A 55,449-nucleotide genomic window follows, 5' to 3' on the forward strand; every position below is an offset into this window, starting at 1 on the left:
ATCTCGACGGCCAGGTGGAACACCCCGGCCTGCCTGCTCAGCAGGGAGCCGCCACCGTGGTCGTCCACGAGCCATCGACGCAGTCGGGCCGGCTCCCCGGACTGCTCACCGACCGCGGCAACGCCAAGCTGTTCGCGGTGATGTTCGGCGATCAGTTCCGCCATGTCGAAGGCCTTGGCTGGTACCACTGGGACCAGTACCGCTGGAAGCGCACCGGCGGCGAGAAGGCCGCGGTGTGGGCGGCGGGCGATCTGGCCGAGCAGATGCCCGCCACCGACCCGACCGGCCAGTTCAGCGAACGTGAACTCGCTTCCCACCGCCGACGTTCCATGTCGACCCCGGGCATCAAGGCGATGCTCACCCAGGCCAAGGCATCCCCGGCACTCGCTCTGGACCCCGACGTCCTGGACGGCGACCCCTACGCCCTGTGCACCCCGGCAGGCGTCGTCGACCTCCACACCGGCCACCTCCACAAGCCCGACCCCGAAGCCGACATGCACTCCCGGGCCACCAGCGTCGCCCCCGAGACGATGCCCACCCCACGTTGGCACCGCTTCCTCCACGACACCTTCGGCGACGATGCCAAGGGTGCGGAGACCATCCACTTCCTCCATCTGCTCCTCGGCTACTCCGTCACCGGCGACGTCGGCGCGCAGGTCCTGCCCTTCCTCTATGGCACCGGCGCCAACGGCAAGTCCGTGCTGCTCGACGTCATGACGCAGATCCTCGGCGACTACGCCCAGGCCGCCCCGCCCGGCTTCCTCATGGAGAAGGGCAAGTTCTCCGAGCACTCCACGGAACTCACCGAACTCCACGGCCGACGCATCGTCGTGTGCTCCGAACTGAAACCCAATGACAAGTTCGACGAATCACGGGTCAAGCTCCTGACCGGCGGCGACCGCATCATGGCCCGCCGCATGCGCCAGGACTTCTTCAGCTTCAACCCCACCCACAAACTCTGGCTGCTCGGCAACCACCGCCCTGAAGTCGGCACCGGCGGCCATGCCTTCTGGCGCCGGATCCGCTTGATCCCCTTCGAACGTGTCGTCCCCGCCGCTCGCAAGATCGACAACCTGGCCAAGGAACTCGTCCTGAGCGAAGGCCCCGGCATTCTGCAGTGGCTCATCGAAGGCGCCCAGCTCTACCTCGGTACCCGCGACCCGCTCGCCGGACCCGCCACCGTCCGCATCGCCACCGAGGCCTACGCCACCACCGAAGACCACATCGGCCGCTTCCTCACCGAATGCTGCACCACTGACAACGGCGACCTCCGCGTCGAGCAGGGCCTGCTGTACACCACCTACAGCAGCTGGTGCAGCGCCGGTGAAGGCATCCGCCCCGCCACCGCCCGCGCCTTCGCCACTCGCGTGCGACAGGAACTCTCCCTCGCCTCACCCGCCGACATGATGAAGTCCAGCGGCAAGAAGTACTACCCCGGCCTCGGACTTCTCACCGATGACGAGCCCCAGGCCGGCCATGCCTGACCAGAGCGCCCGACACAGATCTGCCAACCCGGCCTACCATGGGCGGGGTGCCCCCACCAGGGATCGTGCTCACCACATCCATCCAGGCCCACAACCGGCCGTAGACGACGAAAAGGGGCTGCAGCCATGAGCTCGCTGCTGAACGAGAGCGACCTCCGCCACGAGAGTGCCGTGGTGTGGCTGGAGAACCCCGACGACCTCGACTACGTACGCCAGGCGCTCGACAAGACCGCCCGCCGTCGCGGCAAGCCCCGCTACGAACGTGACGGACGCATGGTCGGCTACACCGAGCTCGACGCCCATGCCGAAGCCGACCCCGACAGCGGCCTCCAGCTCCGCCGGGTCTTCTTCCTCCTCCCGCACGACCGCGACGCCAACCCCGACGGGCCCTACCAGCAGGGCGCCCCGGGCGAAGCCGTCGATCCCCGCACCATCGAACCCAAGCGCGTGGGCGACAAAACCCCCCGCTCCCAGCGCGGCCCCGCCGCAGCGATAGCAGCCCCCAGCGCCTGAACCGCGGTGAGAGCGCGCGAAACGGACGGCAGGCATTTCGTCCCGGTGGGGGCGCAGTTCGCCGCCCCCGGGTTGGTGGACCTTGGTCGTGCCTCCGCCGAGGCGGCGGACGTCGTGGGGCGGGACCGTGGGTGCGGGGACCCCTGCCGAGGCGGTCGACCCCGGCCCCCCTCGCCGCCCGCATCAAGGGCTGCAAGACCCAGCGTCCCGAAGGCGGCTGTTCGACTCCGCCTATACGCCGCAGAGCTACCGGACCGTCTCGGGCCGGGTCTTCGACAGCGGCGTCACGGTCATGACATACGCGAGGATTCCATGATGAGGAACTTCAGTCGCTTCGGTCGCTGATCGGGGCGGTCCGTGCCCGAGCGCACCTGCCCGGGTACGGACCGCGGACCCAGCGTCGTCACCGGCTTCAGGAGCGGCCGGCCTCCCCGGTGGGACGCTCGCAGGGCTCGTGGCCGATGAGCCCTCCGCTGGCGATCGGAACCGTGGCGAGGAACTCCTCCGGCAGGTCGAACGCGTCGGCCAGGGCCATGGTGTGAGGGGCCAGCCGGGCGACGAGGCCGCTGATCGTGGGCCACAGCGCGCGGACGTGATCGGCCGTCATGTGGTTGTCGGCGAGCAACAGTCCGCTGTGTCCGTTGAGCTGCTGCAGCAGGAAGAGACAGCACAGCTCTTCGAGCACGCGGCGTGCCTCGGGCGTCCCGGCCCGGGCCGTGGCGGCCATGAAGGCGTCGGCCGCCTTGAGGCAGGCGTACGCCGAGACCATTTCCAGCGCGGGAGTGGATGCCTCGTTCCAGCGACCGAGCGGGTCGCCCGCGGGTCCCTGCCGTAGGGCGAGCTGTGCCCGGGACCGCCAGCCGGCGACGACTTCGGCCAGCAGCCCGCGCAGGAAGGACAGATCGGTCAACGGCCTGTCGCTCAACGGCCCGTCGCTCAGCGGGCTTTCGGTGGCGGTCCGGTCGTCGTTCTGCGACGCGAAGAGCATCTCGGCGGCGGCCTTCAGCCAGATCACCAGGTTGTCGCCCTCGGCCGTGATGCCGCCCTCCACGTTCAGCGGCAGGTCGGATATGCCGTTGGCGGGAAAGAGGCCCTGGGCGCCGCACCGCTCACGGGACTCGGTGGTGATGGCGCGGGCCTGCCAGGTGATCCAGCCCTTGGCCACGGCCACCAGGCGTGCGGCCTCCTCCTGGTCCTCAAGGCCGTGCCCGATCCATTGGGCCAGCGCGGACCGGTGCAGGAAGCTCATGGCGTAGGCCAGTGCCAGGGAGTGCAGGAGCCGGCTGTGATGGCTGCGGTGCTCCATCAGCGGTACGCGCAGCCCGCGTCTGGACCCGCTGATCTGCCGCGAGTAGGCGTGCCGCACAGCGATGACCAGGGAGGCGCGCGCCATGCCGAGGGTTCCGGCGCTCATGCAGAGCTTGCCGGTGGTGACGCGGGCGATGGACTGCAGGAACCGCCTGCGCCGGCTGCCCAGGGTGCTGGTGAACGTGCCGTCGGCGTCGATGCGTCCGTGGTCGGCCTGGAGCAGGGCCTCGCGATCCAGCCGGACCTGGTCGAACGTCGTGAGGCAGTGGTCGACCGGGGTGCCGGTGCGGTCCGGCAGCCGGCGCACGTGGACCCCGGGCAGGTGGCCCTTGTCGTCGCTCAGTGGCGTGAGGAAGAGGTAGACGCCCTGGTCCTCGCCGTCGATCAGCAGTCGCGCGGCCACGACGGCGGTCTTGGGGCCGCCGGTGAGGCTGGTGTTCGGCATGAACTTCTGGGCCCCGGTGGTGGGCGTGTTCAGGATGAACTCGCCGGTGGCGCGGTCGAGTTCGGCCGTCGTCTGCAGGGCCGGGGCGTCGTTGCCGTGGCTCAGTTCCGTGCACAGGAACGTGCCTGTGCTGCTCATCGAGGTGAACTCGGACAGGTCCTGGCCGGCCCCGTCGTGGTCGAGCAGGCTGCCGAGAAAGAGGTTGTAGTGGATGCTCGCCAGAGTGCACAGGCCGCCGTCGACGACCCCTGTCCACTCGTGCAGCGCGGCGAGCAGCTCCGGATCGCGAGCCAGCTGCTCGGGCGAGTCGGTCGCCTCGTTGACCTGGCGGAGACGGTCGTAGGAGAGCGCGACACGCTGCTCGGGCGTCAGACCTGGCTGATGGTGAAACATTTCCTTGGTGAGCAGGCCGCGCCAAGTGGCGTGCACGGCGGCCTGGTTGTCCCCGAAGAGGAGCCGGGTGAGTTCCCTGTCGAGGGCCATGGAGGGCTCAGGCGGTGACTGCGTGGTCAGGTCGCGGTCCGGGCCGAGCGGCAGCACCGGGGTCCCGGAGGGAAGGGGGCCGGGCAGGGTCGCAGTTGTCATGAAATTCCCCGTTGAGATGAGATACGCGGCTGGTGGAAGCCGGGAAGCCCCGGCAAACGTACTGAACCGGTCTATCTGTATGGCTCATCTTCCATGCCTCGGGGCGCGGGGGGAAGTCTTGAAAAACCGATTGATCGGTTTTAAAGTGGCACTCGCTTACGCCGCCGACCATGCGGACGGACCAGAATTCGCGGTGTACCAGGCCCTGCCCACCAATGTGGGCGGAAGCGATAGGTATATCTGCGTGCAGAATAATACCGACTGGTATTTTCTGACGGAGGTAGAACGGTGGCGTTGCAGGAACGTGCGATCCGGACGCGCAGGGCGATCCTCGTGGCCGCGGCCGAAGTGTTCGACGAAGTCGGATACGAGGCGGCGACCATCTCCGAGATCCTGAAGAGGTCCGGGCTGACGAGGGGTGCCCTGTACTTCCACTTCGGTTCAAAGGAGGAGCTGGCCCAGGGAGTGCTGGCCGTGCAGGTCGAGGCACTCCCGCCGGTCCCGAAGCAGGAGTTCAAGCTGCAGGAGTCCCTGGACGAGGCCCTGTTGCTGGCCCATCTGCTCAGGCGGGAGACCGGTGACCCCATTGTCCGCGGCAGCGTGCGGCTGACCGTCGACCAGGGGGCGACCCAGGGTGGACTCGACACGCGGGTGCCGATGAATGCCTGGGTCAAGCACACCCGTGCCCTGCTGGACGAGGCGAAGGCGAATGGCGAGCTGCTGCCGCACGTCAACACGCTGAGCCTCGCGAAGCTGGCGGTCGGGGCGTTCACCGGGATCCAGGTGCTGTCCAACATCATGACCGAGCGTGAGGACATGCCGGAAAGGGTGACTGACCTCTACCGGAATTTGATGGCGGCCACCGCGGCGCCCTCGGTGCTCTCCCACCTGGACTTCGGCCCCGACCGGGGCATGTGGGTCTACCAGGAGGCCATGAAGTTCCGGAACGCCGAAGCGGATCCGGAGGCCGTCCAGGACGCCATGTGATGCGTCGAGGGGGGGCAGGTACGACGGCGTTCCCACTGTGGGACGTCGGCACGAAGTAGCCATCCACAAGGGGGAGAACAGATGGAAACGAATGCCTGCCCATACGCTCTCGACGTGCTCGGACGCGACCTGAACGGCGAAGCCGCGATGCTGCAGCGCTCCGGACCCGCCGCCGAGGTCGAGCTGCCCGGGGGCGTGCTCGCCTGGGCGATCACCCGACAGCGGTACGTCAAGCAGTTGCTGACGGACCCGAGGGTGTCCAAAGACGCCCGGCAGCACTGGCCGGCGTTCGTCGAGGGACGAATCTCCGACGACTGGCCGCTCTATCCGTGGGTGGCCAACGAGAACATGCTCTTCGCCTACGGTGAGAAGCACACCCGTCTGCGCCGGCTGATCGCCCGCGCGTTCACGATGCGGCGCACGAAGTCCCTGCGCCCCCGCATAGAGGCGATCACCGCCGAACTCCTCGACGGCCTGGCGCTGCTGCCCGCCGGACAGCCCCTCGACCTGCGTGCCCAGTACGCCAAGCCGCTGCCCCTGCGGGTCATATGCGAGCTCTTCGGAGTCACGGAGGACCTCAGACAGCCGCTGTGCACCGCGCTGGACATGGTGTTCAGCACGTCCGCGGCCGCGGAGGAGATGGCCGCGGCCCAGGTGGAGGTCTTCGGGATGCTGGCCGATCTGGTGCGGCAGAAGCAGGAAAGCCCCGCCGACGACCTGACGTCCGCCCTGATCGCGGCCCGCGACGAGGATCAGACGCTGAGCGAACAGGAGCTGCTCGGCACGCTCTACTTGATGATCGCGGCCGGCCAGGAGACGACGTGCACGCTGATCAACAACGCGATGGGCGCGCTGCTCGCCGACCCGGCGCAGCTGGACCACGTGCGGGCCGGGCGCGCCGACTGGAGCGACGTCATCGCCGAGACCATGCGCAGCCGTAACCCCGCGGCCTACTCGCCCATGCGCTTCGCGGTGGACGACATAGATCTGGACGGTGTGTTGATCCGCAAGGGGGACCCGATCATAGTCTCCTTCAGCGCCGCGAACATCGATCCCGAGCAGCAGGGCGAGGACGCCACCCGCTTCGACCTGCTACGACCCGGCTGGCGTGAGCACATAGGGTTCGGGCACGGCGTCCACTTCTGCATGGGGGCTTCGCTGGCCAAGCTGGAGACCACGATCGCGCTGGCCGGACTCTTCGAGCGCTTCCCGCAGGTGCGGCTCGCCGTCGCGGCGGAGGAGATCGATCCCGTGCCGTCCTTCATCGTCAACGGATACGACTCGCTGCCCGTGCTGCTGGGGGAGCCCGCGGAAGGCTGACCCGGGTGGATCTTCTGCCTCTGAGGGCTCCGTCGACGGCACACCGGCGCGGAGCCCTCAGAGAGCACGGGCGGTTCGGTTCCCGAAAGAAAACCGTCCGTCCGGCTTGTTTGAGGGGCAGGGCTGCCGTCTTCGTTCGAGCGTCCCTCGACGGATGCTCCGGCGCCATGAGGCCGCCGCATGACTGGGCGCCCGTACGCGCTGTTCGGCCACAGCATGGGTGCCATCGTCGGCTTCGAGGTGGCGCGCCGCCTGGAGGACGCGGGCCGCGGCCCCGTCGAGCTGTTCGCCTCCGGCAGCCGTGCCTCCTCCGTGGAGCAGGCCCCGGCATTGCGCTAGATCGTGTCGTCAACCTGCCGGATGCCGCGCGGCATCCGGCACGCACGCTCGCGGCGTCGTCCGGGTCGTGCAGGGGCCCGCGCCCGTGCCCCTGCACAAAGCCCCGGGCAAGTCCGTCCAGTTCCGGCTGATCGGCGTTCGAGTCGTCGTCGGCACAGTCGTCAACTGCCGGGGGCGCGCGCCCGACAGACCGGCGCGCGGCTCATCGCAGTATGTCCGCAGGCGCCCGAGTCCGCAGGAGCCCGAAGGGGCTGATCCGCGTCACCATGGCCGTCGCAGCCGCCACCACGCTGGACCGGGCCGCCGTCGGCGCGGCCGGTTCTCCCGCCTGTCCGGCCGCCTTGCCGACCGCCGACCGGCGTGCCGCACGGCTCGAAGTGCTCCTCGGCGACCCCTACGCCCCCGACAGCCCGCACGGCCTGACCACCCTGTCCGGCGCTGTTGCCCGGGGAAGGACACACGAACAGAAGGAAGTGTTGCTGGAGCGGTTCGGGCTGAACGCCGAATGCGTACCTGTCGCGGACGGCGGGCGGCTGACCAGGGCCGATCTGCTGGCCAAGGTGCTGCGCCCGGTGTTCCGCCGTGACGTGGCCCTCGGGATCGCCAGCAGGCACCGCCCCAGTGCAGGCCGCCGGTGGCACCCGCCGGCGCGCGGACCCTCGCAGCGCTGCTGCCGGGCGGCGGCCTGCTGCTGGACGGCCGGGCCGAAGCCGCCCCCGGCGGAGACCGTGCCCGGCTGTCGTACCGGTTCGCCGCCTCCGGGCTCGCCGTCAAGTACACGGCGGCTGCCGCCCTCGGCACCGAACCCGCCGAGCTCGACCTCGCGTACACGCCGGGCGGCCTCCCTGGAAAGTCTCCGCCGCACACTCCCGTAACAAACCGACATGATGGTTTAATGGTGTCGGAGTTCGGCCGAGAGTGTCCGCGCTGTATCTCGGGTCACCGGCAGGGCGCCTCAGGTACAGGTCTGCCCGCAGTGCCTCCTGCGTGCGGACTCCCGTGACGTATCCGGCCCTCGTGGCGACCGCTTGTGCCCTCGGGGGCGAGGCGGGCCCGCTGCCGGGCGGCTGCCCCGCGATCAGGAGACTTCTCGACGGTGAAGCAGGAACGAGCGGCGCAGACTCGGAAGATGCTGATCCGGGCCGCCGGCGAGGAGTTCGCCCACGGGGGCTTCGATCCGGTGTCGCTCAACAGGATCAGCAAGCGGGCCGGTGTGAGCTACGGCGGACTGCACCACCACTTCACCGACAAGCGGGACCTGGCCAGGGCTGTCGTGTCGGAGGCCACAGCCGTCCTGCTCGGCGAGGTGTGCGCGGCTCCCGACCCCGGCCTCGGTGGTGACCGGCCCACTGCTCTGCGGCGGCTCATCGAGGCCACCTACCGGTTCGTGGCCCTGCTCGACCGGGACCCGGTGTTCAAGGCCGGGTTCGTTCTCACCCTGGACGGCTCGGTGCCCGACTTGGGGGAGAGCCTGCGCGAGCAGTGGCAGCACTGGGTCGAGGAGGCCCTGGTGGATGCCGAGCGGGCGCGGGAACTGGGTGAGGGAATCCACGGCGCGGATGTCGCGACGGCCGTGGTGGCGGCCACCGTGGGATTCGAGGTGCTGGCCGTGCGGGACCGCACCTGGCTGAAGCCGGATGTCGTCGCCCGTTTCTGGCGGTTGATCCTGCCGCGCGTCGCCTCGCCGGCGACGGCTGCTTCCCTGGACGCCGACGGCGGCCCGCCCCTCGGTTTCGAGCCGGCCGGGTGAGGAGGGAGGGGGCAGCGCCGCTCCCGGAACGACATAGAAAGAGTCACTGCGTTCTCTTATTGGGGTCGCTTCAGCGGGGATCGGGCTCGATTCGATAGTGAATGCGGTCGGTATAAGGCGCTTAGTCCGTTTCTCTGGCACGCTCTGCGTGTTGACAAACCGATCGTACAGTTTTTTACTTCGTCGAGAGGTTGCACAACGAACAGGGGAGATAGTTGTGGACATCGGGGTCTTGGGGGCTCTAGAGGTGAAGGTGCGGGGTGTGTCGATCACACCCACGGCGCCCAAGCCGCGGCAGGTGCTGGCGATGCTCGCCTCGCGAGTGGACCGTCTGGTGCCGGTGGAGGCGCTGACCGAGGAGCTGTGGGGCAGTCGCCCGCCGCGCAGCGCGCGCACCACACTGCAGACCTATGTGCTGCAGCTGCGGGAGCTGATCGCGGCCGCACTGGTCTCCCCGCAGGGGACGGGTGAGACCGTGCCGCAGGACACCGGGGCGAAGGACGTCCTGATGACGCTTCCTGGCGGTTACCGGCTGGCCGGCTCCGAAGGCGCCTGTGACGCCAGGGAGTTCGAGCTGCTCGCCGGGCGCGGCTACCGGGCCATGGACGCGGAGGACTTCACTCAGGCGTCCACGCTGCTGCGGCAGGCCCTCGGGCTGTGGTCGGGCGAGGCGTTCACCGACGTCCGCACGGGCCCGCAACTGCAGTCCGAGGCATGGCGGCTGGAGGAGTCCCGGCTGTGTGCCCTGGAGCAGTGCTTCGATGCGGAGCTGCGGCTCGGACGGCACCGTGAACTGCTGTCGGAGCTGACGGTGCTGGTGAACCGGCACGGCACCCACGAGAACCTGCACGCGCAGTTCATGCTCGCGCTGTACCGCTCCGGACGGCGCGGTGAGGCACTGCACGCCTACCAGCGCTTGCGGGCCACCCTCGTACGCGAACTGGGCATCGAACCCTCGGCGCACGTACGGCGGTTGCAGCGCTCCATCCTCATCGCGGCGCCCGACGCGCCCGCCTCTGTTCCCTCCCTGACCGGGTGAGCCGGCCTCGTCATCCTTTCGCCATACGGGTTCGAGACGGTCTTGAGCGGACTCCCTCGCGAGAGCCAGGGCCCGCGCGGCGAGTTCACCACGCGAGGCGATGCGCAGCGGGGGACCCGTCCCGCACCATTGCTCTACCACGGCCAGGTGAATCGGAGACTGGCCATCGTGTTCGGACAACTGCACCCCGCCCGGTCGGCATCCGTCGGTGACCTGCCCGAGGTCCTCGGCGCACTGCGCGAGATGCTCGCCAGGATCCTGCGCTGCGACCCGTCGGAGATCGAGGAGAAGGCCACCTTCCACGTCATGGGTCTCGACTCCATCCTCGGCGCCGAGTTCGCCGGAACGCAACGGATTCGAACCGCCCGCCGATGACCGGTACGGGCAGTGGACATTCGTCGAACTCGAACCCGCCCCCGACGTCCTCGCCGCGGTCGTGAGCCAGACCGGCCCCTTCACGCATCCCGTGATGCACCCGCGCCTCGGATTCCCCTGGCCGCGGGCGGCACCGCTGCGCATCACCCTGCCCGCACCGGCGGCGGCCGACCTGCTCCCGGCGGCCTGTGACCGCCCCTCGCCCTGCAGGGTCTCTTGAGCGAATTCTGGGCGGCACTCCAGCGATTCACGATGCCTTTTTCGTCGTTCGTCGAGTCCTGAATTCAGCTGTCCAAGACCGCTGGAGAAGAACTGGAGAATCGCGCGTGCACGCTCTGCGTCCCGCTAGCGTGCGAAGTACCAAGCGTGTGTGCCGACCGAGCGCATCTCGCCAAGAGCGGGGGAGAACATGAAGATTCAGGTACTGGGGCCGCTGAAGGCAGAAGTCAACGGCGGGTCGATCGTTCCCACGGCCAGCAAACCGCGTCAGCTCCTTTCCCTGATGGCCCTATATCGCGGACGTGTCGTGCCGGTGCAGACACTCATGGAGGAGATATGGGGAGTCGAGCCGCCGCTGAGCTCCCTCACCACGCTCCAGACCTACATCCTGCAGCTGCGCCGCCGCCTCGGTACCGCCATGGGCCCGGACGTCCCGGGGAACGCCAAGGACATCCTGGCCACCCGGCACGGCGGCTATGTGCTGCAGGTGCCCGAGGAATGCATCGACGTGCACCAGTACGAGCGACTGGTGGCGGAGGGACGCAACGCCTTCGAAGCCGGTGACGCTCTCCTCGCCTCCGACCGGTTCCGCGCGGCACTGGACCTGTGGGACGGCGCTGCCCTGGTGGACGTGCGCCTCGGACCGGTGCTCGACATCGAGGTCGTGCGACTCGAAGAGAGCCGCCTGGTCACCACCGAGCGCCGCATCGACGCCGACCTTCGCCTCGGCCGCCACGCCGAACTCCTCGGTGAACTACGTCAACTGACGATGCATCACCCACTGAACGAGGGTCTGCACGCCCAGTCCATCCTGGCGCAGTACCGCTCGGGCCGGCAGGCCGACGCGCTCGGAACCTATCGGGGGCTGTGCGGCCGGCTGCGCGAGGAGCTCGGTGTCGAGCCCGCCCCCCAGCTCCAGAGGCTGTACCAGGCGATGCTCACCACGGCCCCCCAGCTCGATATCCTGGCCGGCCCGCGCGGCGCCTCCACCTTCGACCTGTTCGCCGCCTGACCGCACGCGCGCCGTCCCGCAGCCGCCGTCCGCGGCGCTCAAGGCGCACTCGTCCCGCCCTCGAGCGACTGGGGGCACCCTCGGCCCAATGGCCTCTGCCCGCCGGTGCCCGAGGCCCGTGATGCCATGGGGCCACCCGCCCCGGGGCCGGGACCCGAAGGAGGGTGGACAGATGCCTGCCGAGCGGATGCGCTGTGCGCAGCACGACGTGGTGATCGCTGCCCCCGCGGGTGTGGTCTACGGGCTGGTCGCCGACGCCGCGCACTGGCCCCGGTACTTCCCGTCCGTCGTCCACGTCGAACAGCTGGAGTTCGACGGACGGCAGGCACGCCACCGCCTCTGGGACATCGCCGAGGGCCGGGTGCGCTCATGGACGACGCGCCTGGTCTTCTCGTCCGACCTGCGGCGCGTGGACTTCTGGCAGGAGCAGTCGGAACAGCCGCTGACGAGTATGCACGGCAGCTGGACCGTGGAAGCCATCGACGACAGGCGCACCCGGCTGACCCTGAGCCGCACCTTCACCGTCGCCCGGGACGACCCGGAGAGTGCCGCCTGGGCGGAGCACACCCTCGACACCACGACCCGTCTGGACCTGGCCGGTGTGCGCTGCCACGCGCAGCACTGGAGCGACCTCGACGAGCTCGTGCTCTCCTTCGAGGACTCCGTCCGTGTCGACGGACCTTCCGAGCTCGCCTACGACATGCTGTACCGGATACGGGACTGGCCCCGGTTCCTGCCCCAGGTCGCCCACATCGACGTACGGGAGGACCCGCCCGGCGTGCAACTGGTCCGGGCACAGACCCAAGAGGCGGACCACCTGCCCGCCCGGACCACCGAGGCCGTACGCATCTGCTTCCCCCACGCCGGACGCATCGTGTTCAAAAGGACCCTCCCGCCGGGTCCGCTGGCCGCCCACACCGGTGAGTGGTCCGTACTGCCGGACACGACGGGTGTAACTGTCACCGCCCAGCACCGTGCCGTCCTCGATCCGGACCTCTGCCCCGGCACGGACACCGCCCAGGTCCGGCGCCAGGTGCGGGAGAGTCTCGGCCGGGAGAGCGAAGCGGCACTCCAACTGGCCAAGCGGCACGCGGAGAGCGCGGTCCGGGTGTTGTGACCTGCGTGCCGCGGCGGAAGATCTGCCACGAGTACGACGAGAGACGCCCATGAAACCCGACACGCACACCCGAGACACACCCCGGCCCGCGCTCCTGCCCTGCGGCTGCGCCGACCGGGTGCAGAACCCGCGGTCGCGGCGACCTCGCGGTGCTCTTCCCCGACCGGGACGGCTGCCCGCCCACCACGGCCAGGGCGCTGTACGGCACGTTCCCCGCCTTCCGTACCGCCTTCGACACCCTGCTCGGCGCACTGGACTGCTGTCTGCCCGCACCGCTGGTCGCCGCGGTGTTCGCCCCCGCCCACGGAGTCGACGCCCAGCTGGTGGAGGACCCCCGGTACGGCAGAGCCGCTCTCTTCGGGTACCAGGACTGATGGCGGCCTTCCGCCAACTGCAGTTGCAGGGGCCCGAAATCGACTGGGACGGGCTCCCGGCATCGGGAACCGCTTCAGGGCCGCTCGAAGAATCCGGCCTCCGCCCGCTGAGTGCCTAGGCTTGCCGCGAGGACCGGGCAGTGAGCCGAGCACGAGGAGGCAGGCATGAGTCACCAGCACGCCACCGTGCACGTTCTTCCCGGCTCACCGCACCCGCGCGCCGCGGCGTACGACACCGTCGCCTTCACCGGGACCGGCCCGCGACCGGCGGCGACCGCGTGGAGCAGAGGCAGCGGCAGAAGGACAGCACGACAGGCCGCGCCTGGCCGCCACGGACCACGACCGACCACAACACACCACGAGAGGGGAGGGCGCACGGATGACCACCGACGGCCACCGCCCCTCCGACGCCCCCGTCCCCACGCCGGGTCGCCGATCCGTATCCGAACCGGGGACCGTGACCGTAACCGTCACCTTCGCCGGTACCTACCGCTCACGACAGGCCGTCGTGGAGGTGCGGGGCCCCCTGCCGACCGCCCTCCTCGGCGCCGTCACCGCACCTGCCGACCCCGGCCCGCCCGAAGTCATCGTCGGCACCGGCCCGACGGACGGCGCCCCCGGTAGCCCCGACTCCCTCCGCCTCACCGGGCGGGCCACGGTCCCGCCCGACCTCGTCGGCCCGCTCGCCGACCAGCTCACCCGCCCCCCGGCGCCGGCTCCCGCCCCGTACGCCCCGCACACCCCGTACGCACTGCACGGCGCAGCCACGACCGGCTCTCTGGAGACCTTCGCCGCCACACCTCTGCAACGCGACGTCCTCACCGATGCTCTCATCCACCCCGACCACCACGTGGAACAGCTCTCCTGGCGCTGGCACGGCCCGCTGGACACCGATCGCTTCACCGCGGCCTGGCAGTCCGTCTTCGACCGGGAGACCGTGCTGCGCGCCGCGTTCGTCTGGGACCCGCACCCCCAAGTCACCGTGCACCGCCACATTGCCCCAGAGGTCGTACGGCACCCGCACGGAACGTTCTCCGGCCGCGCCGCCCTGATGGAACACGAGCGCGGACGCGGCTTCGACCTGCGCCGCCCCGGGCTGCTGCGCGCCGCGCTCCTCGACGGAGCACCTCCGGGCACACCGGGCAACCCCCCGCCCACCTATGTCCTGCTCACCTACCACCGCGCCCTGCTCGACCACTGGAGCGTGCACACCCTGCTCCGCGAGTTCTACCGGGCCTACTGCGCCGACGGCCTCCTGCCCGGTGGCGAGCGCCGCCCCGACCTGCGCGACTACGTCCGCTGGCTGGAGGCCCAGGACCCCTCCGCCGCACGGGACTTCTGGTCCCGGGAGGCGGCGCGCCCCGCTGTGTGCATGCCGCGGGCCGCGTCCGGCGCCGTCACCGGACGGTCCGGCACCGGACGCACCCGCGTCCGGCTGACCCCCGACAACGCGGTGCGCCTGGCCGAGTGGGCGGCGCGACGGGGCATCACGGAGAGCGTCGCCGTGCACGCCGTGTGGGCGATGCTCCTGCACCGCGCGTCGGACGCGGGCGCGGAGCCCGCCCGGGTGCGCTTCGGCGTCACCGTCTCCGGCCGCGGCATCTTCCTCGGGGACATCGAGCGCACCCCCGGCCCCTTCGCCGGACCGCTGCCGGTGTCCGTCGAGGTCGACCCGCGCTCCACGGTGTCCGGGCTGCTGCGGGCCCTGCGGGATTGCGCCCTGGACGTGTCCGGGTACGAATGGGTCGCTGAGGGCCAGATCCGCGACTGGCTCGCGCGGGAACCGGCCACGACCGACACACCCGCGCCCTCGGATGCCTCGGGGTACTCACGAGAATCAGCGAACTCACGAGAATCAGCGAAATCAGGGGACTCAGAGAGCTCGGGGCACTCAGAGAGCCCATGGGATTCATGGGGCTCATGGGACTCAGGGGCCGCACTCACCGAGTCCCTGCTGGTCTTCGAGCAGCGCACGCACGGGCACGACGGCCTCGGCGCAGACCTGGCCGCGCGCGGCGTCCGCGTGGACGCACCTGACATCTCCCCGGCCCGCACTCCGGTCCCGATCAGCATCGTCGTCCACCACGACGATCAGGGCGGCCTGGTCCTGACGTCCGTGCACGACCGCGCCCGCCTCGACGACGCCCGGGCGGGCGCACTGCTGGCGCACAGCGCCCAGCTGCTGCGCGAACTGCCCGAAACCGAGGGGCAGCCGGTGACCGTCGCCGAACTCCTCGACGGCCTGCCCGGCATGGACCCGCCGCGCCTGCACGAACGCCCCGGCGCCCCGTCCGGACCGAGCGGAGTGCTGACCACGCTGAGGGCGGCGGCCGGGCCCCGCGCCGGAACCGCCTGCCTGGTCATCACGCCCGGCACACCGGCCTTCTGGCTCACCGCACTGATCCACGGCACCACCGGAGCGCACGCCGTCGTGGCGTTGCACCCGACGCCGTACGGGACCCGGAGCTGTGTCACGGAGATCCGCCGCTATCTGCGCACCGCCGACGGTCACGGGCCCCTGGTGCTCGCCGGTCTCTCCGGCGCCGGCGCCCAGGCCTGCGACATCGCCCTGCGGCTCGCCGAGGACGGCGGTACGCCCCCGCCCGTGGTCCTGGCCGGCGGTGGCGCCGACGCCGTCGGCGCCCTGGCGCACGCGATCGAAAGCGCCTTGAGAAGGACTCAGGCCGGACTCGATCGACATCGAGGGAACAGTGATGCCCTGAGTGCGGTATGTGCCGACGAACGCCAGGAGGCAGCCATGGCCGAACCGTCCCCCGCGAACAATGCCGACGACGAAGCGAAGCTCCGTTTCCAGGAAGCCCTTGAGAAGAAGACACGTGCGACGTAGGCACGCACGGCTCACGAGGAGGGCCGGCTGAAGGACAGGAACATGAGTGGCAACGCAGGTCGGAAGCGGTTCTTCCGGCGCAAGACCGGCTGACGGTCCCGGTCGCCGTCCCACGCACGAACGCCGCGCCCCGATCCAGGTACGCACCCGCCGACACCGGGTCAGCCCTGAGCCGGGCCGCCCAGACTGTCGGGGCGCCCGCCCCTCATCCGTTCAGACCGCGTCGACTGTTCGGGTATGCGGGTGCTTCTCCCTGTGGCTGGACACGTCAGTGACCACAACATCGGGGGAAGTCGTCACCGGCCTCCGGAGGCCGAGCCGTGCGAGACGCATCCGGGTTCAGTTGCCGGGCGGCAGCAGATCCCTCGTCAGGTTGAAGGCGGAACTCGCAGTTGTGAGAAGGGCATTGATGCGGCCGAGGACGCGGTTGGCCCGATCGGTGTCCTGCGCACCGGCCGCGTCCGTCAGGTCTTCGGCATACTCCCGTGCCCTGACCGCCTCCTCTGGCAGGGCACTTTCCGAGTCGGCCCTGAGAGCGGTGGCCAGCTGGTGGTACGAGATGCTGGACAGGTTGGCGCTGCTGTCACGCCCGCTGCTCTGGGCCACCCCGTGAGGGCTGTTGACATTGACTGACGCGAGGCCGCCATCAGAGGCCGTTATGTGCATGGATTCATCACTGATCCCTGTCCACATGAAGTGCTTCCGGTACTCGCGCCAGCCCTTGCGGGTGAGGGCGTAGGAACCGAACTTCCATCCCTCGATGCGCACGAGTTTGTGTTTGACGGGTTCCGCGAGGACGACCAGGGCGTCGGCGCGGTTCCACTGCCGCTCGTCGAAGTAGGGTGCCAGGCGGACTCGGGTGCCGAGGCTCGGGGATCTTCGACAGATCTCCTGGAAAGCCTGCTTCTGGTAGACGTCCAGCCGATCCATGTTGATGGACGGGTCGGGGAGCCGCCAGGCGTGGAGTACGGTCCGGGTCTTCAGGAAAAGCCCGTATGCGGCCAGAATGTACAACGTCAGGACGACGATCTCCATGCGGCCCCTCCTTCCCCCGGTTAGGCAAGTCGCCTGATTTTAAGCCGAGTTGGCATTCTCGGGGGCGGTGTATGACGTATATGACGGGTGCCCCGTGACTCATGCGCAGCCCCTTTGCCTTCGGTCACGCCTTCGATCACGTCCCCGCCCGGCGCAGCCGTACGGAAGCCTGCTCGTCTCCCTGGTTGCCCTGGGCCATGCGCACGACAGCCCACGACCAGTCGGAGTCCCGGTCCTCGTGGTCAAACTGCCATGGATGATCGACAACTGCGACGGGTGAGTACGAGCTGGGCTCCGCCCGGTGGCGGAGCCCAGTGCCCCCGTCCCTGACATCGTGGCGTGCGGTGGCATCCGCGAGTTGGCGATACGCGCCCCGTTACTTGTCGCTCAGCGCGGCCCGTTCCGTATCAGGCACACCGCCCAGTGCCATCTGCCTGAGCTCTCTGGGCGGCACGCCGTATCTCGCACGGAACGCCCGGCTGAATTCCGGCGGGCGCAGGAACCCCCACCGGGCGGCGACGGCACTGATCGAGCGTTGTCGCAGGCGGGGGTCAGTGAGGTCGGCGTGACAGCGTTCCAGCCGACGCCGGCGGATCGAGGCCGACACGGTCTCCTCCTGCTGCCGGAAGAGGGTGTGCAGGGACCGCACAGATATGTGATGGTGCGCTGCGATGTCCGCCGGGCTCAGTTCCGGATCACCGAGGTTGTGGTCGATGAAGGTGTTGACGCGAGCCAGAAGGGCCTGTTGACGGGTCTCGGCCGGGAGGTCACCGTAGGCACCGACGTGCTGCGCCAGGCAGGCGCCTGCCAGGTCGAGCGCCATCGCCCCCAATCGGCTCAGATCGCGTGGATCGCACTCCGGGCCATAAGCATCCAGAGTGGTCACGAACTGGGCGAGGATCGCTCCCATGCCGGTACGGGCGGACAGGGGCCGGGCGAGGAGCCGGTCGACCTTGTCGGGTGGAAGAGGTAGTTGGTCGCGCGGCAATTGCAGAATGTGCGACTGAATGTGACGGCCCCGGTCGGGCACCGAACCCTCGAACGGGTGCGAGCTGTTCCAGAGCACCATGTCGCCGCACACCAGCCCGGAGTCCTGGCGCCGCTGGCTGATCCACAGAGGGGTGCCGGAGACGAAAGTAAGCTGGTACGTGGCCGGGTCGGCCTGCCGGACGTCGGCCCAGGTACGTTTAAGGTGCGCAGGCGGGCTGTCGAACGCGGCCACCCGTACGGGACCGAGGTCCAGCAGGCCGCCCCTTGCCGGGAAGTCGGCATCGGCTCTTGCACTGCTCAAGGTCAGAGGGACCAGTTCGCGGGAGAGCATGTCGGCCCAGAAGGGCAACCGCTCCTGTGTGGGAAGTTCCTCGTTCGACACGTTCAGCCACATGTCCGCCCCCGATATCGCCGTTCTGATGATCCCCATCGTGCCGCCGGGACAGCCCGGCCCTCCGAGGCTATTCCCGGCTTTGTTCAGCCGATACCGCCAGAACAACGTTCAGAAGGTCGTTTGTGAGCCGCCCAGCCGCGCGACGGTCCACCCGCGGCCGCCACGGGGCGGTCGTGGGTCGCGTGAGGCGAGGCCACGCAGCCGATCCGAGGCCATTCCGGCGCCTTGCGATCGCACGCACCAGACGCCGCGCGGCCGCCCTCCGGGCGACGACGGCAGTGTGACGACTGGGCCTAGCGCCTCGGCCGGCCGCCGGTCCGCTCGTCACGGTAGCGATTCGGTCTGCTGATGATTTGGCAGATGTCGGTGTCGGTGCAGGTTGCCGGGTCGGTGTCGGCGGCCCGTTGGGCGAGTTCGCGCAGCGCCGTGCGGGTCTTGCGGAGTTCGGCCATGCGCTGGTTGATCTCGGTGAGGTGCTGCTCGATGAGGTCGCTGACGTGGTCGCAGGGGGCCTGTCCACTGTCGCGCAGGGTGAGGATGCCTCGGATATCGGCGAGGGTGAGCCCGGCGTGCTGGGCGTCGCGGATGAACGCGAGGCGAGTGATGGCTTCGCCGGGGTAGTCGCGGTAGCCGCCTGAGGTCCTGGGCGGCTCAGGCATCAGGCCGGCCTGTTCGTAGTAGCGGATGGTCTTGGCGGGAAGTCCGCTTCGACGGAGTCGACCCATTTGGGCAGGCCGGGGCCGCGCCGAGCCGGAGCCAGGCGGATCACCCGCAACGTCAAGACCGCCCGGGCCAGGGCGACGAAGGCGGGTCGGCACCAGGGCTGGGGGTGGCTTCGCGTCGTTGTTGATCTGTCTCAGCGAAGGCTGAGCGATTCTCACCGAAGGCCGGGTGACTGCTCCGGTCCGATTCGCTCGTCGGCTCGCGTTCACAGCGAGTGGTGGAAAAGCGGTGGACAGAGATCACGCGAGCGGCAGACTGACCCGGGTGAAACGACTGCTGGTGGATGTGGAGAGCGTCACTACACGGTTGGTACGTCGATTCGGTCCCCAGGTTGCCGAGTGGTGCGCTGACACGCCGGATCTCATCGCGCGGCTGACGTCCCAGTGGGGCCTTTCGCTCGGTGAGTCCCTCCCGGACGGTGCTTCGTCCGTCGTGTTCCGGTGCCGCTGGCCCGACGGCACGCCTGCGGTGCTGAAAATCAGTCCGGAGCGGGCACTTCTGGCCGAGCAGGCCGGAATGCTGGGGTGGTTCGCTGCCTCGGGCCGGGTGCCCTCTGTGCTGGCCGTCGACGAGGAAGCGGGCGCTATGGTGCTGGAGGAGATCGTGCCCGGAACGCCGGCGGAGGACATGCCTGCTGCTTCGCTTCCGGAACAGTGGTCGGATCTGCTCGCCGCCTTGCACGGGGTCACTCCGCCTCCGCTGCCGACGCGTGTGCTGCGTGGGCGGTGCGAAGAGGCCTTCGCCCGGGTCGGCAGGCGGCTGTCCGAGCCTGCGATCAGTGCACGGATGGACGTCACCGCGTGGGACAGGGCCATCCAGCGCTGCGAGCGGCTGCTGGACACGGAAGCGACAACCGTATTGCTCCACGGTGACCTGCACCGGGGCAACGTGCTCGACGGCGGCGCGGAGCGCGGTCTCATGGCCATCGACCCGAAAGCATGTGTCGGTGATCCGTGCTTCGACGCTGTGGACTACGTCGTGGCCGGCGCCGGGCTCGAGGGCGTCGAGACCCGCTGCGCGCGCGTGGCGGCGGCGTGCGGGCTCGATGGCGACCGACTCCATGCCTGGAGCCAGGTGATCGCGCCGTTCGCGGCCATCGCCCACCTCGGTGACGATGGTGAGAAACCGGTGATCGATGAACTGCTCGCGTTGACCCGGTGAGCACACCCGGAATTCCCGATCGTCTCGTGCCCCGCGCTCCGCTGGGGACGGAACACCCATCGCTCAGCCTTCGGTGAGACCGCTCAGCCTTCGGTGAGACAGGACAAGGACGCCCAAACCGAATCAACCAACAAGGTCTCCGAAAGCGAGGCGTACACCGCGGTATACGCCCCCGCTTCATTCCTGCCCTCGGGGCCCCCTGCCCGGTGCTCCTGTTCCGTCTCACTCAATCGAGACGTTGCTCAACGAACCGAGCCGTCCGCGGTGCATGGGTGCCGTCGGCGTCCGCTGCGGAACTGCGCGACGGACCGGCTCGAGGATGTCCCTCCTGTCCGTTTCGCCGGACGCGGGGTCAGCGTCCCTTCGCGGCTGGTACGAGGCCTCTCGTCGAACTGCCGACTGCCGCACGGCGTCCGGCACGCAGCCTGTGAGTCGTTGACCGGCTCAGGGCACCCGAAACCGGCGCCTTCCCGGTCACAGCAGGGCCGCCAGGCGCTGAACGCTGCGGCTGCCCTCACGCCGTACGCCCAGGGGGATCAGGGCGGCGTGGGCCGGAAGGCGCACGCCACCGGTGAATGCCACCCGAGTGCCTGTGCCTTCCGGCGCCGCCGCCACGCCAAGCAGCAGGAACCGGCTCTGCAGCCAGCACCAGCCGGGCCGCTGCACGCCGCGCAGCCGTGCCCGCATCCCGTACCTGCTGCGTGCCAGCGCCTCTATGCGCTCGCCCTGCCGACGGACGACGCGCAGCCGTTCCATGTCGGGCACGACCTGTCCGAAGGCGCCCTCCAGGTCGCCCAGCAGGGCCCAGACCCGTTCGAAGGGGGCGTCCATGTGTGCCTCGCTCACGTGGGCGCCGCGAATGCCGCCGGCCAAGACGTGCAGGCGCCGCACGGGGTCGAGGTCAGTGATGGGCCAGGGCTCGTTCATGACGTCCACGCCTTCCGGAAGGTGTCGCGGGCCCGGTGCAGCCGCGACTTGACAGTGCCCGTGCGCACGCCGAGCAGGGCGGCGGCGGTGCGCTCGTCCAGCCCCTCGACGTCACGCAGCATCAGCACCGCGCGGTGCTCGGGGGAGAGCCGGTCCAGTACGTCCCTGATGTCGGCGGAGAGTTGAGGGTCGCCGCGGGCGGGAAGCGCGCTGAGATCGGCCGGTACGGTGCGGGCGGCGCGGTGCGCGGTGCGGATCGACTCCCGTACCGCGATGGCACGGACCCAGCCGTGCAGTGCGGCTGGGTCCTTCAACGTGCGCAGCGACTTGAAGACCGCCACCAGGGACTCCTGCGCAGCGTCCGCGCCCTGGCCCAGGGCTATGGACGTGCAGACGCGGACCACGTACGGGGCGAGCACGTCCAGGAGTTCGGCCATGGCGAGGGTGTCACCACGCTGGGCGGCTCGTACGAGCCGGACCGTTCGGTCATCGGATCGTTCATCAGGCACGGGCCGCATCCTTCCACCGCGCCACGCGCAGAGTGGCGACGGCCAGGACGGCGCACAGCGGGGTGTAGAGAATGAGGTTGAGCCAGTAGAAGGCGGTGCCGGTCTCCTCGGCGAACAGCCAGTAGATCCCCGCCACCGCGCGCAGCGAGAGGCCGACGGCCACGGCCGGCGTGCCGACGCGGAACAACAGCGGGCGGGGCCGGTGCGCGCGGGCGAGAACGAAGGCGGCTGCGGTGAGGAGCAGGGCGACAAGAGGAAGCAGGACCGGTGGTGTGAACGGCACGTCCGTCCCGAGAACCGCGTGGGACAGGCTCCTGTCGTCGGCCGCGGGCCATGTGGCTCCCGTCGTCCAGTACAGGTGGAGCACGGCGTCCACGGTGAGCACCGAGGCGACGAGTGCGGCGGCACGGGTCGGTGCGGGGTTGGCGGGCTGGTACGGCATGGTGCCTCCTGCGTCGGCAAAGGAATCCGTCGCCCTGTTGAGGAGCTGTCCGCGCGAAACGTTCCCTCGGAGTACGCGAATTCTTCGGAGGCGCGCAAGGCGCATCCGGGCCCCGGCTGTCGAGCAGGCTTCCTGTGCCCGGCGATCAAGCGTCAACAGGGCTGGGACTGCTGGCAACGTTTCGCCCTCTTGGCTTCCCGGCGTCGGACGAATCGGTGGGCGGCGGCGCCTGCCCTGCGGGCTTCTGGCACTGCGTTTCGCTGTTGGCACTGAGCGTGCTGACCGGCGTGATCCGGCTCTGCGGCGTCACGCTCGATGCGGTCCAGAGCAGCGCGGGTGACCAATTGGCCCAGGGCACGCAGGGAGTGGCTGTGCACAGTGCCTCGCGGGTGTTCGTCGAGGCCCACGACCGTCAGGCCGTGTCGGACGATCGTGGTAGTTGGCGGAGACCACTGCGACGGCGGCGCGGTCCGCGGCGGCGCGGGCGGCGGTCGCAGCGGCGGCGATCGGCCGGATCAGGTCGGTGTGCGCGTACCAGTGGGCGCGGGCGGCTTCGACGAAGCTGTCGTCAGGAAGGTCACCCGGTCCGAAGCCCAGTCGGCGGCGGAGCTGGGCGGCGGTGACCGCGGGATCGGCTGCTACCCAGGAGAGGGGGACGGTGATCCCATGGGCGGCCAACGAGGCGCGGACTGCGCGATGGTTGGCGTCGGCGGTGTCGGCCAGGTCCGTTGCCCAGCCCGGGAACGGACCGGAAGCTACCCCCGGGCACACTCCAGCCATACGAGATAGGCGCTTTTGAGCAGACAACGAACGAAACCCGATACCCCCGCTCGGCCGCCGCCGAAACGGCCCACGCACCGCGTACCGGACCAGCCGCGACCGTTGCCCAGCCCCTGCGGAAGATCACTCTGCTGACCGCCCTGTCCACCCTGGCCCTGTCCTTCGACCGCGCCTGCACACGCCGACACCGGCAGCGGCCTCACCGGCATGGCGAACGCCGTCAGCGACTGGAACGTCACCGACGCCGCACACTGCCTCCAGGAACTCGCCGTCGTCCCTGGCCTCGCCGACGTGGGCGCCAGCCACGGCAACAACTGCTCGACCGGACACGGCATCGGCCACATCCAGGAACCTGCTGCAAGAGCGGCCCTTGCCCGTCGAGAATCACGTGTCGCGACACGGTGACGTGGCGAGCGGTCACCGCCGCCTGTAGACCTGCTCCCTGCCACCCCGGCGCCGGGCCAGAAGCCAGCAGCCGGCCGGGCGGACGGGGAAGTGGTCATCGGGGTGGGCGCGGAAGGCTGTGCCGGCCGTCGCTACTGGGTTTGGACCCGGTGGCCAACCTTCTCGGCCCTGCGCACGGACGCCTGGCCGCCCGCTGGGGGTTTCACGAGTTTTTCCTGCCGCCCCGGGCAGGCTGAAGGTCAGGAGAAGATCACGGACCGCGTGAGAAGGCGGTCGTCGGCTCCTGTGCCGGGAGGCAGGGTGTAGTAGGTGTCGCCTTCGCAGTCGGCATCGAGGAAGACGGTGGCGGTGGTGTCCGTGTGGTTCTTCGGAGCCCGGCTGGCCGAACCCGGTTCGGAGGCGGGGCCATGCAGGTTGATGCACTTGCCGCTGGCGGGGTTGTTCAGGAAGCCGACGGCTTCGTATCCCTCGGCGGTGGTGTAGCTGTAGCGGAACTGGCCAGTGGCCGCCGAGGCCGAACCGGGTACAGCCATCAGCAGAACGAAGGCACTGCAGGCAGCGCCAAGGGCCGCTGTGAGGGAGCGAACAGTCACTGGTATCTCTTTTCTTTCGGTGCCGGTTGGCGGTCGGCTCCGCCGCAGCTGGAGCCGGAGCAGGCCGGGGAGCGCCTGTGATCCACGCAGGGCCGCAGTACATCCTGGGCATGGCATGTGGGCACGGCGAGCGATCGCCGTGCCCACATGAGGGGATGGGGCAGCCGAGCTGGGCGTCGGTCTGGTGGGCGACGCGGTCGCTGGCAGATGCAACGTCCAGGAAGCACGCCGTGCCGCCCGTGCGTGCCGTTCACGCGGAGTGGGTCAGGTGGTGGGCAGGACCTTCCAGGAGCCGGTGCCGGTGCCGCGGTCGGTGTAGTGGCTGGTGGTCACGTCGTACTTGGCGCCCTGCTGGGTGGAATGGCCGTTGGTGTCGAGGAAGCCGCCGTTGGCGGAGCCGTAGTCGTTGAGCAGGTGCACGATGTCGTCGGTGCGGATGTGGCCGTCCGTGGGAGAGGACGTCTTGCCGAAGATGTGCCACATTCCGGTGCCCGGGCCGCGGTCCTTGGTTGCGGTGGCGGATACCTTGTACTTGGCGCCGGCCTTGGTGGAGACGCCGTTGGTGTCGAGGTAGGTGCCGCTGCCGTACTGGTTGATGAGGTAGACGACGTCGCCGCTGGTGACGCGAGTCCCGGCCGCCTTGCCGGTGGCGGAGACGACCTTCCACACCGACGTCGCCGGGCCCCGGCTGTTCGGGGTCTGGTTGGTGCTGACGTTGTACGTGGCGCCGGGCTGGCCGGAGACGCCGTTCGTGTCGAGGTAGCCGCCGTTACCGCCGTACTGGTTCTGCAGCAGGATCTTGCTGCCATAGGTCAGGTCGGTGGCGGCCTTGGCACCGATGGCGGTGGCCGGGGCGGAGAGCGAGGCGGTGGCGGCGGCGAGGACCACCACGGTGGCGCAGGCTGCCAGGCGCTGCTTGACGGTACGGAACACGACATCCCCTTCATAGCTGTCTGCTATTTCACGGTCACGTTAAGTGCGGGGAATGGGGGTGGGAGTACCGGACAGGGCCAACTCGCTCCCGGTTCACCCGAAACGTCTATCCGGGGAAAGCACCGCGACGATACGGCCAACTCCCGCGCTTCCCACGGCTGCGCGTCGTCATGGAGTGCACTGCGGAGGACCTGCTCGATCGCCTCGACCAGAACTGCCTTTGCTCGCACGGTCATCCTCCACCACAAACGCTCCCGCATCGCCGCAGGCTCGCTCCACAGCCACCGCACCCACACCACCAAGACCCATCCGATCCGCCCCGCCCCACCTGATCAGGTCACACATCTGGAACGACGTTGACTCAACCTGGAGCCCCTCGTGGAGATCCCGCGCGGGCGGCCGACATGGAGGCGCCGGCCGCCGGGGCGAGGGCCAGGCGGTGACGGATTCGGAAACGCCGCGCCACGGTGCGCCGGACTCGGCGAGGGCCTTGGCTCCGGCGGCGGCGTATCGGACGGCGAGCCGCTGCTGTGGAAGTCACCGGGCAAGTGGTTCAGCATCCACGCCTCCCACACCGGGGCCGGGCTGAGGAACTGGTACATCAACGTCGAGCACCCCACGTCCCACGCGGACGACAGGTTCGACACCGTCGACCTGACCGTGGACCTCGTCATCACTCCCGACCCGGGCACCCGCACGTGGAAGACGAAGACGACTACGCCCACGTCCGACGCCTGGCCGTCGTCTTTGACCGCGACCACCAGGCGGTGGAACTCGCCCGCCGCCATGGAGGAACGCACCGGGCCGTTCGCGGATGCAGACCGGCGGGAGACCTGGCGCTGGAAGCAGGCCTGGCCCGCGCCGCGGCTGCCCCGGGACAGGGCCTGTCCGGCGGATCAGTGACCTCCTTGGTTTGTGGCGTTGGGCGCATACATAGGGGGCCGGAGGAGAAGCCCACGGCCCTTCAGCCATGAGCAGTGGGAGGCGCACATCGTGTTGACCGGTGACTCGCTCAGCAGCAGCACCTTCGCCGTCGAATTGGGCAAGTGGCAGGTCGAGACCGTCCAGGGCGTATCGGGAATGCAACTGGAGCAGGACGTCGTCGAGGTCCGGTAGGTCTCATCGACCGGTGAGTTGACCGTTCGCAAGCAGCCGGGGGCGCGCAAGACCGGCGAGAGAGCAATTGTCAAAGCCTGTGGATCGGCGGGGAGAGGGTCCAGGGCGCTGGGACCTTGCCGAAGATCGTCCCTCCCGGACTATCGGTGTCCCGGGGTCGGGCTCAGCCGGATGCGAGCCGCGGCTGTGCGTGAGAGCCTGAAAAGGGAGGTGCCGATGAACGACACAACGTCGCACAGCCCGACGGCCTAGGTGGGCGACGGCCGGACCAACGTCCAGGCCGGTTCAACCTGACCACGACTTCGTCCATTCTTCGTAGCGAAGTTCACCTCGCTCCACCAGCCGACGGGTCTGTCCATCGCTTCGAAGCGAGGTGCACCAGGATGTCGACGCTGCTCCACCCCCGCCATGCTCAAGGCATCGATGAGGTCAGGTCACTTGAGGCCTCACTCGCGTCATCCAGGCCTGAGCCCCGGACCGCCGATGATGTCGGCAAAGGGTTCGTCGAACGGCTCCAGGCCGACGCCGTACGCCGGCAGAAGCAGTTCGAGCACGACGCCGGGCTGGCGCGTCCCGTCGTGGACCGACTCCTGGACGTTCCCGACCTGCGGGAGGCCGCGAAGCCACTCGGAGCCGACCAGAAGAGGCGGCTGGAGACCAAGACCGGGACCTCGTCCTCGCCCCCCGCATATGCTGCTGCGCCGCAGGACTGGCGGATGAACGCGGATGTCGACTTCGTCCTCAAGTCGCCGCCGTACGACGGGGCTTTTACGTCCGGTTCGGGCGCCGCGGTCAGTGCCGAGCATGCAACTTTCAGCCTGGACGTGCAAGCCATCGGATCTTCCGACGCGTGTTCCCTCAGCATGGGTTCCTGGTTCTTCGTCCCCCAGGACAACCCCGCCCTGCGACTCAGCACGTCGATCTACTTCAACAGGGACTGGCACCAGCAGGCGATGGGCTATGTCGCACACAGCCGGTTCGCGACCACGCTTCAGATCTGGGACGACACCGCCCAGACAGCGCTGCCGGCAGCCCCCATCGCACCGGGCTGGAATGACGGCGTGGGCTGGTTCGAGGCACATGGTGACCATACGGAAGGCGAGTGGATCGACGCAGACACGCACTTCCCGGCAACGGGCGGCCACTGGTACTTCATTCAGGCGGGGTTCTCCGCCTCGGTCGACGCGGACAGCGGCATCTTCGGCGTGGCTGACTCGACCATCCATGTGTCGGGGTGGCTCTCGTACCTGATGCTGGGCATCTGGTCCTGACGGAGAGACACACCTACCGCTGCGCCTTCAAGGTGCAGCGGGAGTCCGCGTGGCCTACGAGCGCCGATACATGCGCACCAGCCCGTCATAGCTCTGCGGCTCGCCGCAGCGGCGGTCTTCGGGGACTTGCGGCACCACGGCGGCGGGATCCCCGAGGCCCGCGCCCCCGCAGCCTCCCGGCCGCGGGCGCAAGCGGCCGCCTGGGGGCGTCAGGACTGCAGGAACGCCAGGACGCGGCGGCGGGTCTCCTCGGCCGGTACGCAGACGGCTGCGGCGCCGCCGCGCCCGTCGGCGCCGATCTCGGCGGCGCCGCGGCCGTCGGCGTACCGGCCCGTCACGCTCGCCCGGGTCGCGCCGCTGTGCCTGGCGACGTTCGTTAGCGCCTCGCACACCACGAAGTATGCGGTGGCCTCGACCGCTTCCGGCATCCGCCCCGGCAGGTCGACGTCGATGTCCACCGGGACCGCCGACCGGTCGGCGACGTCCGGGATCGCGGCCTCCAGCCGGTAGTCCGCCAGCCGGTAGTCCGCCAGCACCTGGGGGTGGATGCCGCGGATCAACTCAGCCATTGATCAAGGACTGCGAAGTCCTGGTCGGTGAGGCCGCGAGACGACGCAACGTGATGGAGGAGGACCGGCGCGGGGTGCGGGTCGACACCCAGTCCCGATCGGCGTCGGTGATCTCATCGTCGACCCAGGCGAACGGGCGTCCGTCCGCCCAAGCCACGAGGGTTCGGATCTTCCAGTGGAGCCCGAACCACTGATCCTCGCGTTCGTGTGCGGCTGAGGGCTCCGGCCAGTTCACGGACGGCAGCTTCGGCAGGCCAAGTCGCGGTGCCAGTTCGATATGCGCCTCCTCTTCCCAGGTTGTGGCCCAGACCAGGTCGCACGGCAGCGCCGCGAGCCGCGGCCCGACCTGCGGGACGAGCCGTGCCAGGTGCGAGTCCGTGCGGTGCCCGCCGGCCCGCGCTGCGGGCCATCACCGAACGGCAGGAGCGACCCGTCGGCGTCCAGGAAGAGCAGTGGACGATTCCCGTTCGCGGTCATGCTGCGCTCGCCTCGGGACGTTCGACGAGGTGGCCTTTCTTGAAGATGGCGCCGTTGCGGACGAGGGCGACGAGGTGGGGTGCGGTGATCGCGCGCCAGCGGGCCTGGGCGGACTCTACGAGCTTGAACACCATGGCCAGGGCGGCGGTCGGGCTTCCGGCTCCGCGGGTGACCTTCGTGCTCAGCTTCACGGTGCTGAAAGTGCTCTCGATGGGGTTAGCCGTGCGCAGGTGCACCCAGTGCTCGGCGGGGAAGTCGTAGAACGTGAGGAGTTCGTCCGCCTCGCCGGTGACCTTCTTCGTCGCCTTGGGCCATTTCGTTCCGTAGGTGCGCTCGAAGTCCTTGAGGCCCTCTCGGCGTGGTCGCGGTCCTCGGCGTTGTAGATCTCCTGCAGGGCCTTCTTCGCGCCGGGCTGTGCGGACTTCGGCAGCGCGTTGACCACGTTGCGGGTTTTGTGAACCCAGCACCTCTGGTGCCTGGCCTGCGGAAACACCTCCGCGAGCGCACGCCACAGGCCCATCGCGGCGTCGCCGACGACGAGTTCGGGATCGCGCGTGCCGCGTCGGCGGCAGTCCCGCAGGAGTTTGGCCCACGACTCGGTCGACTCGCGCAGGCCCTCGGCGAGCGCGATGAGTTCCTTGCGGCCGTCCGCGCGCACGCCCATGAGGACCAGGACGCAGGAGTGGGCCTGGCCGAGGCGGACCTTGGGGTGGACGCCGTCGGCCCACACGTAGACGTAGTCGGAGTCCGACAGGTCACGGGCCTGGAAGGCGGTGTGGTCCTCGCTCCACTGCTTCGTCAGCCGGGTCACCGTCGCCGGGGAGAGGCCGGCGGAGGAGCCGAGGAACTGTTCCATCGCGGGCACGAAGTCCCCGGAGGACAGTCCGTGCAGGTAGAGCAGGGGCAGGACCTCGCTGATCTGCGGGGACTTGCGGCACCACGGTGCGAGGATCTGCGACGAGAACCGCTTACGCTCACCGGTCTCCGTATCGACCCGCTTGTCGTTCACGCGGGGCGCCTTCACCTCGATCGGCCCGGCGGCGGTGGTCACCGTCCGCTCGCGGTGATGGCCGTTGCGGACCACGAGGCGGCGGCTGGCCTCGTCTCGCTGGTCGGTCAACTCGGCTATGTACTGGTTGACTTCGACCTCCAGGGACGCGGCGAGCATCCGCCGGGCGCCCTCGCGCACGATGTCGTCCATCAGGGAGCCGGTCTCGGTGGCTCCGTCGTTGTTGACTACGCTGAGCACGGGCGTGCCTTCCCGACCCGCGGTGCAGCGCGGGCCTACTCGATGACCAGAAGTCGATCACTCGGGAAAGTGCGCCCTCCGCGTTCCGCGAGGCATCCCTCCCGAGACCGATCCACAAGTCCTGACCATTGCTCCGCCGTTCGCGCTGTCCAGCGCTGCAGCGGTCTCAATCCCGACGGCCAGGTCAGGCCCCAGACCTGGAAGTACCTCGGCACCCCCATGTCCGGCTGCGGACACTGAAACGGACGATCCAACCACCAGCTCAAAGCGCTGCTGCCTTCACGCCGTAGCGACGGCGTGAAGGCACAAAGGCCGGATGCCGCGCATCGGCAGAGCCCCGGAACCACTCCTCCGCCTCCTCGACGCCGATGACGCGGAAACCGGGAGGTGAGTGCACGGTGGTCATCGGGCCCGGTGCCGGATTCGTGCTCTGCCGGTCTTCGGCGGCCATGCGTGGCTGCTCCTTGGATGAAGTGCCCGGTGAGTGAGGTGAGACGGGCAGGAGAGTTGGTGTTGGATCAGATGGCCGGTCTGCGCCGGGCGGTCCAAGCCGCAGGAGTTCGGCGGACCGACCCGGCCGGATGTTCTCGCTCAGCGCTCCTTGGGCGCGGCGGGCAGGCGGAAGACGGGCAGGCCCTCGCCCAGCCGCTCGAAGAGCAGTCCGTGGTCGAGCGTCTCCTCGTCCTCGTCCTCGTCCTCGTCGGCGGCGAAGACCTCGTCCACCAGGAGCCCGCGCAACTGCGCCAGGACGTCTTCGTCGTCGTACTGGTAGTCGTCCTGGTCGAAGTAGAGGTCCGCTTCCACGGTCGCGATCGTCTCGTGGTCGTCCTCGATGACCAGGCGGGCGCGAATCGTGCCTGCCTGGAGGGTGTGGTCGTTGTAGGAGCCGTAGACGACCTCGGCTTGGATGTCACCGCAATCCACGTCGCCGTCGGTGAACATCCCACGGGCCGTTACATCGCCACGGATGGCCACGACCGAATCGGGGGCGCAGTCCATCAGCACGCCCTCGACGGTCAGTGAACCGGTCAGCACGAAGGGCGCCACCACATGCAGATGGCCCTTCACGACCAGGTCGCCGTGGTGGAAGAACGGCGTGTCCAAGAGCTGGTCACCGAGCAGGGTACGGGTGGCACCGTTGTCGCCGAGGGCCTTGGCACACATCTCCGGGACGGCCCACAGCAGTTCGCGGTCGATGCCCTCACGCAGTTGGGCGGCGAACTCCTGGTAACTGTCGAGGTCCGGCTCCACAAGCTGGGCGAGCCAGCCACTGTCGTCAGGGATCCCGGCGGCCTCGCACACCGCGGCCCGCTCGGTCCGCATGACCCCGGCCACCCGCCGGATCGCATCCATGTCGATGGGCAACAGGACGTCACCGCGAGCAGGTGCGGCAATAGCAAAATGAGATTCACTCATGTCGTCGCTCATGGTGAGGAATCTAGGGCGGCCCACTGACAACGGATCCCGATCAGGCCCCTTCTGGGCCCGTGCCGGGGCGCTGTCTGCGCGGTGAGGATCGTTTGTACCGCACAGGAAGGAATCCGATGAACCCCAGCACCAACGCCCGCCTGTACGGCCCCCCGCGGCTGGCGCCGCGCTCCAGGCGGACCGGCGTCGTCGTGCTGGCCTGGATGCTATGGACGCTCACCGCGGCGTCTCTGGCCTGGCTGACGTTCCTCGTGGCGATGACCGCGCTCTGGGGCGTCGCGGAAGGGACTGCAGTCGGCGGTTTCGTCCTGCAGTTCGTGCTGATCGTCACCAGCGCCGCCGTCGCCCTGATTGCTCTGGCCTTCGCCCCCGGAGTGCGCCGTCTGCACCGGGCGGGCCGTCTGCTCCTCACCGGCGCCCTGGCTTGCCCGGTCACCACCGGTCTCGCGATCGGGTCCTGGATCTACGTCGGCTGAACCCCCGAGCTCGTCCCGGAAGACAGCGGCGGCGAGGAGCACAACGCGCCGAGCATCCCCGCGCTGCCCCTGTTCCGCCCGCCTTTACCAGCGCATGCCGAGCTGGTCGAGGTCGGCCCGGCGCTGTTCGGTGAGCCTGTCGGCGCGTTTGCGGACGTTGTCGAGCCACATGCCGAGCTTGACCACCACGACCCCTTCGGCGCCGCCCTGACGACCTCCCGGGCCCTCTTCCATCTCCAAGTGCTCGGCGTGCTTGCGAGGTACCGCAAGTGCCCCTCATGGCCATGGAACTGCCGTGCGGCCGTGAGGTTGAGTGCCCACATATCGTCTTGCGTGCGCCGTACCGGCCGCTCTGCTTCCTCGGCGGGTTCGATCCCGAGGACGTTCTCCAGCAGCCACTGCTGCGCGGGCAGGAGCTGTTCCCACCCGTGCCGCTGCGCCGCGACCCACCTCCCGAGGTCCTCGCCCTGCACGATCACTTTGCCGACCACCACCGGCAGGGCCCCGCCGTCCTGGAGCAGGTTCTGGACGAGCCGGAAGCACCGCTGCCATCCCGGGCACCAGCCCGGGTCGATCTCCTCCAGCGCCGCGCGCCGCGCCTCGGTCATGGCACCCGCATTGGAAGGGACGGGGAGGCCGGCCTCCCGCCGCTGTGCGAGCTGTTCCGCTGCCCGGGCGGCGAAGCGTTGGTTCTTGGTCCAGGTCCCAACCGGGTATCCGTCCCATACCGCGGTGACGGGTGGCAACAGGTGCCCGCGCGCGGCCGCCCAGGCGCGGGCGGCGGTGAGGCCTTCCTCGAACGCGACGTCCTGGTGCGACCACACCATGCCCAGCCCGGCCAGCTGTTCCACCCGCCCCGCATCCAGACGCCCCGCCTTGTGGGTTTTCCGCTGGTCGGCGAGCCAGGTCCCCAGTGGGAACCCGGCCGGCGCCCAGTCGTCCGGGGTGATGTAGTCGTACGGTACCCGCAGCTGCTGCGCCCCGGTCTCTTTCACGTACCGGGCCGCGACCTGGATACCGCGCCTCCAGAATGTGTTCTCGGGCTCGATGACCCGCAGCTTCACGAACTGTGCCGGCAACGCCGGATCCCTGGGTGTGCTGAACTTCAGCAGCTCCCGTGCGGGCGCACTCGGCCCCCGCTCGCCTTCCGGCTCTTCCCGCTCACCCGCCGCCTCCTCCTCCATCTCGCCCTCCTCGACCACCCAACTGCCGCTGCGGATACGGGGGTCGGCGAGGTGCTCGATCGTTTCGGTGTCGTGTGCCCGCAGCGCCCCGAGGACCTTCGCGAGGGTTCCGTAGGCGTCCGAGGTCAGCATTTCGCCCGGTGTTTCACCCGGAGCGAGGAATACCGGAACGACCAGAGAAGCAATCTTCCCTTCCCCCGGCTTCATTCTCAGAGCCCGACCGACCATTTGCACGATATCGATCATCGACCCCCGCGCATCGCAGAACGCGACGGAATCACAATTCGCGGTGTCGACACCCTCGCCCAGTACCTTCACCGAGCTGAGCTATCGATTCCCGGTGTGGTTTGGGGTGTGGGAACGGGTCTGGGCTGGGGTGTTGCAGGTTGGGTGAGAACTGGTCGAGGTGCTTTCGGCCGGGGTGGTAGGCGCTCTGACCTGGTGTTATCTCAATTCTATTGAGAATTACTGGTGTTGTTGCAGATGGTTTCTGCGTCTAATGGCAGTGCCTGTGTTTTGCCTGGTCAGCGTGGGTTGGGTTCGCGGCCGCGTGTGGTGTGGTGGTGGGTTTCAGCGAGGTGGTCCAGGCGGACCTGGTCCAGTGACGCCTTGGTGATGCGTTCGGTGCCGTCGAGGATCGCGGTGATCGCGGCTTGCCGGATGAGTCGGGTCAGGCTCCCGATTCTTCCCGCGGTCCGCTGGTGGAGATAGGCGGCGTGACGGGAAAGCGTCCCGGCCCGGTGTGCCCGGAGATCGAGTGCGGCCTCTACTCCCGCGATCAGTTCTCTGAAGGGTTCGCGTGTGCCGTGCCGGGAACGCCCCGCATTCCACGAGGGAAGCCCGCCCCGTGAGTTGCGCCCCGCGTACCCCACTGAACAAGGGTGGCTTCGGGATGCTGCAGGACCACGGTCCGATGCCGAGTCACGAGCGTGAATTGAGGGCTGTTCTGGCTGTTCGTCGGCTGGCGACGGCATCTCAGTGCCAGGTGTTGTCGTTTCCGGAGGTCTTGGTCGGGAGCCGGTAGCCGAACTCCTCCCGGAGCTTTGGGGCGGCAGCGTCCGAACGCATCGACAGCGCGATGAGCACGGCGAAGCCGAGCGCCCAGATGCCGGCGACGATCAGTACCGGCGCGACATCCGCGGTCCGGTGGACCACAGTGCCGAGCGCTGCGGCGCCGAGCAGCGCCCAGACGGTTGTCGCCGCGTGCAGTTCGGACGCCTGGGTCGTCGTCGCGGTGATCGCGTGCGCGCGGTCGATGTCGGACACGTCCGCGCCCCCGCGGCGCACCCGTACAAGAGTGCGTCGCAGTTGCCGGATCCGGAGCACCCTGATGCCGAGAAGTACGAGCAGGCACAGGACGCCGAGCCCGACGCCGACCAGCTGCACCTGTCTCCAGATGGCAGCCGTGGGTGAGAGTGAGGGGCTCATCATGGCGAGGCTCGCGATGGCGAGGGTCACGAGCACGGGGGTGGTCGCATGGTCGAGTTCGGTGGCCTCGGCGCGCTCTCGGGCCTTGACCTGCTGCCGCAGTTCCGTGTCGGCGTCGCCGAGGAGGAGCTGAGCGGAGCCCTGTTCGCCCAGGGCCCGTGCGGGAAGGCGCTCAGACGCGGTACGGCTCCACCGTCGGTCGGCGGCGATGAGAGCGAGTACGGCCGGGACGCAGAGCACGCCTGAGAGGAGCAGGGTGATCGCCACCATCGGCCAGGCGGACGCGGCGAGCAGGATGCCGGCCGTTGCCAGGAGCAGGAAGCCGATGACGATGCTCGTCACGACCGCCGGGAAGAACGGCGTGCGTGTGACGCGGCCACGCACCTCGACCGCATTCCTCAGCGCCGACGAGTCCTCAGCCGGTGCGTACATGCCCGCGAGCGCCAGCTGATGGAAGGTCAGGGCATAGCCGAGCACGATCAGGAAGACGGCGATGCCCAGCGCCGCAGCGATGAGCGGGCCGCCGAACACCGGCACGAAACCTGGCGGGTCGTCGGGGAGACCGAGTCTGCCGATGAGCGCGAGGACGGGAAGCAGACCGAACAGCGCCCCGCAGCCCACGGCCGCTGCGCCCGACACGCGCACCAGGCCGCCAGTGATCAGGACGCTGCGGGTCGGCGGCAGCTCGGGGCCGCGGTCGCGCCGCTCATCGCCCAGGGGAGCACACTTCGCTTTCACCGTCCTAGGCTCTCACGGGTGTGCGAAGCCGTCGTTCTGCGCCCCGGCAGCACCGTCGCGGGCCTCTGATTCGGTATCTGCCTCATGCTCGACTGCATCCCCCTGGATGCCTTCTGCTAAGGGCTCCCGGCCCCGTAGGCGCGGCGCTGCTCGGCGATCCACTGCCCGAGCGGATACCCGCCGACGCCGCCCCAGCCTTCCGGTGTGACGGCCGCGTGCGGCTCCCGCAGCACCGTCCGGCCGCTTCGATCCCGCGCCGCCAGTAGGTGCCTTGCGGGTCGATGATCCGCCGCCGGTGGGTCGCCGTGCGCTCAGACGGCAGGCCGCGTCGCGGTAGGCCAGCAGCTGTTCAGTCGGGGTGCTGGGTTGGTGTGGGTAAGGAGATCAGCCCTCTTGAGCGACGGCAGCCTGGCGGAAGGTTTCGACGGAGTCGTTGGGCCCCGGATTGATGATGGCCACCATGCCCTTGCCGCACGCGGAGGGGTTGTGGATGTACACCGCATTATGGGTGGAGACGATGATGCTGAAATTATCTCCTTCGCCGCGGGTGCCGGAGTCGAAGCCACCGAGGGAGTGGCACGGGTCACTCAGGCGGGACGTGCTCTCGGCAACGCCGTCGGCCGAGCGGTGGAAGTGGAAGGTGACCGTGTCACCGGGACTGGCAGTGATCATTTCGGGGGAAAAGCGGTCCCTGCCGTCCATGCCGACTTGGACGTCAACCTCCTGGCCGGCCTGCGCGGCGGCGGGCGCCACAGGGGCAACGGCCGATGCGGCCGACAGGGGAGTGAGCAGCGATCCGCCCACTGCCATACACACCATCAGTTTCTTCACCATGCGCTGCCCAACGACGCAGGCCATGCGAGGTTTCTGCGAAACGGAGCCGCCCGCCACCCCGCAGGACCGGCCCGGCCGGCCTGGCGCTTGTTGGTCCAGACGTGACGACGTACGACACGGCCCCGCAGCCAGCAGCACAGCAAGGGGTACATGCACATGTACCCACATGGCCCGTGAACGGATTCGGTGGCCGGCCGTCGTGGACCGGGCGCGGCAGACCATGGAGTGCTACGAGGATGGCATCACGCTGCGCCAGGATGCTGGCGCTGACTGGAGCGGGTGGCAGCCCTCGCCTGCTGCCCGGAGAAGCTCAGCGAGCCCGGCAGCATCGAGGTCCCCGTCCTGCGCCCGCTTCGGGGCGATGCGGATGTGCCACAGGGCGTCGGTCTTCCACGCGGGCACGGTTCGGAGGGCAACCGTGTCTGCGGTCCCTCGGGGTCGGTGGTGGGCGAGTCAGTGGTGGCGCGTGTGGCGGAATGGTTCCGGAGGGGTGGCTCTGGAGTGGTGGCGGCAGGTGTGCGGGAGCTGGGGGGCGCCTTACGGGTGTGGCGGGCGGTGGATGGTCCAGGGGGTGGTGCGGATGTCGATGGTGTCCATCCGGGCGGCGTGGGCGGCGCTGGTGCCTTCGTCGGTGTTCTCGTAGGCCAGGCAGCTGGTGGGGTCCAGGCCGAGACGGGATGCTGCGGTGAGGTAGGCGTCCGGGGCGGGTTTGAGGCCTGCGACGTCCTCTCGGGCAACGATGACGGGGAAGAGGTGGGCCAGTCCGACGGCGGTGAGTCCGGCTCGGACGATGCGGCCGTCGTTGGCGGATGCCACCGCGACGGGACCTTTCGCGGCGGCGGCGTGGGCGGCTGCGACTACCGCTGTAACCGGACGGACCTGGTGGGCGTTGGCCAGCCAGTAGCTGCGGGCGGCGCGCACGATGTCGGAGTCGGTGCATGTTGGCGCGATTCCCTGGTCGGCGAGCAGGTGCCGGCGCAGTTCGCCGAGGTCGGCGAGTGGCACTCCGCGCAGCCACTGCAGCGGGACGTTCGTACCGTGGGTGGCCAGTGCGGCGTGGACGGCGTGCAGGTTGATCTCGCCCGTGTCGACGAGGGTGCCGTCGAAGTCGAAGATCCGTGCGGTGTAGCGGCCGGCGCGGGGGGTGGGCCCGTCGGCGTGTGCGGGCGACCGGAAGGGCCTCATTGTTGCTGCCCGGGCCGGGCCTTTGCAGGGGTGGGAAAGGCATGGGTGAGGCCGCGCAGGACATACGCCGGTGCGAGTGCGGGCAGGTCGAGCGGAATGGGCCGGGGTGAGGCTGTGTCCGGGACGGAGTCGAAGCCCCCGTCGGGCTGCTGGAGGGTACTCAGGTAGGCGCCGGCGGCGTGCAGTACCGTCGGCCGGGTGGTGGGGCCGAGGGCGGCGAGCGCGTACCCGGTGGAAATCGGGTCGCTGGGTGAGCCGTGACGATGCCCCCATCCGCCGTCGCTGTTCTGGGTGGTGCTGAGATAGCTGGTGGCCCGGTGAACGGCCTTGCGGGCATGGCCGGCGGTCTCGGGGTCGAGAAGTCGGTGCTCGAGGGCGGCATGCAGGCCATGGGCGGCACGGAACAGCGCGTTGCCTTCCGACAGACTCCAGCCGCGCTCGAAGGTGCCGTCGCTCTGCTGGTTGCGGATCAGCCAGCGGGCGCCGGAGGCGATGGCGGAGGCGTTGGCGCGGGGCCGGTCGGCCAGCGCCGTCATCGCGCCACCGGTCATGGCCGCCTCGGAGGGGTTGGTGCGCAGGTAGACGGGCCAGCCACCATCGGGGTTCTGGATCCGTCGCAGATAGGCGTGACCACGCTCCAGCGTGTGAGCGTGCAGGGCGGGGGAGTGACGGTGAAGGAGTGTGAGGACGGTGTAGGCGGTGTCGGTGTCGGTCTGGGCGACGCCTTCGGTGAAGGACCAGCCGCCGTCGTCGGCCTGGCGGGCGGCGAGCCAGGCACAGATCCGGTCCAGGAGGGCACGGTCGGCACCGGCCTCGGACAGGGCGAGGCCCGCGACCGAGGTGACCCAGGTGTCGATGTCCTGGCTGAGGGAGAACCCGCCGTCCGCGCCCTGGGTGGCCAGCAGTTGTTCGACGCCCGCATCGACCAGGCGCTGGTGAGCTCGGTAGGGGCGCAGAGCGAACAGATACAGCAGGTGGGACAGATGATTCCGTTCGTGGATACGCTCCCCGCGCAGTACGGCGGCCAGCGGCTCCAGATCGGCGACCGCGACGGGGGCGGTGTCGTGGTGGGCGTGGATGAGGCGGCAGGCCAGCATCTCCGGGCGCTTCCAGCTGTGCAGCCCTTCGGCGGCGAATGCCTCCGGGGCCCGGCGGGGCAGCGTGCCCAGGGCGCCGGTCAGGTAGAGGACGGTGTCCATCAGCATCCGCTTGCGCACGGCGGTGTGATGCCGGAACCCGGCCAGGGCGTCACCGTCCTCGGCTCTGGGCAGGGGAGTTCGGGTCATGGCCGCACGGGCCAGGGTCCGGTCCGGAGCGCTCCCGCCGGGCTGGGCCGATGCCGATTCGAGGAAGGCGTGCAGGCGGGCGCGGGCTTGGTGATGGCCGCCTGTGGCGGCGAGCAGGCGCAGTGTGAGGGAGGACTCCAGCACACGGCTGCGGCATGGGCAGTGCAGCCGGCCCTGGGCATCCACGAGCCCAGCGAGGTGGCCACGCAACCGGTGCACCGTCACCTGTAACGGAAGGGATCCCAGTGCGACCGACATCGGTTCACCTCTGCTGAAGGAGCGGGAGTGCGGGGTTCAGAAGCCAGCGAGCCGCCCGAGGCCGCCCGATGTCCTTCCGGCTTTCATGTCCAAACCACCGCCGAACGGACGCCGGAAACCTGCGGACTTCATCCAGGGAACGAGCGGACGGACGCAGGGTCACGAAGACACAGACACCGGGACCCTCCACCTTCCGGCTTGCCCAGCCAGGACGTTCCGCACAGACCGACTGATCCTGGCCCAGGAAGTGCTGTTGGCTGACGCGGATCGGTGTGCTCACCCACCTGGGTATCGACATGGTCCAGCTGAACACGAGCCGCCCACTGCTCTCGGATCACTGGCACACCAGGCGCTCCGCCTCGTACCGTCCCGGATCCCGGAAGTGTCCACGGCCGGGGCTTCCGGTGCGATGTACGCAATATGAGAGTTATTCCCTGATTCTGCGTCATGAGCGTTATATATGGCATCTGTTGCTACGTTCGCATCGTTCCATACGGCAAACTCCGGAGAAGGACACAACCATGCGTACGAAGAAGATGCGGGCGGCCGGGCTCACGGTCGCTGGGCTGTGCGTGACGGGCCTGGCCGTGGCCGGCGGGATGGCGATCGCCGCCACCTCAAGCTCCCAGGCCCCGTACGCCCAGGCCGGAGCACTGGTCAAGGCCGACGGCTCGATCGTGCACTCCAAGGGCGTCTCGGAAGTCACCAGGTCGGGCCACGTCTTCTGCGTGAAGATCAGCAACGACGACGTCGACCTGTCCCGCGCCATCGTGACGGCCACCCCCCGCGACGGCATCGGCTACACCCTCCGCGCCATCGCAGGCGGCTGCGCGAACGGGAAGGGCGTCCAGGTGGCCACCTACAACGCCGACGCCGGCGGCGCAGCCACCGCGTTCTACGTCGCCGTGCTCTGACCTGACCCGGCCCCCTGGAGGGTCCGTCCGCACGGACGGGCCCTCCACCATCGGACTATCAGTCAGTACACCGGCTTTCGCACGGCGGCAGGCACCGCGTCTGCCCTCCCGCCCTATTCGCCAGCAGCGATCGGCAATCCCCGTCGTTGGGCGGCCGATGCCGCTGCCCGGGAAGAGGCCAAGGTCTGGCAGGACGAGTGCGGCGGGCTGCCCAGGAGCAGGCTTCGAAGAAGGAAAGCGAGCACGAGGCCCGTCGTCCCGTCTGCACCGGCTGCGGGGCGAGGTTCACCAACGAACGGTGGGAGGCGGCTCACACGACGGACTGGGGAGCCCCGCAGGACACCCACCCGCACCTGTGCAACGACGGTAAGCGAAGGTCGTCGCCGAAGGCCAAGGGGTCGGCGAGTACCAGGATCGTGAGCTGGTGCATCGTGGGACAGAGCAGCACCAAGCCGGGCGCGAGGCCCAACGTCCTGTCTGCATCAAGAAGGCGATCGAGCGCGCCGGCCATGGTGTTCCCCAAGAGCCCCGCCCGTCTCCGTGCGAGGACTGCGACCAGCGGTTCGTCACCGACGTACACCAAGCCTGGCCGGATGAGAACCGGCATCAAGAGCAGGGTCAGGTCCTGCCCGAGGCCGGCGGAAGCTGGCTCTCCCGCTTCCGCGGGACGCGACCGGACCGGGACTACACCGAACTGGTCGGCGGCACGCTGGACGGCCTGCTGCTCGACATCACCGGCTGGACGGCGGAACGAGATCCAGACCGGCGCCGCGCTGATGACCGAGCTCGGGCAGATCAGCCCCGGCGGCCAGGCGATGTACAACCCGCGACCCGGCCACCCGGTCCGCTTCACTTGACCCGGCGACACTCCCTGAACCCTTCCGGTCGACTCCCCCGCGCAGCCAACCGCAGCTGCCCCGGCGAGTTCTTCCCGCCCCTTGGAGGGCAGCGTGGGCCGGCCGCCCGTGGCCGTCCTGGTCAGTAGCGTGCGGCGCATCGTTGCTCGGACAGCATGTCCGCGTCGCCCGGCGCGGGATGCCCATCCCCGCAGATACTTTCGGTGTCTTCCCCTTATGGTCAGCTTCCCCCGATCGGGCTGGAGATCCCCTGCTCCGGCTATGCGATCGACGTGCCGCTGCAGGTGGCCGTGCTCGGCGTCGTCAACCTGGGCTTCAAGGGCGGCATCAAGTTCCGCGTCGAGGCGAACCTCGGCACCGGTATGGGCGGCGTGAAGCTGGAGATCATCGGCGAGGAGTACAGCGCGGACTCCCCGGTGCTGGGCAAGGTCACCCTCTCGCAGCTGACCCGCCTCCGCCGACCCCGTCGTATCGCCAAGATCTCATGGCAAACGGTCAAGATCATCTGTCAGAGGACACCCGTACGCCCTGGTCCCGCCCGTCGGCCCGGAGTGCGATGGGGCCATGGGCACCCGCGACCAGGACCAGGACGACAACCGGCACGGCCGCCACTGACGACCACGCAGACCTGAGAGGTGACGGCCGGGCTGCGGGAGGCGATGGACGACGTCCGGCGCTCCATGGCGGTGCTCGCCGCCCAGGTCCGGCGTCCGGCCGGGGGTTTCAGGCGCGGGCGGCCGCGGCGGCGACGATCCAGTTCCGGAACTCGACGGCGTAGTGCCGCAGGTGGTGGTCCAGGACCTCGTCCGGGCACGTGACGGGGAAGTAGACCGTCAGGTTCGCGGTGAAGCCGTCGGCTGTGTCGCCGAACTGGATCAGAGCCCGCCCGACGACGGTGCCGTCGGCCAGGAAGAGGTTCGAGGACATCTTGCGCGGAAACTCCGACTCAGGGAGGAGCTCATCCGCGTCCTTGGCCCAGGCCAGCGCGTCGGTGCCCCAGCCACCCATGTAGAAGTCGGCGACGTGCGGGCCGATGTTCTCCACCACCCGCGCGCCGATCTCATCGGTGCCCATCACGTAGTGCTCGGGATGCGCCGCGAGGAGCACGCGCTCGTCACCGGCGAACGCCTTGTCCATCCAGGCCAGGAACTCGCCCGAGGTCAGCCCTTTCGTCGCGAGCACGGTGGTGCCCACCTTGAAGGCGCCGTCGCGACCGGGGCGGCCCGACCACAGACCCGACCATGAGCAGGGCCGGGACCACGGCCTGACCCGGCCCTGAATCAGGGCGCTGCCCGCTGGGCACCGGACCGACGACGAGCACGACCAGGAGCACGGGGTCGACACTGCGCCCGCGTGAGAGGCCGGCGGTTCCTCGGGCCGGGCGTTGCGGAGGGGTCGTAGGGAAGTAGTCAGCGCCGTGGGCCCCCTTGACCACGCCCGTCGACCACCCGCCCGCCAGGGAGAAACCCCTTGCCGGGGTCACCTCATCTCCGGGCCGCCCCCTGCGGGCCATCTGCCGCACAGCGTGGGAGACCGGGGAATTCAAGGGCTGCCCGAAGTAACCGCCCTCGCTGCCGCAGGAAGGCTCCGCGTCCGGTTCCGGCCGCGCAGCCTGCTCATTGTGTCGGACGTTCGTCAGCAGGTGACCGGAACGTTCAGGGTCACCGGGCTGGAGGGATAGCCGAGGGCGGATGAGGTGAACTCGGCGTGGACGGTCGAGCCGCAGGGGGCGGTGCCGCCGACGCCACGGACCTGGGTGGTCGCGGCTTGGAAACGGACCCGCTGCACCAGGTGGCCGAGGGAGGTGCCGCCGACGGCGTTGCCGGTGAGGGTCATGGTCAGGTCCTTGACCGGGAGCGTGGAGCCCGGGCTGGGCGGGCCCGCCAGGTTTATCTGGCCGTACAGCTGCACGCTGTTGCCGGTGACTTCGGCGCACACCTTGGTCGACAAGCCCACCCGGAGGGCGGACGGACCGCACGTCACGGTGGGGGCAGTGGTGGTGGGGGCGTGTGCGGCGGTGGCCGGGGCCGCGCCGAATAAGGCCAGGCCCACGACCGCGGTGGCGAGCAGAGCGATACGAGACATGAGGTAGTTCTCCCTGTTCAGAGGCGTCGTTCATAGGCATCACTGATGCACTCAGGATGCAGTTGCAATGTGACATTGCACTGGACCTCAGTATGTGTGGAGGCGGCGTGAGGGTTAACTCCCATACCTCCATGCGATCTTCGGGCCCTCACCTTCCCCTTGTCCCGCCGGGTTACGGGTACGGCTACACCCAGGGCTTCGGCGTAGTCGCGTGATATCCGGTTTGTGATCATGTGAGGCCGAGTAGGGCGAGCGGGCGTTTCGGGTCGCGGGAGTTGGCCCGGAGTGCGGCGGCGACGTTGGGGCACCGTGGTGGACGTCGGGTGCGGCACGGGCTACTACCTGGCCGGCGTTCTCGACCATCTGCCCGGCGCCCGAGGTCTGGGCATGGACACGTCGGCGCGCGCTGCGCTCGGCAGCCCGAGCCCATGAACGAGCCGCTGCGGCGACCTGGGATGTTTTCCTCTCGCCGACGAGGTGGCCGACGTGGTGTTGGACGTGTTCGCCCCGCGCAATCCAGCCGAGTTTCACCGGGTACTCCGCCCGGCCGGCCGGCTGATCGTGGTCCGTCCTACCGATCGACACCTGGTCGAGCTGCGCGGCCGAGTGCCTGCAATGGTCACCATCGACCCTGCCAAGGAACAGCGCCTGCACCGGGCGCTGGACCCCTACTTCACAGTCACTGTCACCGAACAGGTGGAGTACCCCATGGCCCTGGTCGGACTGGAGGCCCTGGACTTGGTGGGGATGACACCGAGCGCACGCCACGTGAACCATGCAGACCTGAGCGATGACGGCCTCCTGCCCGACCAGGTCGCTGTCTCTGTGCTGGCCACCGCCTACCAGCCCCGGCGACCACGAGTGGGCGCCTGCGCCTGCTGACCGACGAGCAGTGAGCACGCCTGGCGCCCTGTCTTCCCCGCAACGCCGGGAAGACAGGGCGCCCGTTCGCCGACCACCGTCGCATCATCGACGGGATCATCTACCAGTACCGCACCGGGCTCCCATGGAGAGATCTGCCCCGCGAGGCGTTCGGCCCTTGGCAGACAGTGAGGCACAACGGCTACCAGCGCATGCTGAGGGCGCCGAGTTCGGCCCGCCGTTCCGCACTGAGCCTGTCCGCCCGTTTACGCACGTTGTCCAGCCATGTGCCGAGCTTGACCACCACGGGCCCGCCAGCACCGTCCTGACGGCCTGTCGGGACCTCCACCGCCTCCAGCTCCTCAACGTGCTTCCGGGGCACCCGAAGATGCCCCTCACGAGCGTGGAACTGCCGTGCGGCTGCCAGGTTGAGGGCCCACCTATCGTCCTGCGTCCGTTTCACCGGCCGCGCGCGGCCTGGGATCTGGAAGTGCGCACCGCGAACGCGTCAAGCTGCCTCTTGCGGCCCTGTTTGCAGCTTCGTCGCCGCTGCAGGCGCCACCAAAGTTCGGTGGACAAGGGGGCGTGAACATGCTCGGGACGTTCGCGCGCGTGCGGGGGGTACCGGGGAAGGCGTGGTGGCGAAGTGCTGCCAGCCCTGGCAGGTGGTCACCGGCCATGCTCCGCGGGCAAGGTCCTGGCCGGCCAGGGGTGTGCACTACGGCGGCGTCGCCGCTGGGGCCGGCCGAAGCCGGGCCGGGCTGACACGGCGGCGGCCGAGCCCCCGGCCGTACCGGTATCCGGGGGCGAGACGCCCATGCAGCCGCGCGGTTGCGCCTGGAGCCTCGGGCGCTCGCCGCGCGGGCCTGGTCCCCGACCTCGCCCGGCGCGTCCCGGAGGCAGGTGTGGGTCAGGCACCGGACGGAGTGTCAGGTCTGGTTCCGGACAGCGCGTCGGTGTAGATGCCCGTCATCGCGGTCACAGCCCGTCGGCGGTCCAGGGCCGGGTCCAGGCGGTGCTGGATGTTGATTCCCAGGGTGCCGCCGAGCAGCGCCGCCGCGACGGCCTCCGGGTCGGTGACGTGCGCACCGGTCGAGCGCAGGTGGTCGGCGTACAGGCCGCGGATCTTGGCGTACTCCTCGGCGTACGTCGTGCGCAGGGCCGACTCGCGGCTCACCGCCTCGATCAGGAGTGTCGAGAAGATGTGCGCCTCGGGCCGGGACATCAGGGCGAAGTTCGCCTCGATCAGCGCCTCGATTCCGGCGTCCGGCCCGGCGACGGCCAGGCGCTCGCGCATGAAGTCCGTGCCCCATCGGAACGCTTCCTCGATCACCGCCTTCAGCAGCCCGTCCTTCGAGCCGAAGTGCCAGGCCACGGAGCCCCGGCTGATGCCGGAGCGCTCCGCCACGGCCTGGACGGACGCCGCGGCGGACCCGCCCTCGGCGGCGAGTTCCCACGCGGCGGCCACCAGCCGGCGCTGGGTCTCGGCGGAGATTTCCTGCTTGCGGGTCGCACCCACGCGGTGTCCTTCCCAACGTTGCGGCGGCCTGACACGGCCGATTCTGTCACGCCGGCCGAGCAGCGCCGGGCCGGCGAGCTCTTGCCTATGCTATCGGTCCAATTTTATGCTGAGCGTCCAACAACTAAGGAGGGTTCGTCATGGAACTGATCGACCTCACCAGGACGCTGGACCCCGCCGACCGCGAGCGGCTCCCCGAGCAGCTGCGCCCGCTCGCCCCGGTGATCGCGCCGGCCGTGGCCTACGCGCACCCGACGGGCGAGGGCCGAGAGCAGTTCGCCGCCGCCATGCACTGCAGCGTCGAGGACCTGCCCGACGGCGAGGGCTGGGGCGCGGAACTGCTCACCGACTTCAACTCCCACCTCGGCACCCACGTCGACGCCCCGCTGCACTACGGCTCGACCTGCGAAGGCAGGCCCGCCCGCACCATCACCGACATCGCCCTGGACGAGCTGTGGTGCGAGGCGCTCGTGCTGGACCTGCGCGACCGGTGCGAACCGGACGCCCCGATCACAGTCGAGGCGCTGGAGTCCGCCCTCGCCGACAACGGCGCCCCGGTCCCGGCCGGCGGAGCGGTCCTGCTGCGCACCGGCCAGGAGCGCTACGGGCTGTCCGACCCTGAGTTCTTCCGCTACCCGGGCATGAGCCGCGAGTCGACGCTGCTCCTGGCCGACCTCGGGGCCAAGGTCCTGGGCACCGACGCCGCGGGCTGGGACCTGAGCTTCCCCGTGATGGCGCGCAAGTTCCGCGACAGCGGCGACAACTCCGTGCTGTGGGATGGCCACCGGGCCGGCCGCGAGCGGGAGGTCTTCATCGTCCAGCAGCTGACGAACCTCGCCGCACTGCCCCCGTCGGGGTTCCGGGTGGCGTTCTTCCCGATCAAGATCGCCCGCGCGAGCGCCGCCCCCGCCCGCGTCGTGGCCTTCGTCTGACCCCCGATCCCCGCAGACCGACCCCTGCACCCTGCTGAGGAGAGGAACCGACCATGAAACTCGCAACCGTGGAGCACGACCGCGCCGAGCGGACCGCGCTCGTACTCGACCAGGGCGAGCGCCTGCTGCTGCTCAACCGCGCCCACCGCCTGGTGACCGGCGAGCACGCCCCAGCGCTGACCACCATGCAGACGATCATCGACGGCGGCGAACCCGTGCGGCAGACCCTGGAGCGGCTCGCCGCACAGGCCCCGCCCGAAGCGGTCGTCGCCGCATCCGAGTTGCGCTGGCTCTCCCCGCTGCCCAGGCCCGTACAGATCCGGGACTTCGGCAGTTTCATGGATCACTTCCGCAACGCCCGCTCCCGGATCCAGGGCATCCCGGCCGACCAGGTCGAACTGCCCGCCATCATGCTCGAACGCCCTCTGTACTACGTGACCAACCGGCTCTCCGTGACCGGCCACGACAGCGACATCCACTGGCCCGCGTACTCCTCCGTGCGGGACTACGAGCTGGAATTCGCCTGCGTGCTGGGCCGCGACGGCACGGACATCCCCGCAGCGGACGCTCCGTCGTACATCTTCGGCTACACGATCTTCAACGACTTCAGCGCCCGCGACACCCAGCTGGAGGAGATCGCCACCGGGCTGGGCCTGAGCAAGAGCAAGGACTTCACCGACTCGAACGTCCTGGGCCCGTGGATCGTCACCGCCGATGAGCTCGGCGACCCGTACCGGCTCACGATGACCGCCCGCATCAACGGCGAGGAGGTCAGCCGGGGCACGTCCGCCGACATGCACCACACCTTCGCCGACATGATCGCCTTCGCCTCCCAGTCGACCCGGCTGCATGCCGGAGAGGTCCTGTGCTCGGGCACCGTGCCCACCGGCTGCGGGCTGGAGCACGGCCGCTACCTGGAACCGGGCGACACCGTGGAACTCGAAGTCTCCGACCTGGGCGTGCTGCGCAACCGGGTGGTGTCATGAACCGCGAAGCACTCATCCTCGGCGTCGGCGCCACCCCCTTCGGCCGCCACCTCGACCGCAGTGCCGGCGACCTCGTCGGCCAGGCCGCACACGAGGCACTGCGCGACGCCGGACTCACCCCGGCCGACGTCGGCGCAGTCTTCCACGCCACGGTCAGCCAGAAGGCGATCGACGGCCAGCACATGATCCCCGGCCAGGTCGCCCTGCGCCCGCACGGGTTCGCCGGGGTACCCGTAGTGAATGTGGAGAACGCCTGCGCGGGCGGCGCCACGGCCCTGTGGCTGGCGATCGCCCACGTACGGGCGGGCCTGTCGGACGTCGCCCTGGCCGTCGGCGTGGACAAACTCGTCTGCGCCGATCCCGCCCAGGGGCTGGCGGTGTTCGACGGGGCCATGGACATCGCCCACCGCGAGGAGACCCTGGCCGCGCTCGCCGCCCTGACCGAACCTCTGCCGCCCGAATTGTCCGTGGATGGCGACCGGTCGGTGTTCACGGAGATCTATGCCTCCCTGGCCCGCGCCCACATGCAGCGCTTCGGAACCACCGAAGCCCACCTGGCCGCGGTCTCGGCGAAGAACCACGCCCACTCCGTCCACAACCCCCGGGCCCACTTCCGTCGAGCGTTCACCGCGCAGGAGATCCTGGCGGCGCGGCGGGTGGCGTGGCCGCTGACGGTGCCGATGTGCTCACCGGTCAGCGACGGGGCCGCCGCCGTCGTCGTGACGCGCGCCGACTTCACCCGTGACGAGTCGGCCGTGGCGGTACTGAGTAGTGTCCTGTTGTCGGGTACCGACCGGGCTGCGGACGACGCCGGGCGGCACATCGGCCGCCGGGCCGCGCTCGCTGCCTACGAGAAGGCCGGCATCGGTCCGCAGGACGTCGACGTGGCGGAGGTCCATGACGCCACTGCCTTCGGCGAGATTCAGCAGGTGGAGAACCTGGGATTCTGTCCGATCGGCGACGGCGGCCCGTGGTCGGCATCGGGCGCCGGCGCGCTCGGTGGCACCGTTCCGGTGAACCCGTCCGGAGGACTCGAATCGCGCGGCCACCCGGTTTCCGCCACCGGACTGGCGCAGGTCTTCGAACTGGTCACGCAGCTGCGCGGCCGGGCGGGCGAGCGCCAGGTCCCCGACGCGCGCATCGCCATCGCCGAGAACGGCGGCGGCCTCTACGGAATCGAGGAGGCGGTGGCCGCCGTGACCATCCTGGGGAGGACCCGATGACGCCCGGCTACGCGGACCTGATCCTGTCGGCGCTGCGCCGGCGGCCCGAGCGCACCGCCTTCCGCTTCACCGGCGACGACGGGACGAAGCACACCTGGACCTACAGTGAGACCGCGGAACGGATCGAACGCACCGCGGCCGCGTTCGGACGACTGGGCCTCATGCCCGGCAACGGGCTCGCCCTGCTGTGCGGCCCGAACCCGCAGGCGTTCACCGTCATGGCCGCCGCCTGCCTGGCCGGACTGCGCTACACCGCCCTGCATCCGCTGGCCACCGCGGACACGGACCGGACCGTCCTGCGCGACAGTGTGTCCGACTGCCTGGTCGTGGACGACACCCGCTTCGCCGCCCGCGCCCGCCCCGACGGCACCAAGGCGATCTCCCTCGCCGAACTCGACCGCATCGCCGCAGACACACCCCCTGGTCCGAATGACCCACGCGGCCCCGCGCTCTACCTCTTCTACACCGGCGGCACGACCGGTGAACCCAAGGGCGTGATGCTGCACGACCGCTCACTGCTCGCCAACGCCTGGGCCTGCTCCACCTGGGCCTGGCCACCGGACACCCACTTCCTGATCACCACCCCCATGTCGCACGCCGCCGGGCTCCTCGTCGCCCCCGGCCTGCTCCACGGCGCCGGCTTCGAGCTCCACCCCTCCTTCGACCCGGACCACGTCATCGACGCGATCGAACGCGACGGCGTGAGCGCCACGTTCGTCGTTCCCACGATGCTGTACGCCCTGCTCGACCACCCCCGCCTCCTCGCAGCCGACATGTCGGGGCTGAACTGGGTCCTCTACGGCGCCGCACCCGCCGACCCCACCCGGCTCGCCCAGGCACACCGGCTCCTCGGCCCCGTGCTCAGCCAGCACTACGGCCAGGCCGAGGCCCCCAATGCCCTGACCGTCCTGGACCCGGCCCAGCACCGCGACGACCCGCACGTCCTGGGCAGCTGCGGCCGGCCGATGCCCGGCGTGGAGATCGCCCTGCTCGACCTGCACGGCCGGCACGTACCAGCAGGCGAGCCCGGCGAGCTGTGCGTCCGAGGACCGCTCGTGATGGACGGCTACTGGAACAAGCCCGAACAGACCGCAATCGCGCTCGACGGAGGCTGGCTGCACACCGGCGATGTCGCCCGCCAGGACGACACCGGCCTGATCACAATCATCGACCGGATCAAGGACACCATCATCACCGGCGGATTCAACGTCTACCCGCGCGAGGTCGAGGACGCCCTCGCCACACACCCGGCCGTCGCCGCCAGCGCCGTCTACGGCACCCCCGACCCGCACTGGGGCGAAGCCGTCACCGCCACCGTGGTCCTGCGCCCCGGACAGCAGGCCACCCCAGCCGATCTGACGGACCACGTCCGCGCCCGCAAGGGCGCACTCTGGGCCCCGAAACTGCTCCATCTCGCCGATTCGCTGCCCCTCACCGCCCTTGGCAAGATCGACAAGAAGAAACTCCGCAACCAGCCCTGAACAGGGCTCGGGCGCGCAATCCGCCCCACTTCCTCAGATGACACACGGCCGGCGCCGAGCGCACCCTGGCGCGTGCTCCCGCGCCGGCCTCACGCTCGGTTTCTCCCATGGCCTTCGGAGATCGGCTGCCAACGGGCGGGCGAGACGAGTTGGGTGTAGGCGGCGAGGATGAGCCAGGTCCACCGGTCGGCCGCTTCCGGGGCGCGGATCTTTGGGCAGGCCCAGCCGAGAGTCTGTTTGAACAGCTCATCCAGCTGCGGCTGTACTTCGTTCACAGTGCAGCACTGTCGACCACACCGCCTTCCGGCCGGGCGATTTTCGGGCGACCTCGACCGCCATCACACGAAGATCGGCACTCACGCTGCGTACGCGACCACTTCTGTGACGCGACCACTCTCAGTGGTCCGCCTCGCGTTCGAAGTCCAGGTGGTACGTATGGTTGTGCCACCTTCTGTGAATGTCATTTCGATTCCCTTCCGGGAGTTACCTCGCATTGCTCGGCAAGATGTTGCCACTGAGCTGCCTGGGCGAGAGGGGTCGCGCGTGTTCGTCGCCAGCGAAGGCCCGCGAAGTTCATGGCGGCGTGTGCCAGGGTTCCTGGCATGACTTCGACACCGGACGGACGTCCTATCCCACCCGCACATGCTGGCGAGCGCGCCATGCTGGAATCGTGGCTCGATTTTCACCGTGCCACTCTCGCCCTGAAATGCTCGGGCCTCAAAGACGATCAATTACGGCTGGCCTCGGTTGGGCCGTCGTCGATGACACTGCTGGGCCTCGTCCAGCACATGGCCGAGGTGGAACGCAACTGGTTCCAGCGTGTGTTCGCAGGCCAGGACGTGCGCGCAGTCTTCGGGGAGAGCAACGTCGACGGCTTTGCACTTGAGGGTGGCCGAGGACTCGACGAGGTCACAGCGGTCTGGCAGGCAGAGATCGTTCGAGGGCGTGAGCTCATCGCTGCCGCCTCGCTGGACGACTCCGGTCGGCTGTCTGAGCAGGAAGCCAGCCACGTAGGTGACGGAGGGGTTTCGCTGCGCTGGATCATGGTCCACATGATTGAGGAGTACGCACGTCACAACGGCCATGCCGACCTGATCCGAGAGCGCATCGACGGTGTCGCCGGGGCGTGAAATGCGGTTAGCGGCATTTTGTTCGGCTGGCTCTATTTGCCAGTAGTGTCGTGACACCGTCACCGCTGTTACGACAACAGGACTCTCTTTCTGAGTAGTTGGAGGCCTGCCCGGCCGAACATTTGGCGCTTGAGCATCTTGATCCGGTTGACATGCCCTTCGACGACACCTGAATTCCAGGGGAGGGTGAGGCCGGCGATGACTGCTTCGCGGTCGCGGTCGATGCCCGCAGCGAGAGTATGGAGGCTGGAGAGGTCGTCCTGTCTGACGGCGTCGAGCCAGTCCGGCAGGCGCTCGCCCTGGCGCTCGGTGAGCATGGTTGCGAAGGACCGGACGTGCCTGGTGAGAGCGTCGATCTCGGGGCAGCTGGCCCGTACGTTCTTCAGGTGGAGGTGTTCGGTCTCGGAGAGGGTTTCCGGGCGGCGGAGGACCCATCCGGCGACGGTCCGAGGCGAGGGCGGACGCGCTGTCACGGGCCGCGGCGAGGTGCGCTTCTGACGGAGGTAGGCGCGAACGCGCTGGTAGCTGCCCTGATAACCGAGTGGGACGATCTCTTCCCATAGTTTCCAGGCATTGGTGCGGCCCTCGTTCCAGCGGTCGTCGAGCTAGGGCTTGTACTCGTCGAGGACGGAGGTTCGGGTCCGCCACTGCCCAGTGAAGAGGTCTTCCGGCCTGGCGGCGTCCGCGTACCGTTTGACGGTTCGGCTGGTCATGCCGAGCTGTCGCTGGATCGCGCGACGGCTGTGCCCTGCCTCCACCAAGGCGTGAATCGTGGCATGCATGGTCCGGGTCCGTTCGGCGAACCGGTGACCGGTCGGCCACGGCGAGCCGGACGACTCCTCCGCCGGGGCGGCCTCCGTCTCCGGCGTTTCAGACGTCTCGGGTACCAGGACTCGCAGGCATCGACGGTGCTGGGCGATGCTCCGCTCGGCTGCCTCGCTGAGGTTGTGCCAGAGATGCCACCGGTCCGCGACCTGCACAGCCTGCGGGGCGCCGACGCTGGCGCCCTCGGCGAAGAACGGGGCGCGGTCGCGGCGCACGACCTCGATTCCGGGCCGCTGAGCCAGCCACGCGGCCAGGCTAGATGACTCCCGGTCAGGCAGCAGGTCGATGGGTCGGCGGGTTTCGACGTCGACGAGGACGGTGCCGTAGTGGCGGCCCTTGCGGGTGGCGTACTCGTCCACGCCAACCACCCGCGGAGCGGGCACCTCCGGCTCGGGAAGCGCGTCGACCAGCCGCAGGACCGTGCTGCGGCCGACCGGTGCACCCATGATGTCGGCCAGGCGGGCGCCGGCCCGGCCAGCGAGGGCGAGGCCGATCGCGGCCAGGGTCGAGCGCAGGCGCTCGGTCCGCTGGCCGTGCCTTCGAGTCAGGCCACGTATCTGTTCGACGAACGTGTGGCGTCCACACTCCGCGTTCTGGCAGGTGAACCGGCGGACCCGCAGCTGGAGTACAACGCATCGCCCCGCACTCGGAACATCAGCGGGAAACCGCAGGTATGAGCCGTGAACCTGGGCCGACCACGCCCCGCACCCCGGACACGAGGCACCCGCGGCGGTGCACCGCGCATCAACACGCACTATCGCGATGTTCACGTCCACCGACAGCACCGCGACGTCCGCGATCGACGGGAACAACAACAAAGCAAGTTCAGTGGTCACTCACAGTGCACGCGTCACACAACCTGAGCCAGAACCCGAGTAGGGAAGTCTCGCTGGCCGCGACCATCGCGGTGCGCGAGCAACTGACACCGGAGCAGGCCGCCTACAGGGCCCAGGCCCTGCTGGAACCGTACGCAGAAGACCTCAAGACAGCCGAAACCCGGGAGCGGGCCATCCTGCTGCTGCACCACGAGGACCCGGCGACCGGAACGGCCCGCGCCCTCTCCCACGAAAAGTCCGTCACCCCCACCTACGCTGACTACCAGCACCACCTGCACCTGCAGATCCACCGCCTGGTCGCCGAGAACCGCTTCGCCGACGTCATCGTCGTCGACGGCCGCCCGGTGGCCGCCGTGCAGGACGACCTGCGCCGACGCATGCACCCGCACACCGCCCTCGTACCGGCCGGATGCCTGCCCGGAGTCCGCATCCTCGCGCTCGGCGGGATGTCCGAGAGCGGCAAGAGCACCGCGGGGGAGTACCTGCGCACCCGCCACGGATATGCCCGGCTGAAGATCAGCTACCTGATCGAGGACGCCGCGCACCGCGCGGGCATTCCTGACCCGTACTCCATCGCGCCCGTGGTCCGCGCGGAACTCCTCCTGGACGGCCTGGACCGGTACGCGGCCGCCCACCACTTCCACGACCGCCTCACTCTGGAATCACTTTCTTGAGAAGGTCCCCCTCACCACCGAGGCCATCGCGGCGTCGGAGCCTCCGATGCGCTCCATAACCGTCTTCGTGGGGTGCTTGCCGAAGAGAACCACGGGGTTATAGGCGATCGCTGTCTGGACGATCTGTTCCTCTTGGCGACTCATACCCTGCCGGGGCAGGAGGGCCCTGATCCTCCGCTCGGCGAAGACCGCACCGCGCTTGTCCCAGGCCACATCGAAGGCTTCCCGCACGTCCTGGCGAAGCTGCTTCAGAGTGGCAGCCACCATGGCGGGCTTGATGTCGGCCTCGCCCGCCGTGCTGATCACCCTCTATGACCGCCTCGCCCGCCGCCAATACCGCTCCTTGAGGAGGCGAGGCACGAATCGGTCTCAGTCCGGCAGGGCTGCCAGTGCTTCGCGCAGCTCATCGGTTGAGTACCCAGTGCGTAGGGAAATCTCCCGAGGACTGTGAGCATGGAGGACCCAGTGCGCAGCGGGGGCCCACCACTGCGCGACGCTCGCGGGAACGGTGACGGTCATGTGGGCGGGCGCCGCCCGAGTGTGATTGTCTCCGTCGTGGGCAAGAGCTGGTGCGGCGTCCGATTCGGGGAGCGTCGTTGAGAAAACGAGTGTCAAACGGAGAGCTTCCCCATGCTCTTTGGACTGGCGACGAGCGCTCCTGAGCCGTGACAACAGATCTTCCAGTTCTTCGGCATCGCATCCGAAGCCCTGCAGTTTCTCGGCGGGGAACTCATTGAGTTCGCGTGTCAGGAAGTAAAGCCTCGTGAACTCCGAGTGGGAGAGGCTGACGCTGCGGCTGGTTTGCTCGGACATACCGTTCCTCTTACTCCAGGTCCTCGAAGTAGGAGTATCCCTCCTTGGGGGTGAACACGGTGCCCCCGTCACCGTCCACGATGACCACGGCCTCCTTGTCCGGGTCCCAGAAGGCCTCTCGATCATTTCGCAGTCCGTATTTCGGGTCGATGTTGGGTATGCGCTGGTTGATCACTCCGTCGACGTAGAACTTCAGGGCCTTGGGGTCGACTCCTCGCACGTAGTGCGTTCCGTTGCCGTCGGGGCGGAGCGCTTCACCGTTGGCGTGGTCCGCGATCTTCTCCGACTCGGGTTCGAGGTCGTAGGGAGCCAGTCCGAGCGGGTCGGTCAGCCGGATCGGGGAACCAACCGCCGCACGAGTGTCCGGAGACGTAGTGCCGCTCAAGTACCAGCGGCAGGGCGCCGGGCAGACTGGCGTCCGTGGCGGACATGAACATCTCGCCGGTTGCAACGTCGACCGGCTCGCCCTCTCCGCACTTCTCCTTGGTGCACTTGTCGTGCTTGTTCGGCTCGCCGTCGGCACGCTCAGCGGCGCTGCCGTCGCGACGCAGCGCCCGCTCGCGGCTCGCCAGCCGCTGAGCGGCAGTCTTGGCGGTCGAGGCGCCCTTCCGCAGGGCGCCCCCGCCGCCGGTGGCGAGGGCGAGCAGTAGATCCGGGGTGAGCTGGCCGGCGGCACGGCTGGGGTTCCGCTGCCACTCATCCCAGTTGGTGACGGCCTTGGCGAACTCCGTGGGGTGGTTCGCGGCGTACGCGGCCCCGTCGATCATGCCCGCCAGTTGCAGGCTGGCGCCATCGGGGCCGTCCTCGGCCATGTACTCGAACTGCTTCCACATGCCCTTGGCGCTGTCGCCCATGCCGCCGAAGAAGTCCCCGACGCCCTTCTTGAAGCGGTTCCAGCCCTCGGGCGCGTTGGGGGCCTTCTCGGCCGCCTTGGCGAGCTTGGCCTTGGAGTCATCGACGACGCCCTGCAGCTCGCTCTCCAGCTTGTCGAGCCGGCTATAGCAAGAGTCCAGCCCGGTGATGGGATCGTCGTCCGGCGGCCGCACGGGCAGCGTATCGTCCCCGCGGTCGACAGCGGCGTTGTAGGCCCTGACGTTTTCCCAGTACTTCTTCGACGCAGCCCTTACCTCGTCCGCATCTTCGATGATCGGCTTGACCCGCTTCTGCACGGAACGCAGCTTGTCGGCGTAGGCGTCCAGAGCGCCCGCCGCGGAGGTGAAGTACTTGCGTGCCGACTCCAACTCCCTGGGCAGACGCTTGCTCGCGTCCTGGAAGCTATCGGCCGCGGCACCGGTCCACGGCAGCAGGGACAAGTCGGTCAGCTTGTCGTAGCCGTCCTTGAACGCGCCCGCATAGACACGGAGCTTGACGACCAGTCGGCGCAAAGTTCTCGAGTTGCAGCAGGTCCGCCATCATGTAGGCCGCTATGGCCTGCCGCAGGCCTTCGACGATGGAGTCGGCGTGCTCGGCGAGCCGCCCCATGCCGAAACCCCACTCGGACAGCACGTCCTTGGCCGGCTTCTCGATGTCGACGGTGGCCGCGTTCTGGATGCCCTGGGCCATGGACTTCCAGTCCTGCTTGATCTTGTGCGCCGCGACGACGGACTCCTCCATCGGCTTCATGATCTTGCGCACCTCGGCGATCTCGATCCTGTAACCATCCCCCGGCTCAGGCCCATCCGCTCCGCCCCCTGCCATGTCTACTCCCCCTCCGCCTCTGTCAATTCCTCCAGCATCGCGGCCTCCAACAAGAACGGGTTCGGCCCCAACAGGTCCACCAGCGCCCGCACCCCTTCAGGCAACAGCTCTACCAGGTCCTCGGCCGTGGTCGACGCCCAGTCGCATGCTCCCGCGAACAGAGCCAGCCCCTCCCAGGAGGTGAAAACCGGCACTACCGGACCATCCACCGTCTCGGACACGAAAAAAAACCGGGGCTCTCCGGCCGCTGGAAGTACAGTCGTGCGGCACGCAGTTGAGCCAACCGTTCCGCCGGAGACATCCGCGCCATCGCCTCGTCGCGGACCAGGTCACGCAACGACATCCCTATTCCCCCTCTTCCACCCGAGCCCTGAGCTGGATGAAACACGGGAAGGATCACCGCATGTCCATCGGCATCGCGGCTGGTCGGGAGAGCAATGAAACCGACTGGAACGGCCCTGTGGCACACGCCGACACCACAGCCGGCTCCCTCGTGTCACCGTTCGTCG

The 55,449-nt window shown here is 69.2% G+C and carries 57 protein-coding genes and 9 pseudogenes (2 of these 66 cut by a window edge); 31 read left to right on the top strand and 35 right to left on the bottom strand.

Translation table 11 applies throughout. The features are described from left to right. Both OHA19_RS43990 and OHA19_RS43995 read left to right on the top strand, forming a co-directional pair. Positions 1-1,484, top strand: partial view of a phage/plasmid primase, P4 family gene (locus tag OHA19_RS43990; protein ID WP_331748866.1) — the 3' portion only. 58 nt of this gene lie to the left of the window's left edge; only the last 1,484 of its 1,542 coding nucleotides appear in the window; the start codon falls outside the window, past its left edge; the stop codon is at positions 1,482-1,484. Positions 1,485-1,610: 126 nt separating this feature from the next. Continuing rightward, complete coding sequence (locus tag OHA19_RS43995) at positions 1,611-1,997, top strand: DUF6009 family protein (protein ID WP_331748863.1); 387 nt, start codon at positions 1,611-1,613, stop codon at positions 1,995-1,997. A 412-nt stretch (positions 1,998-2,409) separates the two neighbouring features. Here OHA19_RS43995 and OHA19_RS44000 read toward each other — a convergent pair whose 3' ends face one another. Then, positions 2,410-4,335, bottom strand: a complete 1,926-nt coding sequence (locus OHA19_RS44000; RefSeq protein WP_331754671.1) for an acyl-CoA dehydrogenase — start codon at positions 4,333-4,335, stop codon at positions 2,410-2,412. A 288-nt stretch (positions 4,336-4,623) separates the two neighbouring features. On the opposite strand from OHA19_RS44000, the gene OHA19_RS44005 reads away from it, so the two are divergent. The 11 genes from OHA19_RS44005 to OHA19_RS44055 all read left to right on the top strand — a co-directional run bounded on the left by OHA19_RS44005 (position 4,624) and on the right by OHA19_RS44055 (position 15,715). Then, positions 4,624-5,322: a ScbR family autoregulator-binding transcription factor gene (locus OHA19_RS44005; RefSeq protein ID WP_331748856.1), complete on the top strand. Its 699-nt coding sequence runs from the start codon at positions 4,624-4,626 to the stop codon at positions 5,320-5,322. Between the two features lie 114 nt (positions 5,323-5,436). Beyond that, the gene (locus OHA19_RS44010) at positions 5,437-6,642 is read left to right on the top strand and encodes a cytochrome P450 (RefSeq protein ID WP_405753521.1); all 1,206 of its coding nucleotides are present in this window, start codon (positions 5,437-5,439) and stop codon (positions 6,640-6,642) included. Between the two features lie 180 nt (positions 6,643-6,822). Further along, complete coding sequence (locus tag OHA19_RS44015) at positions 6,823-6,981, top strand: thioesterase domain-containing protein (protein ID WP_405722324.1); 159 nt, start codon at positions 6,823-6,825, stop codon at positions 6,979-6,981. Between the two features lie 212 nt (positions 6,982-7,193). Then, a complete protein-coding gene (locus OHA19_RS44020; RefSeq protein WP_331754675.1) occupies positions 7,194-7,856 on the top strand; it encodes a hypothetical protein in 663 nt (220 codons plus the stop codon). Positions 7,857-8,077: 221 nt separating this feature from the next. Beyond that, positions 8,078-8,731 carry a TetR/AcrR family transcriptional regulator gene (locus OHA19_RS44025; RefSeq protein WP_331762950.1) on the top strand — a complete coding sequence of 218 codons (654 nt, stop codon included), beginning with the start codon at positions 8,078-8,080 and terminating at the stop codon, positions 8,729-8,731. Between the two features lie 217 nt (positions 8,732-8,948). Beyond that, on the top strand, positions 8,949-9,770 hold the full coding sequence (locus OHA19_RS44030) for an AfsR/SARP family transcriptional regulator (protein WP_331748844.1): 822 nt from the start codon (positions 8,949-8,951) through the stop codon (positions 9,768-9,770). Between the two features lie 147 nt (positions 9,771-9,917). Continuing rightward, the gene (locus tag OHA19_RS44035) at positions 9,918-10,145 is read left to right on the top strand and encodes an acyl carrier protein (protein ID WP_405753523.1); all 228 of its coding nucleotides are present in this window, start codon (positions 9,918-9,920) and stop codon (positions 10,143-10,145) included. Between the two features lie 409 nt (positions 10,146-10,554). Beyond that, complete coding sequence (locus OHA19_RS44040; protein WP_331748837.1) at positions 10,555-11,376, top strand: AfsR/SARP family transcriptional regulator; 822 nt, start codon at positions 10,555-10,557, stop codon at positions 11,374-11,376. Between the two features lie 172 nt (positions 11,377-11,548). Then, complete coding sequence (locus OHA19_RS44045) at positions 11,549-12,493, top strand: aromatase/cyclase (protein ID WP_331748833.1); 945 nt, start codon at positions 11,549-11,551, stop codon at positions 12,491-12,493. 149 nt (positions 12,494-12,642) lie between these two features. After that, complete coding sequence (locus tag OHA19_RS44050; protein ID WP_331748830.1) at positions 12,643-12,867, top strand: hypothetical protein; 225 nt, start codon at positions 12,643-12,645, stop codon at positions 12,865-12,867. A 379-nt stretch (positions 12,868-13,246) separates the two neighbouring features. Then, positions 13,247-15,715 carry a condensation domain-containing protein gene (locus tag OHA19_RS44055; protein WP_331754679.1) on the top strand — a complete coding sequence of 823 codons (2,469 nt, stop codon included), beginning with the start codon at positions 13,247-13,249 and terminating at the stop codon, positions 15,713-15,715. A 339-nt stretch (positions 15,716-16,054) separates the two neighbouring features. Here the strand turns inward: OHA19_RS44055 and OHA19_RS44060 are convergent, their stop codons facing one another. The 3 genes from OHA19_RS44060 to OHA19_RS44070 form a co-directional block, all read right to left on the bottom strand. Further along, positions 16,055-16,750, bottom strand: a complete 696-nt coding sequence (locus OHA19_RS44060; protein ID WP_331748824.1) for a hypothetical protein — start codon at positions 16,748-16,750, stop codon at positions 16,055-16,057. A gap of 376 nt (positions 16,751-17,126) precedes the next feature. Next, positions 17,127-18,170, bottom strand: a complete 1,044-nt coding sequence (locus OHA19_RS44065; protein WP_331754680.1) for a helix-turn-helix domain-containing protein — start codon at positions 18,168-18,170, stop codon at positions 17,127-17,129. A 257-nt stretch (positions 18,171-18,427) separates the two neighbouring features. Continuing rightward, positions 18,428-18,859: a heavy metal-responsive transcriptional regulator gene (locus OHA19_RS44070; protein ID WP_331748818.1), complete on the bottom strand. Its 432-nt coding sequence runs from the start codon at positions 18,857-18,859 to the stop codon at positions 18,428-18,430. A gap of 283 nt (positions 18,860-19,142) precedes the next feature. Between OHA19_RS44070 and OHA19_RS44075 the strand changes: the two genes are divergently transcribed. After that, the gene (locus tag OHA19_RS44075) at positions 19,143-20,018 is read left to right on the top strand and encodes an aminoglycoside phosphotransferase family protein (protein ID WP_331754716.1); all 876 of its coding nucleotides are present in this window, start codon (positions 19,143-19,145) and stop codon (positions 20,016-20,018) included. Positions 20,019-20,492: 474 nt separating this feature from the next. Here OHA19_RS44075 and OHA19_RS44080 read toward each other — a convergent pair whose 3' ends face one another. Genes OHA19_RS44080 through OHA19_RS44090 form a run of 3 tightly spaced genes read right to left on the bottom strand, consistent with a single transcriptional unit; the run spans position 20,493 to position 21,896 of the window. Further along, complete coding sequence (locus OHA19_RS44080; RefSeq protein ID WP_331748813.1) at positions 20,493-20,945, bottom strand: hypothetical protein; 453 nt, start codon at positions 20,943-20,945, stop codon at positions 20,493-20,495. Further along, positions 20,942-21,463: an RNA polymerase sigma factor gene (locus OHA19_RS44085; RefSeq protein WP_331734592.1), complete on the bottom strand. Its 522-nt coding sequence runs from the start codon at positions 21,461-21,463 to the stop codon at positions 20,942-20,944. Before OHA19_RS44085 ends, OHA19_RS44080 begins: the two co-directional genes overlap by 4 nt. Then, a complete protein-coding gene (locus tag OHA19_RS44090) occupies positions 21,447-21,896 on the bottom strand; it encodes a DUF3995 domain-containing protein (RefSeq protein ID WP_331734593.1) in 450 nt (149 codons plus the stop codon). The genes OHA19_RS44085 and OHA19_RS44090 overlap by 17 nt, the downstream gene beginning before the upstream one ends. A gap of 987 nt (positions 21,897-22,883) precedes the next feature. Here OHA19_RS44090 and OHA19_RS44095 point away from each other — a divergent pair. Then, positions 22,884-23,081, top strand: coding sequence for a hypothetical protein (locus OHA19_RS44095; protein WP_331748811.1), 198 nt, complete (start codon positions 22,884-22,886; stop codon positions 23,079-23,081). A gap of 239 nt (positions 23,082-23,320) precedes the next feature. On the opposite strand, the gene OHA19_RS44100 is transcribed toward OHA19_RS44095, so the two are convergent. Then, positions 23,321-23,614 carry a hypothetical protein gene (locus OHA19_RS44100; RefSeq protein ID WP_331748807.1) on the bottom strand — a complete coding sequence of 98 codons (294 nt, stop codon included), beginning with the start codon at positions 23,612-23,614 and terminating at the stop codon, positions 23,321-23,323. 324 nt (positions 23,615-23,938) lie between these two features. Then, positions 23,939-24,607 carry a hypothetical protein gene (locus OHA19_RS44105; RefSeq protein WP_331748804.1) on the bottom strand — a complete coding sequence of 223 codons (669 nt, stop codon included), beginning with the start codon at positions 24,605-24,607 and terminating at the stop codon, positions 23,939-23,941. A gap of 378 nt (positions 24,608-24,985) precedes the next feature. Here OHA19_RS44105 and OHA19_RS44110 point away from each other — a divergent pair, with 378 nt between their 5' ends. From OHA19_RS44110 to OHA19_RS44120, 3 genes are all read left to right on the top strand, one after another. After that, positions 24,986-25,510, top strand: coding sequence for a DUF402 domain-containing protein (locus OHA19_RS44110; protein WP_331748801.1), 525 nt, complete (start codon positions 24,986-24,988; stop codon positions 25,508-25,510). Positions 25,511-25,600: 90 nt separating this feature from the next. Then, entirely contained in the window at positions 25,601-25,723 is a 123-nt protein-coding gene (locus OHA19_RS44115; protein WP_331748799.1) for a hypothetical protein, read from the top strand. Between the two features lie 383 nt (positions 25,724-26,106). Continuing rightward, the gene (locus OHA19_RS44120; RefSeq protein WP_331748796.1) at positions 26,107-26,994 is read left to right on the top strand and encodes a hypothetical protein; all 888 of its coding nucleotides are present in this window, start codon (positions 26,107-26,109) and stop codon (positions 26,992-26,994) included. 266 nt (positions 26,995-27,260) lie between these two features. Here OHA19_RS44120 and OHA19_RS44125 read toward each other — a convergent pair. From OHA19_RS44125 to OHA19_RS44145, 5 genes and pseudogenes are all read right to left on the bottom strand, one after another. Continuing rightward, positions 27,261-27,563 (bottom strand): annotated as a pseudogene (locus tag OHA19_RS44125) (sensor histidine kinase); the annotation flags it as partial. Beyond that, positions 27,551-28,040, bottom strand: a pseudogene (locus OHA19_RS44130) (HAD domain-containing protein). The pseudogenes OHA19_RS44130 and OHA19_RS44125, both read right to left, overlap by 13 nt. Next, positions 28,037-29,289, bottom strand: a pseudogene (locus OHA19_RS44135) (IS256 family transposase). The pseudogenes OHA19_RS44130 and OHA19_RS44135 overlap by 4 nt, the downstream one beginning before the upstream one ends. A gap of 262 nt (positions 29,290-29,551) precedes the next feature. Next, positions 29,552-29,740, bottom strand: coding sequence for a hypothetical protein (locus tag OHA19_RS44140; protein ID WP_331748793.1), 189 nt, complete (start codon positions 29,738-29,740; stop codon positions 29,552-29,554). Positions 29,741-29,880: 140 nt separating this feature from the next. Further along, entirely contained in the window at positions 29,881-30,717 is an 837-nt protein-coding gene (locus tag OHA19_RS44145; protein WP_405753526.1) for a hypothetical protein, read from the bottom strand. 116 nt (positions 30,718-30,833) lie between these two features. Here OHA19_RS44145 and OHA19_RS44150 point away from each other — a divergent pair, with 116 nt between their 5' ends. After that, positions 30,834-31,193: a hypothetical protein gene (locus OHA19_RS44150; RefSeq protein ID WP_331748787.1), complete on the top strand. Its 360-nt coding sequence runs from the start codon at positions 30,834-30,836 to the stop codon at positions 31,191-31,193. On the opposite strand, the gene OHA19_RS44155 is transcribed toward OHA19_RS44150, so the two are convergent. The 7 genes and pseudogenes from OHA19_RS44155 to OHA19_RS44185 all read right to left on the bottom strand — a co-directional run bounded on the left by OHA19_RS44155 (position 31,181) and on the right by OHA19_RS44185 (position 38,034). Beyond that, positions 31,181-32,509 (bottom strand): helicase associated domain-containing protein, encoded by a 1,329-nt coding sequence (locus OHA19_RS44155; RefSeq protein ID WP_331754686.1) that lies wholly within the window; start codon positions 32,507-32,509, stop codon positions 31,181-31,183. The genes OHA19_RS44150 and OHA19_RS44155 overlap by 13 nt on opposite strands. Before the next feature lie 129 nt (positions 32,510-32,638). Further along, positions 32,639-32,695 (bottom strand): annotated as a pseudogene (locus OHA19_RS44160) (hypothetical protein); the annotation flags it as partial. 206 nt (positions 32,696-32,901) lie between these two features. Further along, a pseudogene (locus OHA19_RS44165) lies at positions 32,902-33,259 on the bottom strand (ATP/GTP-binding protein); the annotation flags it as partial. Between the two features lie 93 nt (positions 33,260-33,352). Then, positions 33,353-34,543: a hypothetical protein gene (locus OHA19_RS44170; RefSeq protein ID WP_331754012.1), complete on the bottom strand. Its 1,191-nt coding sequence runs from the start codon at positions 34,541-34,543 to the stop codon at positions 33,353-33,355. Positions 34,544-34,927: 384 nt separating this feature from the next. Beyond that, positions 34,928-35,401, bottom strand: coding sequence for a hypothetical protein (locus OHA19_RS44175; protein ID WP_331748777.1), 474 nt, complete (start codon positions 35,399-35,401; stop codon positions 34,928-34,930). 513 nt (positions 35,402-35,914) lie between these two features. Further along, positions 35,915-36,562, bottom strand: a complete 648-nt coding sequence (locus OHA19_RS44180; protein WP_331754008.1) for an HAD family phosphatase — start codon at positions 36,560-36,562, stop codon at positions 35,915-35,917. Next, positions 36,559-38,034: a prenyltransferase/squalene oxidase repeat-containing protein gene (locus OHA19_RS44185; RefSeq protein WP_405753413.1), complete on the bottom strand. Its 1,476-nt coding sequence runs from the start codon at positions 38,032-38,034 to the stop codon at positions 36,559-36,561. Before OHA19_RS44185 ends, OHA19_RS44180 begins: the two co-directional genes overlap by 4 nt. 593 nt (positions 38,035-38,627) lie before the next feature. Between OHA19_RS44185 and OHA19_RS44190 the strand changes: the two genes are divergently transcribed. Then, positions 38,628-39,020: a hypothetical protein gene (locus OHA19_RS44190; RefSeq protein WP_331748768.1), complete on the top strand. Its 393-nt coding sequence runs from the start codon at positions 38,628-38,630 to the stop codon at positions 39,018-39,020. A 310-nt stretch (positions 39,021-39,330) separates the two neighbouring features. Here OHA19_RS44190 and OHA19_RS44195 read toward each other — a convergent pair whose 3' ends face one another. After that, the gene (locus tag OHA19_RS44195; protein ID WP_405753541.1) at positions 39,331-39,627 is read right to left on the bottom strand and encodes a hypothetical protein; all 297 of its coding nucleotides are present in this window, start codon (positions 39,625-39,627) and stop codon (positions 39,331-39,333) included. A gap of 18 nt (positions 39,628-39,645) precedes the next feature. Between OHA19_RS44195 and OHA19_RS44200 the strand changes: the two are divergent. Together OHA19_RS44200 and OHA19_RS44205 are read left to right on the top strand one after the other, a co-directional pair. After that, a pseudogene (locus tag OHA19_RS44200) lies at positions 39,646-39,877 on the top strand (hypothetical protein). A gap of 203 nt (positions 39,878-40,080) precedes the next feature. Then, on the top strand, positions 40,081-40,509 hold the full coding sequence (locus tag OHA19_RS44205; RefSeq protein WP_405753411.1) for a hypothetical protein: 429 nt from the start codon (positions 40,081-40,083) through the stop codon (positions 40,507-40,509). Positions 40,510-40,600: 91 nt separating this feature from the next. Here OHA19_RS44205 and OHA19_RS44210 read toward each other — a convergent pair whose 3' ends face one another. Next, on the bottom strand, positions 40,601-41,059 hold the full coding sequence (locus OHA19_RS44210) for a hypothetical protein (protein ID WP_331748762.1): 459 nt from the start codon (positions 41,057-41,059) through the stop codon (positions 40,601-40,603). Between the two features lie 453 nt (positions 41,060-41,512). Continuing rightward, entirely contained in the window at positions 41,513-41,962 is a 450-nt protein-coding gene (locus tag OHA19_RS44215) for a hypothetical protein (RefSeq protein ID WP_331748759.1), read from the bottom strand. Positions 41,963-42,268: 306 nt separating this feature from the next. Between OHA19_RS44215 and OHA19_RS44220 the strand changes: the two are divergent. Beyond that, positions 42,269-42,844: pseudogene (locus OHA19_RS44220) on the top strand (class I SAM-dependent methyltransferase); the annotation flags it as partial. A gap of 20 nt (positions 42,845-42,864) precedes the next feature. Beyond that, positions 42,865-43,023: pseudogene (locus tag OHA19_RS44225) on the top strand (transposase); the annotation flags it as partial. Between the two features lie 2 nt (positions 43,024-43,025). Here OHA19_RS44225 and OHA19_RS44230 read toward each other — a convergent pair. Next, positions 43,026-43,286 carry a helicase associated domain-containing protein gene (locus tag OHA19_RS44230; protein ID WP_331748756.1) on the bottom strand — a complete coding sequence of 87 codons (261 nt, stop codon included), beginning with the start codon at positions 43,284-43,286 and terminating at the stop codon, positions 43,026-43,028. Positions 43,287-43,733: 447 nt separating this feature from the next. After that, the gene (locus OHA19_RS44235; RefSeq protein WP_331748753.1) at positions 43,734-44,342 is read right to left on the bottom strand and encodes a TetR/AcrR family transcriptional regulator; all 609 of its coding nucleotides are present in this window, start codon (positions 44,340-44,342) and stop codon (positions 43,734-43,736) included. 140 nt (positions 44,343-44,482) lie between these two features. Here OHA19_RS44235 and OHA19_RS44240 point away from each other — a divergent pair, with 140 nt between their 5' ends. The 4 genes from OHA19_RS44240 to OHA19_RS44255 are packed head-to-tail and all read left to right on the top strand — an operon-like array spanning position 44,483 to position 48,964. Beyond that, the gene (locus OHA19_RS44240; RefSeq protein WP_329865608.1) at positions 44,483-45,274 is read left to right on the top strand and encodes a cyclase family protein; all 792 of its coding nucleotides are present in this window, start codon (positions 44,483-44,485) and stop codon (positions 45,272-45,274) included. Between the two features lie 53 nt (positions 45,275-45,327). Beyond that, positions 45,328-46,260 carry a fumarylacetoacetate hydrolase family protein gene (locus OHA19_RS44245; protein WP_331748746.1) on the top strand — a complete coding sequence of 311 codons (933 nt, stop codon included), beginning with the start codon at positions 45,328-45,330 and terminating at the stop codon, positions 46,258-46,260. After that, on the top strand, positions 46,257-47,483 hold the full coding sequence (locus OHA19_RS44250) for a thiolase family protein (protein WP_331748742.1): 1,227 nt from the start codon (positions 46,257-46,259) through the stop codon (positions 47,481-47,483). The genes OHA19_RS44245 and OHA19_RS44250 overlap by 4 nt, the downstream gene beginning before the upstream one ends. Next, the gene (locus OHA19_RS44255) at positions 47,480-48,964 is read left to right on the top strand and encodes an AMP-binding protein (RefSeq protein WP_331748739.1); all 1,485 of its coding nucleotides are present in this window, start codon (positions 47,480-47,482) and stop codon (positions 48,962-48,964) included. Before OHA19_RS44250 ends, OHA19_RS44255 begins: the two co-directional genes overlap by 4 nt. 51 nt (positions 48,965-49,015) lie before the next feature. Here the strand turns inward: OHA19_RS44255 and OHA19_RS44260 are convergent. Then, a pseudogene (locus OHA19_RS44260) lies at positions 49,016-49,209 on the bottom strand (transposase); the annotation flags it as partial. 357 nt (positions 49,210-49,566) lie between these two features. On the opposite strand from OHA19_RS44260, the gene OHA19_RS44265 reads away from it, so the two are divergent. Continuing rightward, positions 49,567-50,094, top strand: a complete 528-nt coding sequence (locus tag OHA19_RS44265; RefSeq protein WP_331748736.1) for a DinB family protein — start codon at positions 49,567-49,569, stop codon at positions 50,092-50,094. Positions 50,095-50,162: 68 nt separating this feature from the next. Here OHA19_RS44265 and OHA19_RS44270 read toward each other — a convergent pair whose 3' ends face one another. Both OHA19_RS44270 and OHA19_RS44275 read right to left on the bottom strand, forming a co-directional pair. Continuing rightward, positions 50,163-50,567, bottom strand: a complete 405-nt coding sequence (locus tag OHA19_RS44270) for a transposase (RefSeq protein WP_331748733.1) — start codon at positions 50,565-50,567, stop codon at positions 50,163-50,165. Positions 50,568-50,699: 132 nt separating this feature from the next. After that, positions 50,700-51,755 carry an ISL3 family transposase gene (locus OHA19_RS44275; protein ID WP_331748730.1) on the bottom strand — a complete coding sequence of 352 codons (1,056 nt, stop codon included), beginning with the start codon at positions 51,753-51,755 and terminating at the stop codon, positions 50,700-50,702. Between the two features lie 5 nt (positions 51,756-51,760). On the opposite strand from OHA19_RS44275, the gene OHA19_RS44280 reads away from it, so the two are divergent. Next, entirely contained in the window at positions 51,761-52,429 is a 669-nt protein-coding gene (locus OHA19_RS44280; RefSeq protein WP_331748727.1) for a hypothetical protein, read from the top strand. Here the strand turns inward: OHA19_RS44280 and OHA19_RS44285 are convergent. The 6 genes from OHA19_RS44285 to OHA19_RS44310 all read right to left on the bottom strand — a co-directional run bounded on the left by OHA19_RS44285 (position 52,418) and on the right by OHA19_RS44310 (position 55,161). Beyond that, positions 52,418-52,735 (bottom strand): hypothetical protein, encoded by a 318-nt coding sequence (locus tag OHA19_RS44285; protein ID WP_331748723.1) that lies wholly within the window; start codon positions 52,733-52,735, stop codon positions 52,418-52,420. The two genes, OHA19_RS44280 and OHA19_RS44285, sit on opposite strands and share 12 nt — an antisense overlap. A gap of 63 nt (positions 52,736-52,798) precedes the next feature. Further along, entirely contained in the window at positions 52,799-53,242 is a 444-nt protein-coding gene (locus OHA19_RS44290; RefSeq protein WP_331748720.1) for a hypothetical protein, read from the bottom strand. Between the two features lie 10 nt (positions 53,243-53,252). Beyond that, entirely contained in the window at positions 53,253-53,462 is a 210-nt protein-coding gene (locus OHA19_RS44295; RefSeq protein ID WP_331748717.1) for a hypothetical protein, read from the bottom strand. Between the two features lie 34 nt (positions 53,463-53,496). After that, positions 53,497-54,627 carry a putative T7SS-secreted protein gene (locus tag OHA19_RS44300; protein WP_331753992.1) on the bottom strand — a complete coding sequence of 377 codons (1,131 nt, stop codon included), beginning with the start codon at positions 54,625-54,627 and terminating at the stop codon, positions 53,497-53,499. After that, positions 54,518-54,940 (bottom strand): hypothetical protein, encoded by a 423-nt coding sequence (locus OHA19_RS44305; protein WP_331753990.1) that lies wholly within the window; start codon positions 54,938-54,940, stop codon positions 54,518-54,520. The genes OHA19_RS44300 and OHA19_RS44305 overlap by 110 nt, the downstream gene beginning before the upstream one ends. A gap of 2 nt (positions 54,941-54,942) precedes the next feature. Beyond that, positions 54,943-55,161: a hypothetical protein gene (locus tag OHA19_RS44310; RefSeq protein ID WP_331748708.1), complete on the bottom strand. Its 219-nt coding sequence runs from the start codon at positions 55,159-55,161 to the stop codon at positions 54,943-54,945. 182 nt (positions 55,162-55,343) lie between these two features. Between OHA19_RS44310 and OHA19_RS44315 the strand changes: the two genes are divergently transcribed. Further along, positions 55,344-55,449: the 5' portion of a hypothetical protein gene (locus OHA19_RS44315; RefSeq protein ID WP_331748705.1), read on the top strand. The gene runs 59 nt beyond the window's last position; only the first 106 of its 165 coding nucleotides appear in the window; its start codon is at positions 55,344-55,346; its stop codon lies off the right edge, out of view.

The organism is Streptomyces sp. NBC_00012 (assembly GCF_045040875.1).
Taxonomy (GTDB): Bacteria; Actinomycetota; Actinomycetes; order Streptomycetales; family Streptomycetaceae; genus Streptomyces.

Coding starts and splice junctions, on each gene's coding strand:
- OHA19_RS44045 (WP_331748833.1), top strand. CDS start 11,549: ATGCCTGCCGAGCGGATGCGCTGTGCGCAGCACGACGTGGTGATCGCT.
- OHA19_RS44140 (WP_331748793.1), bottom strand. CDS start 29,740: ATGGCCGCCGAAGACCGGCAGAGCACGAATCCGGCACCGGGCCCGATG.
- OHA19_RS44240 (WP_329865608.1), top strand. CDS start 44,483: ATGGAACTGATCGACCTCACCAGGACGCTGGACCCCGCCGACCGCGAG.
- OHA19_RS44180 (WP_331754008.1), bottom strand. CDS start 36,562: ATGAGGCCCTTCCGGTCGCCCGCACACGCCGACGGGCCCACCCCCCGC.
- OHA19_RS44095 (WP_331748811.1), top strand. CDS start 22,884: ATGGCGAACGCCGTCAGCGACTGGAACGTCACCGACGCCGCACACTGC.
- OHA19_RS44195 (WP_405753541.1), bottom strand. CDS start 39,627: ATGCCGGTTCTCATCCGGCCAGGCTTGGTGTACGTCGGTGACGAACCG.
- OHA19_RS44040 (WP_331748837.1), top strand. CDS start 10,555: ATGAAGATTCAGGTACTGGGGCCGCTGAAGGCAGAAGTCAACGGCGGG.
- OHA19_RS44305 (WP_331753990.1), bottom strand. CDS start 54,940: ATGGCAGGGGGCGGAGCGGATGGGCCTGAGCCGGGGGATGGTTACAGG.
- OHA19_RS44175 (WP_331748777.1), bottom strand. CDS start 35,401: ATGGCCTGCGTCGTTGGGCAGCGCATGGTGAAGAAACTGATGGTGTGT.
- OHA19_RS44190 (WP_331748768.1), top strand. CDS start 38,628: ATGCGTACGAAGAAGATGCGGGCGGCCGGGCTCACGGTCGCTGGGCTG.
- OHA19_RS44060 (WP_331748824.1), bottom strand. CDS start 16,750: ATGGAGATCGTCGTCCTGACGTTGTACATTCTGGCCGCATACGGGCTT.
- OHA19_RS44065 (WP_331754680.1), bottom strand. CDS start 18,170: ATGGGGATCATCAGAACGGCGATATCGGGGGCGGACATGTGGCTGAAC.
- OHA19_RS44090 (WP_331734593.1), bottom strand. CDS start 21,896: ATGCCGTACCAGCCCGCCAACCCCGCACCGACCCGTGCCGCCGCACTC.
- OHA19_RS43995 (WP_331748863.1), top strand. CDS start 1,611: ATGAGCTCGCTGCTGAACGAGAGCGACCTCCGCCACGAGAGTGCCGTG.
- OHA19_RS44055 (WP_331754679.1), top strand. CDS start 13,247: ATGACCACCGACGGCCACCGCCCCTCCGACGCCCCCGTCCCCACGCCG.
- OHA19_RS44155 (WP_331754686.1), bottom strand. CDS start 32,509: ATGCTGACCTCGGACGCCTACGGAACCCTCGCGAAGGTCCTCGGGGCG.
- OHA19_RS44290 (WP_331748720.1), bottom strand. CDS start 53,242: ATGTCCGAGCAAACCAGCCGCAGCGTCAGCCTCTCCCACTCGGAGTTC.
- OHA19_RS44265 (WP_331748736.1), top strand. CDS start 49,567: ATGACTTCGACACCGGACGGACGTCCTATCCCACCCGCACATGCTGGC.
- OHA19_RS44245 (WP_331748746.1), top strand. CDS start 45,328: ATGAAACTCGCAACCGTGGAGCACGACCGCGCCGAGCGGACCGCGCTC.
- OHA19_RS44070 (WP_331748818.1), bottom strand. CDS start 18,859: ATGGGTCGACTCCGTCGAAGCGGACTTCCCGCCAAGACCATCCGCTAC.
- OHA19_RS44015 (WP_405722324.1), top strand. CDS start 6,823: ATGACTGGGCGCCCGTACGCGCTGTTCGGCCACAGCATGGGTGCCATC.
- OHA19_RS44080 (WP_331748813.1), bottom strand. CDS start 20,945: ATGAACGAGCCCTGGCCCATCACTGACCTCGACCCCGTGCGGCGCCTG.
- OHA19_RS44120 (WP_331748796.1), top strand. CDS start 26,107: ATGTCGACGCTGCTCCACCCCCGCCATGCTCAAGGCATCGATGAGGTC.
- OHA19_RS44000 (WP_331754671.1), bottom strand. CDS start 4,335: ATGACAACTGCGACCCTGCCCGGCCCCCTTCCCTCCGGGACCCCGGTG.
- OHA19_RS44215 (WP_331748759.1), bottom strand. CDS start 41,962: ATGTCTCGTATCGCTCTGCTCGCCACCGCGGTCGTGGGCCTGGCCTTA.
- OHA19_RS44250 (WP_331748742.1), top strand. CDS start 46,257: ATGAACCGCGAAGCACTCATCCTCGGCGTCGGCGCCACCCCCTTCGGC.
- OHA19_RS44145 (WP_405753526.1), bottom strand. CDS start 30,717: ATGAGCGACGACATGAGTGAATCTCATTTTGCTATTGCCGCACCTGCT.
- OHA19_RS44255 (WP_331748739.1), top strand. CDS start 47,480: ATGACGCCCGGCTACGCGGACCTGATCCTGTCGGCGCTGCGCCGGCGG.
- OHA19_RS44085 (WP_331734592.1), bottom strand. CDS start 21,463: ATGCGGCCCGTGCCTGATGAACGATCCGATGACCGAACGGTCCGGCTC.
- OHA19_RS44150 (WP_331748787.1), top strand. CDS start 30,834: ATGAACCCCAGCACCAACGCCCGCCTGTACGGCCCCCCGCGGCTGGCG.
- OHA19_RS44020 (WP_331754675.1), top strand. CDS start 7,194: ATGTCCGCAGGCGCCCGAGTCCGCAGGAGCCCGAAGGGGCTGATCCGC.
- OHA19_RS44100 (WP_331748807.1), bottom strand. CDS start 23,614: ATGGCTGTACCCGGTTCGGCCTCGGCGGCCACTGGCCAGTTCCGCTAC.